This window comes from Pseudomonas sp. L13, from assembly GCF_009935965.1.
GTDB lineage: Bacteria > Pseudomonadota > Gammaproteobacteria > Pseudomonadales > Pseudomonadaceae > Aquipseudomonas > Aquipseudomonas lactis.
Window position 1 is genome coordinate 6001 of the sequence record NZ_QODJ01000023.1, and the last position, 57217, is coordinate 63217.

The 57217-nt window shown below is 61.3% G+C and carries 52 protein-coding genes (1 of these 52 cut by a window edge); 35 read left to right on the forward strand and 17 right to left on the reverse strand.

Going from position 1 to position 57217, the window contains the following annotated elements:
* Positions 1-46: 46 nt before the first annotated feature.
* The 5 genes from DK871_RS13475 to DK871_RS13495 all read left to right on the forward strand — a co-directional run bounded on the left by DK871_RS13475 (position 47) and on the right by DK871_RS13495 (position 5497).
* The gene (locus DK871_RS13475) at positions 47-1141 is read left to right on the forward strand and encodes a polyamine ABC transporter substrate-binding protein (RefSeq protein ID WP_161905434.1); all 1095 of its coding nucleotides are present in this window, start codon (positions 47-49) and stop codon (positions 1139-1141) included.
* Between the two features lie 254 nt (positions 1142-1395).
* Positions 1396-2490 (forward strand): polyamine ABC transporter substrate-binding protein, encoded by a 1095-nt coding sequence (locus DK871_RS13480; RefSeq protein WP_161905394.1) that lies wholly within the window; start codon positions 1396-1398, stop codon positions 2488-2490.
* A 66-nt stretch (positions 2491-2556) separates the two neighbouring features.
* Positions 2557-3699, forward strand: a complete 1143-nt coding sequence (locus DK871_RS13485) for an ABC transporter ATP-binding protein (protein ID WP_003195240.1) — start codon at positions 2557-2559, stop codon at positions 3697-3699.
* Positions 3696-4616 (forward strand): ABC transporter permease subunit, encoded by a 921-nt coding sequence (locus tag DK871_RS13490; protein ID WP_003195238.1) that lies wholly within the window; start codon positions 3696-3698, stop codon positions 4614-4616. Before DK871_RS13485 ends, DK871_RS13490 begins: the two co-directional genes overlap by 4 nt.
* Positions 4613-5497, forward strand: coding sequence for an ABC transporter permease subunit (locus tag DK871_RS13495; RefSeq protein ID WP_003195236.1), 885 nt, complete (start codon positions 4613-4615; stop codon positions 5495-5497). The genes DK871_RS13490 and DK871_RS13495 overlap by 4 nt, the downstream gene beginning before the upstream one ends.
* 129 nt (positions 5498-5626) lie before the next feature.
* On the opposite strand, the gene DK871_RS13500 is transcribed toward DK871_RS13495, so the two are convergent.
* Positions 5627-6268 (reverse strand): HD domain-containing protein, encoded by a 642-nt coding sequence (locus tag DK871_RS13500; RefSeq protein ID WP_161905395.1) that lies wholly within the window; start codon positions 6266-6268, stop codon positions 5627-5629.
* A gap of 246 nt (positions 6269-6514) precedes the next feature.
* On the opposite strand from DK871_RS13500, the gene DK871_RS13505 reads away from it, so the two are divergent.
* Positions 6515-7480: a GlxA family transcriptional regulator gene (locus DK871_RS13505; protein WP_161905396.1), complete on the forward strand. Its 966-nt coding sequence runs from the start codon at positions 6515-6517 to the stop codon at positions 7478-7480.
* Here the strand turns inward: DK871_RS13505 and DK871_RS13510 are convergent.
* On the reverse strand, positions 7458-7811 hold the full coding sequence (locus tag DK871_RS13510) for a carboxymuconolactone decarboxylase family protein (RefSeq protein ID WP_034128991.1): 354 nt from the start codon (positions 7809-7811) through the stop codon (positions 7458-7460). The two genes, DK871_RS13505 and DK871_RS13510, sit on opposite strands and share 23 nt — an antisense overlap.
* A 99-nt stretch (positions 7812-7910) precedes the next feature.
* Here DK871_RS13510 and DK871_RS13515 point away from each other — a divergent pair, with 99 nt between their 5' ends.
* Complete coding sequence (locus tag DK871_RS13515) at positions 7911-8813, forward strand: AraC family transcriptional regulator (protein ID WP_161905397.1); 903 nt, start codon at positions 7911-7913, stop codon at positions 8811-8813.
* 125 nt (positions 8814-8938) lie between these two features.
* On the opposite strand, the gene DK871_RS13520 is transcribed toward DK871_RS13515, so the two are convergent.
* Together DK871_RS13520 and DK871_RS13525 are read right to left on the reverse strand one after the other, a co-directional pair.
* Complete coding sequence (locus tag DK871_RS13520; protein ID WP_161905398.1) at positions 8939-11293, reverse strand: penicillin acylase family protein; 2355 nt, start codon at positions 11291-11293, stop codon at positions 8939-8941.
* 26 nt (positions 11294-11319) lie between these two features.
* The gene (locus DK871_RS13525; RefSeq protein WP_116666653.1) at positions 11320-11895 is read right to left on the reverse strand and encodes a DUF6436 domain-containing protein; all 576 of its coding nucleotides are present in this window, start codon (positions 11893-11895) and stop codon (positions 11320-11322) included.
* Between the two features lie 98 nt (positions 11896-11993).
* Between DK871_RS13525 and DK871_RS13530 the strand changes: the two genes are divergently transcribed.
* Positions 11994-12935 (forward strand): alpha/beta hydrolase, encoded by a 942-nt coding sequence (locus DK871_RS13530; RefSeq protein WP_161905399.1) that lies wholly within the window; start codon positions 11994-11996, stop codon positions 12933-12935.
* Between the two features lie 79 nt (positions 12936-13014).
* Here the strand turns inward: DK871_RS13530 and DK871_RS13535 are convergent, their stop codons facing one another.
* Positions 13015-13767: a DUF2059 domain-containing protein gene (locus DK871_RS13535; RefSeq protein WP_032894643.1), complete on the reverse strand. Its 753-nt coding sequence runs from the start codon at positions 13765-13767 to the stop codon at positions 13015-13017.
* Between the two features lie 131 nt (positions 13768-13898).
* On the opposite strand from DK871_RS13535, the gene DK871_RS13540 reads away from it, so the two are divergent.
* Together DK871_RS13540 and DK871_RS13545 are read left to right on the forward strand one after the other, a co-directional pair.
* Positions 13899-14531, forward strand: coding sequence for a 2OG-Fe(II) oxygenase (locus tag DK871_RS13540; protein ID WP_003195222.1), 633 nt, complete (start codon positions 13899-13901; stop codon positions 14529-14531).
* A gap of 2 nt (positions 14532-14533) precedes the next feature.
* On the forward strand, positions 14534-15016 hold the full coding sequence (locus DK871_RS13545; RefSeq protein WP_161905400.1) for a DUF523 domain-containing protein: 483 nt from the start codon (positions 14534-14536) through the stop codon (positions 15014-15016).
* 111 nt (positions 15017-15127) lie between these two features.
* Here DK871_RS13545 and DK871_RS13550 read toward each other — a convergent pair whose 3' ends face one another.
* Positions 15128-15598, reverse strand: a complete 471-nt coding sequence (locus DK871_RS13550) for a transporter substrate-binding domain-containing protein (RefSeq protein ID WP_161905401.1) — start codon at positions 15596-15598, stop codon at positions 15128-15130.
* Between the two features lie 134 nt (positions 15599-15732).
* On the opposite strand from DK871_RS13550, the gene DK871_RS13555 reads away from it, so the two are divergent.
* Positions 15733-16173, forward strand: a complete 441-nt coding sequence (locus DK871_RS13555) for a DUF4399 domain-containing protein (protein ID WP_161905402.1) — start codon at positions 15733-15735, stop codon at positions 16171-16173.
* Between the two features lie 145 nt (positions 16174-16318).
* Here DK871_RS13555 and serA read toward each other — a convergent pair whose 3' ends face one another.
* Positions 16319-17548 (reverse strand): phosphoglycerate dehydrogenase, encoded by a 1230-nt coding sequence (gene serA, locus DK871_RS13560; RefSeq protein WP_003195214.1) that lies wholly within the window; start codon positions 17546-17548, stop codon positions 16319-16321.
* A gap of 205 nt (positions 17549-17753) precedes the next feature.
* On the opposite strand from serA, the gene DK871_RS13565 reads away from it, so the two are divergent.
* The 4 genes from DK871_RS13565 (at position 17754) to DK871_RS13580 (ending at position 22038) form a co-directional block, all read left to right on the forward strand.
* Entirely contained in the window at positions 17754-19148 is a 1395-nt protein-coding gene (locus DK871_RS13565) for an FAD-binding oxidoreductase (RefSeq protein ID WP_003195210.1), read from the forward strand.
* 22 nt (positions 19149-19170) lie between these two features.
* On the forward strand, positions 19171-19836 hold the full coding sequence (locus DK871_RS13570; protein ID WP_034128983.1) for a fumarylacetoacetate hydrolase family protein: 666 nt from the start codon (positions 19171-19173) through the stop codon (positions 19834-19836).
* Between the two features lie 248 nt (positions 19837-20084).
* A complete protein-coding gene (locus DK871_RS13575; protein WP_161905403.1) occupies positions 20085-21008 on the forward strand; it encodes an SdiA-regulated domain-containing protein in 924 nt (307 codons plus the stop codon).
* Between the two features lie 121 nt (positions 21009-21129).
* Entirely contained in the window at positions 21130-22038 is a 909-nt protein-coding gene (locus DK871_RS13580; protein WP_161905404.1) for an SdiA-regulated domain-containing protein, read from the forward strand.
* On the opposite strand, the gene DK871_RS13585 is transcribed toward DK871_RS13580, so the two are convergent.
* On the reverse strand, positions 22039-23985 hold the full coding sequence (locus DK871_RS13585; protein ID WP_161905405.1) for an autotransporter domain-containing protein: 1947 nt from the start codon (positions 23983-23985) through the stop codon (positions 22039-22041).
* A 333-nt stretch (positions 23986-24318) separates the two neighbouring features.
* Positions 24319-24990: a ribose-5-phosphate isomerase RpiA gene (rpiA, locus tag DK871_RS13590; protein WP_003195201.1), complete on the reverse strand. Its 672-nt coding sequence runs from the start codon at positions 24988-24990 to the stop codon at positions 24319-24321.
* A gap of 138 nt (positions 24991-25128) precedes the next feature.
* Between rpiA and ilvA the strand changes: the two genes are divergently transcribed.
* Positions 25129-26643 carry a threonine ammonia-lyase, biosynthetic gene (gene ilvA, locus DK871_RS13595; RefSeq protein WP_161905406.1) on the forward strand — a complete coding sequence of 505 codons (1515 nt, stop codon included), beginning with the start codon at positions 25129-25131 and terminating at the stop codon, positions 26641-26643.
* A gap of 40 nt (positions 26644-26683) precedes the next feature.
* Positions 26684-27097, forward strand: coding sequence for a DUF2269 family protein (locus DK871_RS13600; protein WP_014720366.1), 414 nt, complete (start codon positions 26684-26686; stop codon positions 27095-27097).
* Between the two features lie 112 nt (positions 27098-27209).
* Here the strand turns inward: DK871_RS13600 and DK871_RS13605 are convergent, their stop codons facing one another.
* The gene (locus tag DK871_RS13605; protein ID WP_161905407.1) at positions 27210-27866 is read right to left on the reverse strand and encodes an HAD family phosphatase; all 657 of its coding nucleotides are present in this window, start codon (positions 27864-27866) and stop codon (positions 27210-27212) included.
* A 143-nt stretch (positions 27867-28009) separates the two neighbouring features.
* Here DK871_RS13605 and DK871_RS13610 point away from each other — a divergent pair, with 143 nt between their 5' ends.
* Both DK871_RS13610 and ptsP read left to right on the forward strand, forming a co-directional pair.
* The gene (locus DK871_RS13610) at positions 28010-28489 is read left to right on the forward strand and encodes an RNA pyrophosphohydrolase (RefSeq protein ID WP_003176750.1); all 480 of its coding nucleotides are present in this window, start codon (positions 28010-28012) and stop codon (positions 28487-28489) included.
* Positions 28490-28511: 22 nt separating this feature from the next.
* Positions 28512-30791, forward strand: a complete 2280-nt coding sequence (ptsP, locus tag DK871_RS13615) for a phosphoenolpyruvate--protein phosphotransferase (RefSeq protein ID WP_116667619.1) — start codon at positions 28512-28514, stop codon at positions 30789-30791.
* Positions 30792-30889: 98 nt separating this feature from the next.
* On the opposite strand, the gene DK871_RS13620 is transcribed toward ptsP, so the two are convergent.
* Positions 30890-31636: an NRDE family protein gene (locus DK871_RS13620; protein ID WP_161905408.1), complete on the reverse strand. Its 747-nt coding sequence runs from the start codon at positions 31634-31636 to the stop codon at positions 30890-30892.
* A 216-nt stretch (positions 31637-31852) separates the two neighbouring features.
* Between DK871_RS13620 and lgt the strand changes: the two genes are divergently transcribed.
* Both lgt and DK871_RS13630 read left to right on the forward strand, forming a co-directional pair.
* A complete protein-coding gene (gene lgt / locus DK871_RS13625; protein ID WP_003195189.1) occupies positions 31853-32665 on the forward strand; it encodes a prolipoprotein diacylglyceryl transferase in 813 nt (270 codons plus the stop codon).
* A 51-nt stretch (positions 32666-32716) separates the two neighbouring features.
* A complete protein-coding gene (locus DK871_RS13630; protein WP_014720362.1) occupies positions 32717-33550 on the forward strand; it encodes a thymidylate synthase in 834 nt (277 codons plus the stop codon).
* Positions 33551-33684: 134 nt separating this feature from the next.
* On the opposite strand, the gene cadR is transcribed toward DK871_RS13630, so the two are convergent.
* Entirely contained in the window at positions 33685-34125 is a 441-nt protein-coding gene (cadR, locus tag DK871_RS13635; RefSeq protein ID WP_003195185.1) for a Cd(II)/Pb(II)-responsive transcriptional regulator, read from the reverse strand.
* 85 nt (positions 34126-34210) lie between these two features.
* On the opposite strand from cadR, the gene DK871_RS13640 reads away from it, so the two are divergent.
* From DK871_RS13640 to DK871_RS13680, 9 genes are all read left to right on the forward strand, one after another.
* The gene (locus DK871_RS13640) at positions 34211-36511 is read left to right on the forward strand and encodes a heavy metal translocating P-type ATPase (RefSeq protein ID WP_161905409.1); all 2301 of its coding nucleotides are present in this window, start codon (positions 34211-34213) and stop codon (positions 36509-36511) included.
* Positions 36512-36527: 16 nt separating this feature from the next.
* Positions 36528-37391, forward strand: a complete 864-nt coding sequence (locus tag DK871_RS13645) for a LysR family transcriptional regulator (RefSeq protein WP_161905410.1) — start codon at positions 36528-36530, stop codon at positions 37389-37391.
* A 218-nt stretch (positions 37392-37609) separates the two neighbouring features.
* Complete coding sequence (locus tag DK871_RS13650; RefSeq protein WP_003195180.1) at positions 37610-38674, forward strand: putative 2-aminoethylphosphonate ABC transporter ATP-binding protein; 1065 nt, start codon at positions 37610-37612, stop codon at positions 38672-38674.
* Position 38675: 1 nt separating this feature from the next.
* Complete coding sequence (locus DK871_RS13655; protein WP_161905411.1) at positions 38676-40388, forward strand: putative 2-aminoethylphosphonate ABC transporter permease subunit; 1713 nt, start codon at positions 38676-38678, stop codon at positions 40386-40388.
* Between the two features lie 23 nt (positions 40389-40411).
* Positions 40412-41434 (forward strand): putative 2-aminoethylphosphonate ABC transporter substrate-binding protein, encoded by a 1023-nt coding sequence (locus DK871_RS13660; protein ID WP_161905412.1) that lies wholly within the window; start codon positions 40412-40414, stop codon positions 41432-41434.
* A gap of 126 nt (positions 41435-41560) precedes the next feature.
* Positions 41561-42697, forward strand: coding sequence for a TIGR03364 family FAD-dependent oxidoreductase (locus tag DK871_RS13665; RefSeq protein ID WP_161905413.1), 1137 nt, complete (start codon positions 41561-41563; stop codon positions 42695-42697).
* Positions 42694-43248, forward strand: coding sequence for a phosphonate degradation HD-domain oxygenase (locus DK871_RS13670; RefSeq protein ID WP_161905414.1), 555 nt, complete (start codon positions 42694-42696; stop codon positions 43246-43248). The genes DK871_RS13665 and DK871_RS13670 overlap by 4 nt, the downstream gene beginning before the upstream one ends.
* Before the next feature lie 91 nt (positions 43249-43339).
* Positions 43340-43915, forward strand: coding sequence for a hypothetical protein (locus DK871_RS13675; RefSeq protein WP_161905415.1), 576 nt, complete (start codon positions 43340-43342; stop codon positions 43913-43915).
* 22 nt (positions 43916-43937) lie between these two features.
* Positions 43938-44486: a hypothetical protein gene (locus DK871_RS13680; RefSeq protein ID WP_161905416.1), complete on the forward strand. Its 549-nt coding sequence runs from the start codon at positions 43938-43940 to the stop codon at positions 44484-44486.
* 17 nt (positions 44487-44503) lie between these two features.
* Here the strand turns inward: DK871_RS13680 and DK871_RS13685 are convergent, their stop codons facing one another.
* Positions 44504-45883, reverse strand: a complete 1380-nt coding sequence (locus DK871_RS13685) for a DUF3482 domain-containing protein (RefSeq protein ID WP_161905417.1) — start codon at positions 45881-45883, stop codon at positions 44504-44506.
* A complete protein-coding gene (locus tag DK871_RS13690) occupies positions 45876-47255 on the reverse strand; it encodes a DUF2868 domain-containing protein (RefSeq protein ID WP_161905418.1) in 1380 nt (459 codons plus the stop codon). The genes DK871_RS13685 and DK871_RS13690 overlap by 8 nt, the downstream gene beginning before the upstream one ends.
* A 69-nt stretch (positions 47256-47324) precedes the next feature.
* Here DK871_RS13690 and DK871_RS13695 point away from each other — a divergent pair, with 69 nt between their 5' ends.
* The gene (locus DK871_RS13695; RefSeq protein ID WP_161905419.1) at positions 47325-47837 is read left to right on the forward strand and encodes a dihydrofolate reductase; all 513 of its coding nucleotides are present in this window, start codon (positions 47325-47327) and stop codon (positions 47835-47837) included.
* Positions 47838-47950: 113 nt separating this feature from the next.
* Here the strand turns inward: DK871_RS13695 and DK871_RS13700 are convergent, their stop codons facing one another.
* Positions 47951-49342: an L-cystine transporter gene (locus DK871_RS13700; protein ID WP_054917031.1), complete on the reverse strand. Its 1392-nt coding sequence runs from the start codon at positions 49340-49342 to the stop codon at positions 47951-47953.
* A 242-nt stretch (positions 49343-49584) separates the two neighbouring features.
* On the opposite strand from DK871_RS13700, the gene DK871_RS13705 reads away from it, so the two are divergent.
* The 4 genes from DK871_RS13705 (at position 49585) to DK871_RS13720 (ending at position 54909) form a co-directional block, all read left to right on the forward strand.
* Complete coding sequence (locus tag DK871_RS13705; RefSeq protein WP_161905420.1) at positions 49585-50646, forward strand: haloacid dehalogenase-like hydrolase; 1062 nt, start codon at positions 49585-49587, stop codon at positions 50644-50646.
* A 213-nt stretch (positions 50647-50859) separates the two neighbouring features.
* Positions 50860-51393: an RNA polymerase sigma factor gene (locus DK871_RS13710; RefSeq protein WP_034128963.1), complete on the forward strand. Its 534-nt coding sequence runs from the start codon at positions 50860-50862 to the stop codon at positions 51391-51393.
* Positions 51390-52337, forward strand: a complete 948-nt coding sequence (locus DK871_RS13715) for a FecR family protein (RefSeq protein ID WP_161905421.1) — start codon at positions 51390-51392, stop codon at positions 52335-52337. The genes DK871_RS13710 and DK871_RS13715 overlap by 4 nt, the downstream gene beginning before the upstream one ends.
* A 130-nt stretch (positions 52338-52467) precedes the next feature.
* On the forward strand, positions 52468-54909 hold the full coding sequence (locus DK871_RS13720) for a TonB-dependent siderophore receptor (protein ID WP_161905422.1): 2442 nt from the start codon (positions 52468-52470) through the stop codon (positions 54907-54909).
* A gap of 186 nt (positions 54910-55095) precedes the next feature.
* Here the strand turns inward: DK871_RS13720 and ilvD are convergent, their stop codons facing one another.
* Together ilvD and DK871_RS13730 are read right to left on the reverse strand one after the other, a co-directional pair.
* A complete protein-coding gene (gene ilvD, locus DK871_RS13725) occupies positions 55096-56937 on the reverse strand; it encodes a dihydroxy-acid dehydratase (protein ID WP_003195159.1) in 1842 nt (613 codons plus the stop codon).
* 228 nt (positions 56938-57165) lie between these two features.
* Positions 57166-57217, reverse strand: partial view of an MFS transporter gene (locus DK871_RS13730; protein WP_161905423.1) — the end only. It continues 1139 nt past the right edge of the window; the window shows 52 of its 1191 coding nt (coding positions 1140-1191); the start codon falls outside the window, past its right edge — the gene reads right to left on this strand; its stop codon occupies positions 57166-57168.

The window sequence follows — 57217 nt, forward strand, 5'->3', positions numbered from 1 at the left end:
AAAAAAAAAGAAAAAATTGGAGCATCACCAAATGAAGGCATTAGGTTTGAAGAACGCTGGCAAGACCCTCCTCGCCTTGTCGCTGATGGGCGCAATGGCGGGCGCGGCCCAGGCAGACAGCAAAGTGCTGCACGTCTATAACTGGTCCGACTACATTGCGCCGGACACCATCGCCAACTTTGAAAAAGAGTCGGGCATCAAAGTGGTGTACGACGTTTTTGACAGCAACGAGACCCTGGAAGCCAAGTTGCTGGCAGGCAAGTCCGGCTACGACATCGTTGTGCCGTCGAACAACTTCCTCGCCAAGCAGATCAAGGCCGGTGTCTATCAGGAGCTGGACAGATCCAAGCTGCCTGCCTACGGCAACCTGAACGCATCCCTGCTCAAAGCCGTGTCGGTCAGCGACCCGGACAACAAGCACGCCTTCCCTTACATGTGGGGTTCGATCGGCATCGGCTACAACCCGGAGAAGGTCAAGGCCGCGCTGGGCGTGGACAAGATCGACTCGTGGGACGTGCTGATGAAGCCGGAAAACATCGCCAAGCTGAAAAGCTGCGGCGTAAGCTTCCTCGATTCGCCGACCGAAATGCTGCCGGTAGCCCTGCATTACCTGGGCTTGCCGACCGACACTCAGAAGAAGGCTGATCTCAAGCAGGCTGAAGACCTGTTCCTGAAGATCCGCCCGTCGATCGGCTACTTCCACTCCTCCAAGTACATCTCCGACCTGGCCAACGGCAACATCTGCGTGGCCGTGGGTTACTCGGGTGACATCCAACAGGCCAAGTCCCGTGCGGCTGAAGCCGGTGGCAAGGTCAAGGTGGCCTACGACATTCCGAAAGAAGGTGCCGGCAGTTTCTTCGACATGGTTGCCATCCCTAAAGATGCTGAAAACGTCGACGCTGCCTATGCATTCATGAACTACCTGCTCAAGCCGGAAGTGATGGCGAGCATCACCAACAGCGTGCGTTTCCCCAACGGTAACGAGAAGGCCACCGCATTGGTGGACAAAGACATCACCAGCGATCCGGGCATCTACCCGTCCGCTGATGTGCAGGCCAAGCTCTACGCAATTGCGGACTTGCCGGCCGCCACTCAGCGTGAAATGACCCGTAGCTGGACCAAGATCAAATCCGGTAAATAACGCAGAAACCTGTAGGAGCGAGCTTGCTCGCGAGAATCGTCAACGATAACGCAGCGCCTCTGGTCGCCCGCGTTGCCTGTGAGTTCTTCGCGAGCAAGGGCTAGCCGCCCGCCTCGCTCCTACAAACAGCGGCAGCCGTACAGAAAATAAATGACAGAAAGTTTTGCCGGATCGGTTTATCGACGGTAAGTTGCGCGCCGGTTTTGTTGCCGGGCAACAACTTCAAGGCCCCAACTATTCAAGAGGACCTCCACTTGCCAATTTCTTTATTTCGCAAAGCCATGCTGGTGGGTGCAGGTATCACGCTGGCTGCCAGCGTACAGGCCGCACCGACGGTGCATATTTATAACTGGTCGGACTACATCGGCCCCGACACCCTGGTCAACTTCGAAAAGGCCAGCGGTATCAAGCCCGTGTATGACGTGTTTGATTCCAACGAAACCCTGGAAGGCAAGTTGCTCGCCGGGCGTACTGGCTACGACGTCGTGGTGCCGTCCAACCATTTCCTGGGCAAGCAGATCAAGGCTGGAGCGTTCCAGAAGCTCGACAAGTCATTGCTGACCCACTACGCCAACCTCGACCCGGTACTGCTCAAACGCCTGGAAAAGAACGACCCGGGCAACCAGTACGCGGTGCCGTACCTGTGGGGCACCAACGGCATTGGCTACAACGTCGACAAGGTCAAAGAAGTGCTGGGTGTCGACAAAATCGACTCCTGGGCCGTGTTGTTCGAACCGGAAAACATGAAGAAGTTGGCCACTTGCGGCGTGTCGTTCATGGACTCGGCCGATGAAATGCTGCCGGCGGTACTCAACTACATGGGCCTGGACCCCAACAGCACCAACCCGGCCGACTACAAGGAAGCCGAGGAAAAACTGCTGAAAGTGCGGCCCTACGTGACCTACTTCCATTCCTCCAAATACATCTCGGACCTGGCCAACGGCAACATCTGCGTGGCGGCCGGTTTCTCTGGCGATGTGTTCCAGGCCAAGGCTCGCGCAGCAGAGGCGGGCAAAGGCGTGAACATCGCCTACACGATTCCAAAAGAAGGCGGCAACCTGTGGTTCGACGTGCTGGCGATTCCCAAGGATGCCAGCAACGTCAAGGAAGCTCACGCCTTCATCAACTATTTGCTGCAGCCTGAGGTGATCGCTCAGGTCAGCGATCAAGTCGGTTACGCCAACCCTAACCCAGGGGCGGACAAACTGATGGAGCAATCGATACGCACTGACGCAGCGGTTTACCCACCGCAGGCGGTTCTCGAGCGGACATTCGTCAACTTTGAGCTACCCCCGAAAGTGCAGCGTTTAATGACCCGTAGCTGGACCAAGGTCAAGACGGGCAAGTAAGGCTCAAACTATCCAAGGCTGGCCCGCATTGGGCTGGCTGCACAGTTTTTTTTGGGAGTTTCGTAAATGGCAGTTGCCTCCGGCGCCTATAAGAAAGCCCTCGAGGGCGACCAGACACCGAAAAAGGTGCTGGTCAAAATCGACCGGGTCACGAAGAAGTTCGACGAGACGATTGCCGTGGACGATGTGTCCCTGGAAATCAAGAAAGGCGAGATCTTCGCCTTGCTCGGCGGTTCGGGTTCGGGCAAATCCACCTTGCTGCGTATGCTGGCAGGTTTCGAGCGCCCAACCGAAGGTCGCATCTACCTCGACGGTGTGGACATCACCGACATGCCGCCCTACGAGCGGCCGATCAACATGATGTTCCAGTCCTACGCCTTGTTCCCGCACATGACCGTGGCGCAGAACATCGCCTTCGGCCTGCAACAGGACAAGATCCCCAAGGCTGAAGTCGATGCACGCGTGGCCGAGATGCTCAAGCTGGTGCAGATGAGCCAGTACGCCAAGCGCAAGCCGCACCAATTGTCCGGCGGCCAGCGCCAGCGTGTGGCGTTGGCCCGCTCGTTGGCCAAGCGCCCGAAACTGTTGCTGCTCGATGAGCCGATGGGCGCGCTGGACAAGAAGCTGCGCTCGCAGATGCAACTGGAGTTGGTGGAGATCATCGAGCGCGTTGGGGTGACCTGCGTGATGGTGACCCACGACCAGGAAGAGGCCATGACCATGGCCGAACGCATCGCAATCATGCACCTGGGCTGGATCGCCCAGATCGGCAGCCCCATCGATATCTACGAAACTCCCACCAGCCGCCTGGTGTGCGAGTTCATTGGCAACGTCAACATCTTCGACACCCAAGTGGTGGACGACGCCGAAGGCCACGCGGTGCTCAAGTGCCCGGACCTGGACCGCGACATCTACGTGGGCTACGGCATCGCCACCTCGGTGGAAGACAAGTCGGTGACCTACGCCATCCGCCCGGAAAAGCTGCTGGTGACCACCGAAATGCCGACCTGCGAGCACAACTGGTCCAGCGGCAAGGTGCACGACATCGCCTACCTCGGCGGCCACTCGGTGTTCTACGTGGAGCTGCCGAGCGGCAAGCTGGTGCAGTCCTTCGTCGCCAACGCCGAGCGCCGTGGCCAGCGCCCAACCTGGGGTGACCAGGTTTACGTATGGTGGGAAGACGACAGCGGCGTGGTACTTCGCTCATGAACATGAAGAAATTCAAGCGGCGCTTGGATCGCATCGTGCCCAATGGCAAGCAGGTGGTCATCGGGATTCCCTTCCTCTGGCTGTTCCTGTTTTTCGCACTGCCGTTTTTCATCGTGCTGAAAATCAGCTTTGCCGAAGCCGATGTGGCGATCCCGCCCTATACCGAGATCTATACCTACGTTGAGCAAAAGCTGGAGGTGGTGCTGAACCTGGCCAACTACAGCTTGCTGGCGGGCGACGAGTTGTACATCGCCGCCTACCTGGGCTCGTTGAAGATGGCGTTTTTCAGCACGCTGCTGTGCCTGCTGATCGGCTACCCGATGGCCTACGCCATTGCTACCGCGCGCAAAGAGATGCAGACCGTGCTGGTGCTGCTGATCATGATGCCCACCTGGACCGCGATCCTGATCCGGGTGTATGCGTGGATGGGCATCCTCAGCAACAACGGCCTGCTCAACGGCTTTTTGATGTCCATGGGCTTGATCAACGAGCCGCTGCAGATCCTCAACACCAACATCGCGGTGTACATCGGCGTGGTCTATTCGTACCTGCCGTTCATGATCCTGCCGTTGTACGCCAACCTGGTGAAGCACGACCAGAGCCTGCTGGAAGCTGCCTCCGACCTGGGGTCGAGCACCTTCAACAGCTTCTGGAAAATCACCGTGCCGCTGTCCAAGAACGGCATCATCGCCGGTTGCATGCTGGTGTTTATCCCGGTGGTGGGCGAGTTCGTGATTCCTGAACTGCTCGGCGGCCCGGAAACCCTGATGATCGGTAAGGTGTTGTGGCAAGAGTTCTTCAACAACCGTGACTGGCCGGTGGCGTCTGCCCTGGCGGTGGTGATGCTGGCGATCCTGATCGTGCCGATCATCCTGTTCAACCGCAGCCAAGCCAAAGAGCTGGAGGGCAAGATATGAAGCGCTTTCGTTTCTCCAGCTTCATGCTGGTCGCAGGTTTGTTGTTCATCTACCTGCCGATGTTGATCCTGGTGATCTACTCGTTCAACGAATCCAAGCTGGTGACAGTGTGGGGCGGTTGGTCGATCAAGTGGTACGTGGGCCTGTTGGACAACACCCAGTTGATGGGCTCGGTAGCCCGCTCCCTGGAAATCGCCTGTTATACGGCGGTGGCGGCGGTGGCGTTGGGTACCCTGGCAGCCTTCGTGCTGACGCGCATCAGCCAGTTCAAGGGCCGCACGCTGTTCGGTGGCCTGGTGACGGCGCCGTTGGTGATGCCGGAAGTGATCACCGGTCTGTCGCTGTTGCTGCTGTTCGTGGCCATGGCGCAGATGATCGGCTGGCCCCAGGAGCGCGGCATCGTCACCATCTGGATCGCCCACACCACCTTCTGTGCGGCGTATGTGGCGGTGGTGGTGTCGGCGCGTTTGCGTGAGCTGGACCTGTCGATTGAAGAAGCAGCGATGGACTTGGGCGCACGGCCGTGGAAGGTGTTCTTCCTGATCACCATCCCGATGATCGCGCCGTCGCTGGCGGCGGGCGGGATGATGTCGTTCGCGCTGTCCCTGGACGACCTGGTACTGGCCAGCTTCGTGTCGGGCCCAGGTTCCACCACCTTGCCGATGGAAGTGTTCTCGGCGGTGCGCCTTGGGGTTAAACCCGAGATCAACGCCGTGGCGAGCTTGATTCTGTTGGCGGTGTCGCTGGTGACCTTCCTGGTGTGGTTCTTCAGCCGTCGGGCCGAAGAGCATCGCAAGAAGGCCATCCAGCAAGCGATTGAAGAAGCTGCGGCGGATGGCTGGCAACAGCCGGACAAGCGCCGGGCGCCTGCACCGGTCTAACTGCCGGAACAGGGTGAAAATGTGGGAGCTGGCTTGCCTGCGATGGCGGTGTATCAGTCACTGATAAGGTGCTGACCCACCGCCATCGCAGGCAAGCCAGCTCCCACATTTGATTGCATTTCAGGCTGATTAGGCGGCCCACGGCGACGTGCGGATCACCTGCACAAAATTCATCGGCTTGAACCCAGGCTCCTGGTCCGCCAGCACATCGGTCTTAACATTGCCAAACGTGGTCTGCGGGCGATGGCGCAAGCCGTCGGCGAACGCGCAGATAATGCATTCCTTGAACCCTTCACCCCGTGGATGCGCATGCACCACCGCTTCGCGCTGCACGCTGCTGAAGGCGGAGTAGTCCATGCCCAGTACGTCCATCTCCACACCAGCTGTCACCAGCGCCACCGTGGGGCGCAGGTGTTTCGGCACGCCCGGCGTGGTGTGCAGGGCAATGGACAGCCACACTTGTTCGATATCGTCATCGCTCAACCCATAAGGCTTGAGGAACGCGGCGGCGGCGTTGGCGCCGTCCACTTCGAAACGCTCGTCGTCACTGCGGTGGCCTTCCACCAGGCCCAGGTCATGGAACATTGCGCCGACGTAGAGCAACTCCGGGTTGTAGGCCAACTGCTTGCGCTCACCGCTCAAGGCGCCGAACAGGAAGACCCGGCGCGAATGGTGGTAGAGCAGGTCGGACTCGACGTCACGGATGTATTCGGTGGTGGCCCTGGCCAGGGCGCTGTCAGGAATCTGGATACCGGCTATGGTGGTGCTCATGGTGGATCTCCTCTGGAAAGATTCCAGTCTGGTCCCAAGACCCTTAAGCGGCTATCGCCACAGGGAGGCGATCCCGGCCAATGTGCCGCCACATCGCGCCAAGCCTATAGGCGATCCCCTGTGGGAGCTGGCTTGCCTGCGATAGCATCACCTCGGTGTACCTGAGGTACCGAGGCGTCTGCATCGCAGGCAAGCCAGCTCCCACAGGGGTTGGTGTTTATTCAGTTGGAAAAGGTGTTTGTGACCATGGGCAAAACCGTCGCCATCCTGATCTTCCCCGGTGTCCAGTCGCTGGACGTGACCGGGCCGATGGATGTGTTCTGCGAGGCCAACCGCTTCCTGGCGCCCGAGGATCACTATCGGCTGGAGGTAGTCGGCTTCGGCCACGGCGCCATGGCGGCCTCCAACGGTTTGTCATTGCAGGCGCACAAGCACTACAGCGAAGCTCGGCAACCCTATGACCTGCTGCTGGTCGCTGGTGGCCCGCAGTTACCCTTCGAAGATTTCGGCCCCGAGTTTGACGCCTGGCTGCGCACTGCCGCCGCGAAGGCGCAGCGCTTCGGCTCGATCTGCAACGGCGCCTTCATGCTGGCTCGCGCGGGCCTGCTGGACGGCAAGACCGTCACTACCCATTGGAACGATGCCGCCAGCCTGGCGCGCCTGTGCCCCTCGGCCCAGGTCGAAGCCGACCGCCTCTATGTGCAGGACGGCAAGCTCTACACCTCCGCCGGGGTTACGGCAGGTATCGACCTGTCGTTGTACCTGGTGGCCCAGGATCACGGCCCGGAAGTCGCCCTGAGCGTGGCCAAGCGCCTGGTGGTGTTCACCCAGCGCTCGGGCGGGCAATCGCAGTTCAGCCCGTTCCTCACGCCCCATGCCGAAACCACCTCGGCGGTGGCGCTGGTGCAGCTGTACGTGTTGGCCAACCTGACGGGAGACCTCACCATTGCCGACCTGGCCAAGGCGGCCAATATGAGTGCGCGCAATTTTTCCCGGGTGTTTGCCCGTGAGGCGCGGATTACGCCAGCGGAATTTGTCGAGAGGGCGCGTGTGGATGCGGCGCGGGTGATGCTTGAAAGCAGCCACGCACCGCTTAAAACCGTGGCCTATCAATGCGGCTTTCGCGACGCCCAGCACATGCGCAGTGTGTTCAACCGCCGGCTGGGCGTCACGCCGCAACAGTTCAGGCTTAACTTTGCGGCGCCGGTTTGAGCGTGTCGTAGGCTTCAAGGGCGCGCAACGAGTAGATGTAGGCCGCGCCTGCATTCAGCGAGATCGCGGTGGCCAGCGTGGCCGCTACTTCTTCGCGGGTTGCCCCGGCCTTGATGGCGGCATCGGCATGTACGCCGATGCAACCGTCGCAGCGGGTGGTGATCGCCACGGCGATGGAAATCAGTTCACGGGTCTTGGCGTCGAGTACATTGTTTTCCTCGGCAGCTTCCCCCAGCGCCATGTAGGCTTTGACCATCTTCGGGTTGCTCTTGCCCAGTGAGCCAAAGGCTTTCTTTACGGTAGGCAGCAAGTCGGACCAGTTATTGAACATTGCAGTAACTCCTGAACAGGTTGGGTGTGAAGCCAGTCTGTGCCGTTCAGGGCTGGGGCTATTGTTCAATCCGCTCATCTTTTTGACCGATACTCGCAAATGAATGCCATCGACACCCTTATCGCGCTGGCCAACCTGCGCGGCAGCCTGGATTTGCGTTGCCAGTTCCAAGGGGACTGGGCGTTGGACCACGCGCCGGAAAACCTCGGCGTGGCGCCTTATCACATCGTGCTCAGCGGCACCTGCCGCGCCGAGTTGTCTGGCGGGCAGTGTGTAACGTTGGAGGAGGGCGATATCCTGCTGATGCCCGGTGGCGGTACCCACTTGCTGCGCAGCCAGGGCGCGCGCATCCGCCCGATGCAGCCTCGCGTTATTGAAGGTGGGGCGCTGACCGTGCACCGTCTGGGCGGCGAACAGCCGGATGTGGATATGCTGTGTGGCAGCTTTCACTACAATCGCCAGTCGCTGTTGTTCGATGCGTTGCCGGACTACCTGGTGGTGTCCAGTCGCCAGTGGCAGGGCGATGGGCAATTGGCGGCGTTGATTGCATTGCTGCGCAGTGAAGCGGACGGGCAGCAGTTGGGTGCCCGTTCGTTTATCAATGCGCTGTCGTCGGCCCTGTTCACCTTGATCCTGCGCAGTTGGCTGAGCGACCAGGCGCCGGTGGCGGGTACCTTTGCCTTGCTCGCTGACAAGCGCTTGAGCAAGGCCTGGCAAGCCATGCTGGCCGAACCTGGGCATGAGTGGACTATCGACAGCCTGGCGTTGGCGGCCAGCATGTCCCGCGCCACCTTTATGCGTGCGTTCGTCAAAGTGGCAGGCGTATCGCCCTGGGTGTTGCTCACCCAATTGCGCATGGAGAGGGCGTTCAACCTGCTGCGCCAGTCACGCCTGAGCCTGATCGACATCGCCGCCCAGGTGGGTTATCAGTCCCAGGCGGCGTTCAGCAAGAAATTCAAGGACACCTACGGCCAAGCACCAGGGCGCATGCGAGCAGGCTAGCCGCTAATGCCTGTAGGAGCGAGCTTGCTCGCGAAAAACTCACAGGCGCCGCGTTTATTCAGGAAGCACGCGTTATCGTTGACGTTTTTCGCGAGCAAGCTCGCTCCTACAGGCAAGGTCAGTCGTTATCGGGCGGGCAGCAGTTTCAAGGTGCCGCGGGTATTGGCCGTCACTTCCTCGTCACTGAAGTGCGCCTGCTCATACCTGCCCTCGATATAGCTCTGCGCCTGGTCGCCATAGTGCGTATCAAAGGGCACACCGCTTTGCCCCACCGGGTTGATGGTGAGGGCGTGGGCCGGGTCGGCGAAGTCGATCAGGCGTCGTGTCGACGGGCCGTAGGTTACCGGCCATGGCGCCGGGCCAATCGGGGCGGTCTGGTTGTTTGGTACTTCGTGGCTGCCCGGCGCCGGGAACGGGCCGACGTTGAAAATTTTATCCAGCGGCTTTTGCAGACCCAGCGGGTGGCCGTGGGTCAAGGTGTGCGCCTTGCCCCACTGCCACTGCGCCGGGTCATCGCCGAACGTCGCCTTGAGGTGGGCCAGGCTGTTGTCCCAGGCGAGCTTGACGGTATCGGCGCGGTTGCCGTTCCACCAGGGCGAGTCTGCCGATGCGGCCAGGCGGGGCAATGCGGCGTCGATCACGCGGGTGCCGAGCAAGGTCTTGAACAAGGCATCGCCGAGTTTGGGATGAAAGGTCGCGTCGCTGAGGTTGAACAGCAACTGGTTGAACAGCGTGGCACTGGTGGAGTCCAGCGGGTAATCACCTTTCCAGCTGGCAAGCTGTTCCACCAATTTGAGTTGCGCCGGGTCCTTGACCACCTCGCGCAGCACCGGCAACAGCGGCGCCAGCAGGCGCGGGCCGTAGGCGGTGGTGGTGCCCAGTTGCAGGGCCTGGCTGTTCGTCACATCCCACTTAACGCTTGTGTCGCTCAACTGCGCGTTCAACTGCTGGCCACGGTCAGCCAGGTTGTAATAGCCGGGGATCGGCATGCCGGTGGGCGATGCCGGCTGGGCATTGGCGGACACTACGTAGCCGCGCGGTGGGTTTTCTTCCTGGGGGTTGGCATTGAAGGGGTAGAAACCCAGCTTGTCGGCCTGGGCAGTACTGCCGTCGAGGACGAACGCCGGGTTGACGCCAGCCGGGCGGATCGGCAACTGCGCCGCCGCCCACCAGCCGATATCGCCTTTGGCATTGGCCCACACGATGTTCAGGCCCGGCGCCGAGACCTTCGCGGCCGCGGCACGCGCCTTGGCCAGGGTATCGGCACGGTTGAGCTGATAGAAACCGTCGAGGATCGGGTTTTCGCTGTCGAGGAACGCCCACCACATGGCAATCGGTGTGCTGCCGGCGTTCTCACCGAGCACGTCGTTGATGATCGGGCCGTGGGGCGAGCGGCGCAGGGTGAGGGTCACCGGGGCCTGGCCCTTGACCTGGATCTGCTGCTCGCTGCTGCTCATGTCTACCCATTGGCCGTGATACCAGACCTGGTTGGGGTTGTCTGGGTTGACCTTCTCGGCGACCAGGTCGAGGTCGTCGTTCTGGAACATGGTCAGGCTCCAGCCGAAGTCCTGGTTGTGCCCCAGGAACGCCGCCGGTATCAGCGCGTTGTGGTAGCCGTATAGCTCGAAGCCTGGCGCTGACAACTGCGCCTCGTACCAGACCGAAGGCACCGAAAAACGGATATGCGGATCACCCGCCAGCAACGGCTTGCCGCTTTGGGTACGGCTGCCGCTGACGGCCCAGGCATTGCTGCCTTCGAACTGCGGCAGGCCGTTGTCGGCCAGGGCTTGTTCGCTCAGGGCGGCGATAGCGCCAAGGGTCTGCCAATCGCTGGCCGCCAGGTTGAGGGCGCCCTTGGGTTGCCAGTCGAGATCGAAGACCTTCAAGTAGTCGCTGCCCAGCCGGTCGCGCACATAGGTCAGCACCGGCTCGGTGCGAAAGGCTGCGGCAAAGCTGTAGGCCATGTAGCCGGCGACGCTGATGCTGTCTTCGGCGGTAAATGGGCGCTTGGTGATGCCCAATACATCGAACTCCATGGGGCTGGCGTGGCTGTCCTGATATTGGTTGATCCCGTCCAGGTAGGCTTGCAGGGCCTTGAACGAGGCTGAATCTGGGTCCATGTGCTCCACATAGCTTAAGGCACGCTCGCGAATGCGCAGGCTGCGAAACAGCTTATCGGTTTCCAGCAGCTTGGGGCCCAGCACCTCGGCCAGTTCGCCACGAGCCAGGCGCCGCATGATTTCCATCTGGAACAGGCGGTCCTGGGCATGCACATAGCCCAGGGCGCGGTACAGGTCGGCTTCGTTTTCGGCGCGGATATGCGGTACGCCACGGTCGTCGTAGCGCACCGTGACCGAGCCTTGCAGGTGCGCCAGCGTCACCGTGCCCTGGCGCGTGGGTTGTTTGCTGTAGACGTACCAACCGGCGCCCAGGGCGACCAGCACAATCAGCACCGCAAAAACCTGCAGGGCGCGCTTCATGAACATTCCTTACGAGAGTGGACGGACTACAGATCCTTAGGCCACGAACAATAGCAGCCTACCGCGAGGGTGTGAGTGGCATTCACTTCGCGTCCGGTTCCAAGGGCCTTGAGAATTGGCTCGATAAAACTGTTGCTGGCGTTGCAGGTCAGACCTTCGCTGTAGGGGCCGAAATACGCCAGCTTGCCGGTGCGATCCCAAATGCCCACGGCCGGGCTGGCGGGGATCTGGTCGGCGCCGGGCAGGGCATCAAGGACTTTCAGGTGGCGCAGGTTTTCGGGCAACTGGCCGTGACTGCCGGGTTTTTGCAGGGCATAGAACTCCACCCCCTGGGGCGCGTACTGCTCGATCAACTCGCCCAGGTGTTGCTGGTTACCGACATTGCACGGGCAGGCCGGGTCCCAGAAGTGCACCAGACGAATCGGGCCAGGGCCGCTGAGGGCGGCGGGCAGTTGCAGCGCATCGCCGGAAAATACCGCGGTGTGTTCGCTGAAGGCGCGCAGGTAGCGGCCCTGGAACCAGTCATAGGCCGCCCACAGCACGCCCGCGCAGATAACCAGGATCAGGCTGGCGAACAGGGCGTTACGGTACGGCGGTCGCATTGGATGTATCCTCACAGGTCGCGTAGCTTGCCATGCTTGTCCTGACAGATGAATATCGCAGCTCGATATTCATCTTCACCGCAAGTCTGGAAGCTTTTATGCCCGTCACCTTTGACCCTGATCATTTGCGCGAAAGCTTGCGCCCGCTGCTGGATGCGCAGCCGCTGTCAGCCGAGGCGAGGGTTTACCAGCGTTTCTACGGGCTCGACCTGGCCGCACGCCAGGTGCCGGCGGTGAGCCGCCTGGGGCGTTTTGAGGTGGATGGGTTTGAGGTGGTGGCCCAGGTCTGGTGGCCGCCGGCACCGGTGGCGACCATGTTCCTGTTCCACGGTTTCTACGATCACATGGGGCTGTATCGCCATGTGGTGGATTGGGCGTTGGACCAGGGCTTCGTGGTGATCGCCTGCGACCTGCCGGGCCATGGCTTGTCCAGCGGCGCACGCGCCAGCATCGATGACTTTGCGGTGTACCAGAGCGTGGTGCAGGCGTTGTTCGTCGAGGCCAAGGCTTTGCAATTGCCGCAACCCTGGCACCTGTTCGGGCAAAGCACCGGCGGCGCCATTGTGGTAGACCACCTGCTCAACCACGGCGCGCAAAGCCCGGCCCAGGGCAAGACCTTCCTGCTGTCGCCGTTGGTGCGGCCGCGTGCCTGGGGTTGGTCGCAGGTCAGCTATTACCTGCTGCGCCCGTTCGTCAAAGGCATCGCCCGGCGTTTCAGCGATAACTCCAACGACCCGGCGTTCAAGCCGTTCCTGGAAGCCGACCCGCTACAGCCTCGCCAACTGCCTACCGCCTGGGTGGGGTCGCTGGCGCGCTGGATCAAACGCATCGAAGCCGCACCGCGCAGCACCCGGCGCCCGGTGATCGTGCAGGGTGAGGAAGATATGACGGTGGACTGGCAGCACAATTTGCAGGTGTTGCGGGGTAAGTTCGACCAGCCTGAGGTGTTGATGCTCAAGCGGGGTCGGCATCACTTGGCCAATGAAATTTCGCAGATTCGCGATGAGTACTTCAGTTTTCTCACCCGCCACCTGAAATAACGCAATCCAAATGTGGGAGCTGGCTTGCCTGCGATAGCGGTGTAACTGACATACCGCAATCGCAGGCAAGCCACATGGTTTACTGAGCCAGGCTTGAGGTGCTTTGGCCAACGGCCAGCCCTGCGCGAATGGCCGCCAGGGCAGCCTGGTAATACGCCTTACCCTCCGGCGACTCGGCAAAGGTGGCGAACTCTTCCAGCTCCGGGTCGGACAAATCCCGGTACACATACAGCAAGGTGTTGTTCAAATCCTTGTCGATCTGCTGCATCAGCCGCTCGCGCTGGCCATTCAACATGCCTTGCGCCTGACCGCCGCCGAGCAGGCCGGGGATCATCTGGCTCAAGCTGTCGGCCGCCACACCCGCAATCGCCAGGCTGACCTCGGCACCGGCCTCGCGGGCAGGCAGGGCCTGGGCCAGGTGGCCGATGATCAGGCTGCGGGTGGCATCGGCTTCGAGTTTGGGCAGGCCCTGGGCGTTCTTTGCCAGTTGGTCGCGGCGCGTGGCAAGCAACTCGGCGGCGACGATCTTGCGGCCCAGAGGCGATTGGAAAAACGCCAGGGCAGGTTTCGGGTCGGGCAAGTGCTTGCGCAGTTGCGCCTCGGCACGCTGGTCCATGGCCTGGGCGGCAAAGCGTTTATTGCTGTTGTCCACCAGCGCCTGGTACACCACTGGCGGCAGGCTATTGCGGTAGCGCTGCTGGGCGGCACTGAGGGCGTCATTGAAGTGCGCACGTTGTTCGGCCCAGCCGGCGACCTTGTACAACTGGTCATGGCCGTCTGCCCAAGCGGGCAAAACGCAGAACATCAACACAGAAAAAAACAAACGACGCATAAGGACTCCTGTCAGTCGGCCACTATTGTCCGTGTCGGGCGTAGGATTTGTCGAGAAGTCCTATCAGTCACCTGACTAAAGTGTATTCAGACGCTCAACGGCGCTGTCGGATTTACAGGCGTATGGATACTATGCGCGCCATGCAAATACCCCTCGATCACCCGCTGCTGCAACGCATCGTCGACGACCTGGCCGAAAAAGGCTGGTCGCAGCAAAATGGCTTCCTGCCCCAGGCTCTGACCCTGGAGCTGGCGGCTGAGTGCCGTAAACGTGCGGCGCAGGGTGAACTGGCACCCGCGGCCGTCGGCCGTGGACCAGCCCAGGAGATTCGCGAAGGCATTCGCGGTGACCATATCCAGTGGCTGGAGGAGGGTGACGCGCCTATCTGCGACACCTACATGGGCGTGATGGACGGCCTGCGCCTGGCGATGAATCGCAGCCTGTTCCTGGGCCTGGAAGATTTCGAAAGCCACTTCGCGATGTACCCGCCAGGGGCGTTTTACCTCAAGCATGTGGACCGTTTCCGCGATGACGACCGGCGCATGGTCTCGGCGGTGATCTACTTGAACGACGCCTGGCTGCCCGAGCACGGCGGCCAACTGCGCATGTACCTCAAGGGCGGTGTCGAATACGACGTGGTGCCCACCGGGGGTTGCCTGGTGGTATTCCTGTCGGGCGAGGTGCCCCACGAAGTCCTGCCCGCTACGCGCGAACGCCTGTCCCTGACGGGCTGGTTTCGCCGGCGGGGCAACGAGCCGTTTTGAGCATGGAAAAGATTCTGGTCAGCCGTTGCCTGCTCGGGCACAAGGTGCGCTATGACGGCGGGGCCAGCGGCCCATTCGACCAACTGGCGGCGTGGCAAGCTGAAGGCCGCGTGGTTGCCATCTGCCCGGAAGTGGCGGGCGGCTTGCCCACACCGCGCCCGTCGGCCGAAATCCCCGGCGGGCAGGGCATCGACGTGTGGGAAGGCCGCGCCCAGGTGCTGACCGCCGAGGGCGAAGACTTCACCAGCGCCTTTCTCGACGGTGCCCGCCAAGCCTTGGCGCTGGTGCAACGCCATCACATCCGCATCGCCATTCTCAAGGCCAACAGCCCGTCCTGCGGCAATCTGTTGACCTATGACGGCACCTTCAGTGGGGTGAAGGTCAGTGGCGAAGGCGTCACCGTGGCACTGCTCAAGCGCCATGGTGTGCAGGTGTTCAGTGAGCTGCAGTTGCCTGAGGCAGCGATGGCTCTCACGCAGCTTTAAGAAGCTTAAACAGATCAAATGTGGGAGCTGGCTTGCCTGCGATAGCGGTCTGTCAGTTACACATCAGGTGCCGATACACCGCTATCGCAGGCAAGCCAGCTCCCACATTTACTACATCTCAAACCACTTCTTTGTCAGCGCCTTCAACCGGCCATCGTCCTTAACCCGCTTCAACGCCCCGTTCAAACTGCTTTTGAACGCCGGGTTGCCCTTCTGAAACGGGATCGCCAATTCCGGCTTCTGGTGATAAGCCTCACTGAAATCGAAACGATCCTCAAGCTCGGCAGTCATAGCCATATGGTTAATGGCCACGTCGTACTTACCGGTTTCCACGCCGGATAGCAGGTCGGCGTTATCGGTGGTGATAAACGAGGAGCGCACCTCCATTTCCTGGGCCAGCAGTTCACCCAGTTCTACTTCAAAGCCGGCGAGTCTATCGCCCTCTTTGAAATTGTACGGCGGGGTGTTGGCTTCCAGGGCGATGCGCAGTTCACCGCGATCGTTGACGTCGTCAATCAGTTCGGCATGGGCCAAGGGGCTCAGAAGAGCAAGCAACAGCAACAGGCCAGGCGAAAAGCGCATGGTCACTCCTAAAGAATTCATACAGGCGAGGCGCCATTGAGCATCGTTTTGCTATGGTATCGGGTGCCTTGGACCGCAATTTATCGCGAAGTTGTCATAACCCTACAGATTTCACCGAAAAACTGGAGAAGCGAATGAAAGCCCTATTGTCCCGTGCAACCATTGCCAGCCTTTTGCTGGGTACCTCACTGTTGGCCAGCGCCGCAGACCTTCCTCGTACGCCTGCACCTGAAGGTGCCGAAGTGTTTATCGTCTCGCCGAAAGATGGTGCCACCGTCGATAAAACCTTCACCGTCAAATTCGGCGTCAAGAAGCTGGACCTGGAGCCGATCGACAAGCAAGTGCCTAACGCCGGTCACCACCACCTGCTGGTGGACCAGGAAGTGGGGGCGCTCAATGCCAACGAGGCAATCCCGGCCACCGCCACCTCGATTCACTTTGGCAAGGCGCAAACCGAAACCGAGCTGACCCTGACGCCGGGCAAGCACACCCTGCAACTGGTGGCCGGCGACAACGTACATCGCCAGTTCGAACCCACTGTTGCATCGAAAGTGATCACCGTTAACGTCAAATAAAAAACGGGAGCCCTTTGCAGGGCTCCCGTTTTTTATTGGTAGGAGCGAGCTTGCTCGCGAAAAACCAGAGAGCGGCGCGGGGAGTCAGGTTCCCCGCGTTATCGTTGACGATCTTCGCGGGCAAGCCCGCTCCTACATCGAGGGTTTAGAAAAGCACGCGGCTACGAATAGTGCCGTTGATGTGCTGCAGCTTCTCTTGCGCCAGGTCCGAATACTCGGCGTCGACGTCGATCACCACGTAGCCGACCTTCTCGTTGGTCTGCAGGAACTGACCGGAGATGTTGATGCCGTTTTCCGCGAAGACCTTGTTGATCTCCATCATCACGCCCGGAATGTTCTGGTGGATGTGCAGCAGACGGTGCTTGCCCGGGTGAGCCGGCAGGGCCACTTCCGGGAAGTTGACCGACGATACCGAGGTACCGTTGTCGCTGTACTTGACCAGTTTTTCCGAAACTTCCAGGCCGATGTTGGCTTGGGCTTCAGCGGTGGAGCCGCCGATGTGCGGGGTCAGGATCACGTTGTCCAGGCCACGCAGCGGGCTTTCGAAGATGTCATCGTTGGAGCGCGGCTCCACCGGGAACACGTCGATGGCAGCGCCGATCAGGTGCTTGTCCTTGATCGCGTCGGCCAGGGCGTCCAGCTCGACCACGGTGCCGCGAGCGGCGTTGATCAGGATCCCGCCTTTCTTGATGGCGCGGATTTCCTTCTCGCCGATCATCCACTGAGTCTCGGCCGTTTCCGGAACGTGCAGAGTGACGATGTCGGACATGCCCAGCAGCTCGGTCAGGCTGGCTACTTGGGTGGCGTTGCCCAATGGCAGCTTGGTCAGGGTGTCGTAGAAGAACACCTGCATGCCCAGGCCTTCAGCCAATACCGACAATTGCGTGCCGATCGAGCCGTAGCCGACGATACCCAGCTTCTTGCCGCGGATTTCGAAGGAGTTGGCCGCGCTCTTGATCCAGCCGCCACGGTGGCAGGAAGCGTTCTTCTCAGGGATACCGCGCAGCAGCAGGATGGCCTCGGCCAGCACCAGTTCCGCAACGGAGCGGGTGTTGGAGTACGGTGCGTTGAACACCGCGATGCCGCGCTCGCGCGCTGCATTGAGGTCGACCTGGTTGGTGCCGATGCAGAAACAGCCGACAGCCACGAGCTTCTTGGCGTGGTCGAAGATCTCTTCGGTCAGCTGAGTGCGGGAGCGAATGCCGATAAAGTGCGCGTCGGCGATCTTTTCCTTGAGCTGGGCTTCCGGCAGAGAACTGGTGATGTACTCAATGCTGGTGTACCCGGCGGCTTTCAGAACGTCGACAGCCGATGGGTGGACGCCTTCCAGAAGAAGGAACTTGATCTTGCTCTTATCGAGAGAAGTCTTGCTCATCTGCGTAAACCTGTATCCCGGAGAAAAATGGCAGGGAATCGGATCGCTTAAGCTGACCCGGACGGCAGGAAAGCCGTCACCGCAGAAACGCCCTTTGGGTCTGTCCTGCGGGGGCGGTATGCTAGCATACGCACCCCGCTAAACACCTATTCCTGCGACGTGAAGCGTTCTCAGGATGACCATGAATTGTTCGAGAGTTCTGTCGATGACCCATCCTGCCCTGATTGATGAGCTAAAGACCCTGGTTGAGCCCGGCAAAGTGCTGACCGACGCCGACTCCCTGGAGGCTTACGGCAAGGATTGGACCAAGCACTTCGCACCCGCGCCCACCGCCATCGTGTTCCCCAAGACCACCGAGCAGGTGCAGGCCATCGTACGCTGGGCCAATGAACACAAGGTGGCGCTGGTGCCATCGGGTGGGCGCACCGGCTTGTCGGCGGCTGCCGTGGCCGCCAATGGCGAAGTGGTGGTGTCGTTCGACTATATGAACCAGATCCTCGACGTGAACCTCACCGACCGCACCGCCGTGTGCCAGCCGGGTGTGGTCACCAAGCAGTTGCAGAACGTCGCTGAAGAAAACGGCCTGTATTACCCGGTGGACTTCGCCTCGTCCGGTTCCAGTCAGATTGGCGGCAATATCGGCACCAACGCCGGCGGGATCAAGGTGATTCGCTACGGTATGACCCGCAACTGGGTGGCCGGCATGAAAGTCGTCACCGGTAAAGGCGATGTGCTGGAGCTGAACCGCGACCTGATCAAGAACGCCACCGGCTACGACATGCGCCAGCTGTTTATCGGCGCCGAGGGCACCCTGGGCTTTGTGGTCGAAGCCACCATGCGCCTGGACCGTGCGCCAAAGAACCTCACGGCCATGGTGCTCGGCACGACTGATTTCGATTCGATCATGCCGGTGCTGCACGCCTTCCAGAGCAAGCTGGACCTGACCGCCTTCGAGTTCTTTTCCGACAAGGCCCTGGCCAAAGTCCTCGGCCGTGGCGACGTGCCGGCACCGTTCGAAACCGAGTGCCCGTTCTACGCGTTGCTGGAATTCGAAGCCACCACCGAAGAAGTCGCCAACCACGCCCTGGAAACCTTCGAGCATTGCGTGGAACAGGGCTGGGTGCTGGATGGCGTGATGAGCCAGAGCGAAACCCAACTGCACAACCTGTGGAAGCTGCGCGAGTACATCTCCGAAACCATTTCCCACTGGACGCCGTATAAGAACGACATCTCGGTGACCGTTTCGAAAGTGCCGGCCTTCCTGAGCGAAATTGACGCGATCGTCGGTGAACACTACCCGGATTTCGAAATCGTCTGGTTCGGCCATATCGGTGACGGCAACCTGCACCTGAACATCCTCAAGCCGGAAAACCTGAGCAAAGACGAGTTCTTTGCCAAGTGCGCCACTGTGAACAAGTGGGTGTTCGAGACTGTCGCCAAGTACAACGGCTCGATCTCCGCCGAGCACGGGGTGGGCATGACCAAGCGCGATTACCTGACCTACAGCCGTTCACCGGTTGAAATCGAATACATGAAAGCCGTCAAAGCCGTGTTCGACCCTAACGGGATCATGAACCCCGGCAAGATCTTCGCTGTTTAACCGCACCTGAAGGAGTCGTTCCATGAGCTACCAGCACAAGTATGTCGACGGCACCAATATCCACTTCCCGGTGGGTAAAGTGGTGTGCATCGGGCGTAACTACGCCGAACACGCCAAGGAACTGGACAACCCGGTGCCTACCGAGCCGCTGCTGTTCATCAAGCCGGGCAGCTGCGTGGTGCCGTTGGAAGGCGGTTTTGCCATACCGACCGAACGCGGTTCGGTGCACTACGAAGCGGAAATCGCCGTGTTGATCGGCAAGCCCTTGTCCGCCAAGCCGAGCCGGGAAGAAGTGCTGGACGCCATCTCCGGCTTCGCCCCGGCCCTGGACCTGACCCTGCGCGACAAACAGGCCGAGCTCAAAGCCAAGGGCTTGCCGTGGGAAATCGCCAAGTCGTTCGATGGCGCGGCGGTGATTGCCCCCTTCGTGGTCAGCAGTACCTTTGCGGACGTGACCGATATCGGCATTCGCCTGAGCATCAACGGCGAAGTGCGCCAGGACGGCAACAGCGCGCAGATGCTCAACCCGATTGTGCCGATGATCCAGTACATGGCGGGTTGCTTCTCCCTGCAAGCGGGTGACGTGATCCTGACCGGCACCCCGGCGGGTGTAGGCCCGTTGAATGTGGGCGATGAAGTGGTGTTGGAGCTGGCAGGTGTGAACCGCTTCGAAAGCGTCGTGCGCTAAATCACTGCCAAACAGAGATCAAACTGTGGGAGCGGGCTTGCCCGCGATGGCGGTGTGACAGTCACTGAATAGTTGACTGAACGCCCTCAATCGCGGGCAAGCCCGCTCCCACAGTTGTTTGTGCACATCTGCAGAATCCGGCGTTTTGCATTTTTTTCACACGCCATCCGGATAATTCCCTGCTCTTGCGCGCAGATCCTTGAATCCTGTGCTATCCCCTACAGCTGACTTTTCCGGAAAAGCGCTCAATGGCCGTGCCTCTGCCCACTTCGAAAACCTCGCTCCGCTCTCGCTTGTCCATGCGCTGGTATTCCTGGGTATTTTTGGCGGGTGCCATTTTGTATGGCGTCGCCTGGGCCATGCACTGGGACGATCGCGGTGTGCTGTGGGTGCTGGAGCGTTTCGAGAGTTCGGCCGAACGCCGGGAAAGTGTGTGGCTGCCGGACTATCACGCGGTGATCGACGCCAAGTTGCTGCCCGGTATGGAGAAGGACGAGGCATCAGACCTGTCCTATAACCCGCAGACCAAAACCCTGTTTTCAGTGATGGGCAAGAACCCCTTCCTGGTCGAACTGAGCCTGCAAGGCGATGTGTTGCGCAAGATGCCGCTCAACGGCTGGAACAACCCGGAAGGCGTGACGGTGATGGAAAACGGCTTGATGGCGGTGGTCGATGAACGCGATCACAGCCTCACCGTGGTCAAGGTGGACGCCAGCACCACCGCGCTGAACAAGGCCGATTTCCCCAGCCATGACCTGGGCCCGTCCAAAGACCAGAACAAAGCCTTTGAAGGCGTCACCTGGGACAAGCGCAACCAGCAACTTGTGTTGGGCGAAGAGCGCCCGCCGGCGTTGTTCACCTGGAAAAGCGATGGCAACACGCTGACCGGCGACAAGCAAAAACTGGCCAGCACCGAACTGGATGTGCGCAACCTGTCGGCCCTGTCCATCGACCCACGTACCGGGCATTTGCTGGTGCTGTCGGCCGACTCCCACCTGCTCTTGGAACTGGATGAAAAGGGTGAGCAAGTCAGCTTCATGACCTTGCTGGGCGGCTTCAATGGCCTCAAAGATACGATCCCACGCGCCGAAGGCGTGACCCTGGACGAGAGCGGCAATCTGTACATGGTCAGTGAGCCAAACCTGTTCTATCGTTTTGAAAAACAGAAGTAATCGACGAATTACGTCAGACTTTTCTTTATAAACGGCATTCGCCAGACAGTCCGGTGCGTTTAAGTTTAAATTCAGGCGACCTTGATATCTATTCGCCAGTTTTTTCTCTGAGCCCGCCCCGATGCGTCGATTTGCCCGCCCCAAACCTGCTGTTTTTATCCTGCTGTTGCTCGCCCTGGTCGCTGCCGGGCTGGTGGCACAGCAGTTCCGTCTGTTCGAACGTGCCTGGTTCAACTGGCGGGTGTGGTACCAGCCGGCTGATGAGCGTGCCATTGGCTTGGCGGATTACCGCGTCACCCTCGAAGGCCAGGTGATCGAAGGGCTCGACGATGATGTCTCGGCCCTGACCTACGACCCGGTGCGCAAGAGCCTGTTTACCGTCACCAATAAAAACGCCGAACTGGTCGAGTTGTCCCTGGAGGGCAAGATCCTGCGGCGCATTCCCCTGGTGGGCTTTGGCGATGCCGAGGCGGTTGAATTTATCAGCGACAACATCTACGTCATCAGCGATGAGCGCCAGCAGCGCTTGATCAAGGTGCATGTGGATGACGATACCAAGTTCCTAGATGCTGCCGATGCAGAGCAAATGACCCTGGGCGTGCACGTTGGCGGCAACAAGGGCTTTGAGGGGTTGGCCTACGATTCGGTGGGCAAGCGCTTGTTCGTGGCCAAGGAACGCGACCCCATGCTGATCTACGAGGTGCATGGGTTTCCCCATTTCAAACCGGAAAAAACCTATTCGGTGCATGTGATCAACAACCCCAAGCGCGATGCCGGGCTGTTTGTGCGCGACCTGTCGAGCCTGCAATACGACGAGCGCAGCGGCCATCTGTTGGCGCTGTCGGATGAGTCGTTTCTGGTGCTGGAGCTCGATATTGATGGTCGCCCTCTAAGCAGTTTGTCGTTGCTTAAAGGGCGCCATGGCCTGAGCAAGCGCGTGCCCCAGGCCGAAGGGATCGCCATGGATGACGACGGCACGCTGTATATGGTCAGCGAGCCGAACCTGTTTTACGTGTTCAAGAAACCCTGATCAGAACATCCATTGCACACCCAGCGAATAACCGGTCTGGCTGCCTTCGGCATGCCCCAGGCGACCATTGACCTCGGCAAACACCCCCAACTGTGGGGTGATCGCCAGCTGGCTGCCGAGTTGTGCACGAGCAAAGCTCTTGTCCACTGAGCCCAGCCTGGCGGTGCGGGCCTGGCCATCGGCGCGTGCGCTGAGTTGCAGGTCGTCCAGGCGGCCATCGGCCAATTCCTTGACCCAGGCGATGTCGCCGTAGGGCATCAGGTTCAGGCCATAGGGCAGGGCAACAGCGCCGCGCACGCGCCAGCCGAGGCTGGCTTCCAGGGAGTCGAAAGACTGCTCTTGGTACTCCAAGGCCGTGCGCAGGTTCTGCTTTTCGTGGAACTTGTCGATACGGTAATGGCTGTAGTCCAGGCCGGCGAACGGCCCGCTCTTGATCGCGCCAAACTCAAAGTCATAGCCACCCAGCACCCGTGCGCCCAACGCCAGGGCATCGGTGTCGCCCGTCAGTTGCTGGTTGAGCAGGATAGGCCCGCCATTGGCCTGGATGACCAGGTTGCGCTTGGAATCGAAGCGCGTGTGGCCCACGCTCAGGTCACCGGCCAGCCAGCTTCGCCCGCCATCGTTGAGCAGCGCATAGACGGCTGCCTGCCAGGTGTCGCTGTCGAGCTTGCCGCGATGCTCCAGTTTGTCGCGCCCATTGAGGTAGCTGAGGCTGGCGCCGATATTCAGGCTTGAAGTCAGTTGGTAGTCGCCGAGGGCATGCAGGCCCAGGCGCCGGGCTTCGGGGTTGGGGGCGTTGTCGAAGCCGCTGTCCGGGTTGTATTCGCCATCCACGCCGATCTCGCCATCAAAGCTGCCCACCTCGCGGCTGGCCGCTTGCAGGGTCAGCCAGCGGCGATCATGCAGGCGTACCAGGGCCTGATGCTGGCGCTGCAGGTTGTCCTGCATATTGCGCGCAACCGCACCGCCGGAAGCGGTCGAGGCCATCAGGTCGGCGTTGGTCAGTTCCAGCACCAGCCGGCTGAGCAGGCGTGAATAGTCACGCAGGCGCTGGTCGATGCGCGCCTGGCCGAACGCATCGGTCAAAACGGCTTTGTTGTCTTCGTTCGGGTCGTGCCAGGTCGAGCCGCCGGGGATTTTCGGGTTGTCGGTCTGGGTGTAGCCGTCCAGGTCGCCCAGCTCCCAGTTGGTAGCCTCTATATAAAGGATCGGGATATTCAGCGGTTCGAACGCCTCACCATCGCTGCAGCAGCCCGTGCCCTTCGGGTACTGCGGGTCGAGGCCGGGGTTGCTGAACAAGGGGATGTTCAACTCCTTGGCGATCTGAAAGGTGTGCTCGCGCAAGGAGGCCAAGGCCGGGTTGGCGGTGCTGTTCTGGCCGGCATGGGCATACATCATGTCGCCGGTGATCAGGCTGTCGAGGTTGATCATCGCGAGCATATTGGCGCGCTGGCTGGCGCTGAGTGAGTCGACAAAGGCCCGGGAGCCGCGCAGGCCTTCTTCTTCGGCGCCGAAGCCAACGATTTGCAGGCCATTCTCCAGTGACAGGCCGCCGAGATTCTTCGCCACCTCGGTCAACACGCTGGCGCCGGAACCGTTGTCATCCAGGCCTTGCAGGGTCGGGCGGCCGAAGTACGTATCGAAATGCGCGCCAATCACCACGTACTGGGGCTTGGTGCCAGCGGCATAGGCCACCACGTTTTGCGAAGCCCGGCTGCCGTTGTTCCAGGTGAAGTCTTGGCGGCTGATGTTATAGGCCGTACCCATCTGGCTTTGCATCCAGTCGGCGGCCCCGGCAAAATTGGCCGTGCCGCGATAACGGCCAGGGTAATCGTTGATCAGTTTTTCCAGGGTGGTGTTGGCGTGCTGGCCGTAATCGTAGGCTTGGGTATGCGTGGACAGCAGGGCACCGGCAACGCTGATGGCGAGGGCTAGAGGCTTTATCACAAGGTCTTCCTTGAGGTGAGGGGGACGTTCAAGCCCAGACCCTTTGCACAATGCGCGCCTCATTCCATGGGCGGCTGCGAATTGGCGCATTGTTAAACGCGTGGGTCGCGTGGCTGTAATTTGTATCCGATTGGATACCAGGCGGGGCAGGGGATGCCGTGACAGAGCGCACGGTTTTGGCGAGGAGTGCTGCGAAAAGTAGCGTTTTTGTTACATCGCTCTAAAGCCGAGCGCTACCACATGTGGGAGCTGGCTTGCCTGCGATGGCATCGCCTCGGTATCCATTGATACACCGAGTCGTCTGCATCGCGGGCAAGCCCGGCTCCCACAGGGTCAGGCTTTGAGGGTTTTCACGCCTTCCGGGGTGCCCAGCAGCAATACATCCGCCGGGCGCGCCGCGAACAGGCCGTTGGTGACCACGCCCACAATGGCGTTGATCTGCGTCTCGAGTTCCACCGGATTGGTGATCTGCATATTGAACACGTCGAGGATGATGTTGCCGTTGTCGGTCAACACGCCTTCGCGGTACACCGGGTCGCCGCCCAGTTTCACCAGCTCGCGGGCCACGTGGCTGCGGGCCATGGGGATGACTTCCACCGGCAACGGGAATGTGCCCAGCACCGGCACCAGCTTGCTCGCGTCGGCGATGCAAATGAAGGTCTTGGCCACGGCCGCGACGATCTTCTCGCGGGTCAGGGCCGCGCCGCCGCCTTTGATCAGGTTCAGGTGCTCGTCGCTTTCATCGGCGCCGTCGACGTAGAACTCCAGGTCGCTCACGGTGTTGAGCTCGTACACCGGGATGCCATGGCCCTTGAGGCGGGCAGCGGTGGCTTCGGAACTGGCCACGGCGCCGTCGAACGCGCCCTTGTGCTGGGCCAGTGCGTCGATAAAGCAGTTGGCGGTGGAACCGGTGCCGACACCGACGATGCTCTTGTCGTCGAGTTTAGGAAGGATTAAATCGACAGCGGCCTGGGCCACTGCCTGTTTGAGTTGATCCTGGGTCATGCGGGCTCCGGAACGGGCGGGGAATTAACGAGGGCGGCGAGTATAACCCAACAAAACCTCGGGATTCGTGTGGTCGCCCGGCCAAACGCTGGGTTAGACTCCTTGGCCCTGCCCAACCCGTGAAGTAGATGCCTGCCGATGCTTGAACACTACGTCAAAAAAATCCTCACCTCGCGCGTTTACGACATCGCCGTGGAAACCCCCTTGCAGACTGCCCGCCAGCTCTCCGAGCGGCTGGGTAACAAGATTTGGCTCAAGCGCGAAGACTTGCAGCCGGTGTTCTCGTTCAAGATTCGCGGCGCCTACAACAAGCTCACCCAGCTCAGCGCCGAAGAACGTGCGCGCGGCGTCGTCACCGCGTCGGCCGGCAACCATGCCCAGGGCCTGGCCCTGGCGGCCAAGGTGCTGGGGGTGAAAGCCACCATCGTGATGCCCAAGACCACCCCAGAGATCAAGGTCGAAGGCGTGCGCTCCCGTGGCGGCAAAGTGGTGTTGCACGGTGATTCCTTCCCGGAAGCCCTGGCCTACTCGCTCAAGCTGGTCGACGAAAAAGGCTACGTCTATATCCACCCCTATGATGATCCGCACACCATTGCCGGGCAGGGCACCGTGGCGATGGAAATCCTGCGCCAGCACCCAGGGCCGCTGGACGCGATTTTCGTACCGGTGGGCGGCGGTGGCCTGATCGCCGGGATTGCGGCGTATGTGAAATACCTGCGCCCGGAGATCAAGGTCATCGGCGTGGAGCCGGACGACTCCAACTGCCTGCAAGCCGCCATGGCGGCGGGCGAGCGCGTGGTATTGCCGACTGTGGGGATCTTCGCCGACGGCGTGGCGGTGGCGCAGATCGGCCAGCACACCTTCGACATTTGCAAAGACTACGTGGATGAAGTGATCACCGTCAGCACCGATGAAATCTGTGCGGCGATCAAGGACATCTACGACGACACCCGCTCCATCACCGAGCCGGCCGGCGCGCTGGGCGTGGCCGGGATCAAAAAGTACGTCGAGACCCGTGGCGTCAGCGGCCAGGCCTTTGTCGCCATCGACTCGGGCGCCAACGTCAACTTCGACCGTTTGCGCCACGTGGCCGAGCGCGCCGAACTGGGTGAAGGCCGTGAAGCCATCATCGCGGTGACCATCCCCGAGCGGCCGGGCAGCTTCAAGGCCTTCTGCGAAGCGGTGGGCAAGCGCCAGATCACCGAATTCAATTACCGCTACCACTCCGGCAGCGAAGCGCACATCTTCGTCGGCGTGCAGACCCACCCGGAAAACGACCCGCGCAGCGCCTTGGTGGCCAGCCTGACCAGCCAGGGTTTCCCGGTGCTGGACCTCACTGAGAACGAACTGGCCAAGTTGCACATTCGCCATATGGTCGGCGGGCATGCGGCCAGAGTCAGCGACGAGTTGGTGTTTCGCTTCGAATTCCCGGAGCGGCCGGGGGCGTTGTTCAACTTCCTCAACAAACTCGGCGGGCGCTGGAACATCTCGATGTTCCACTACCGCAACCACGGCGCGGCTGACGGCCGAGTGGTGGCGGGCTTGCAGGTACCGGCGGACGAGCGTCACCTGGTTCCCGCGGCCTTGGCGCAAATCGGCTACCCGTACTGGGATGAAAGCGAAAACCCGGCTTACCAGCTGTTCCTCGGTTGAGCGACTACGCTGACTGAGCGGCCTATAAGGAATAGAGATCATGGAAACGCTGACCACCCTCAAGGTGATCCACATCACCGCCACCGTATTGCTGCTGCTCAGCGGCCTGGGCCTGGCGGTATTGGCGTGGCGTAAACGCAGCGCCGGCCCGGCTGCGACCGTGCAGCGCCCCTGGGCATTTGTATGGCTGCTGATGGGCATTTGCCTGGTGAGCATGCCCTTCACCGGCTGGTGGCTGGTGCACCTGCTCGGCTGGCCATTGGGGCAAACCTGGATCTTGGGTTCCAGCATCCTCTACACCGTGGCGGCGCTGGCCTGGTTCTGGCTGGTGGCGCGGCTCAATCGGCTGCGCAAGGGCGAGGGCGGGAGCCTGAATTTCACCCTGGTGCTGGCGGTGGTCAGTCTGGTGGGGTTTGTGGCGATTGCAGGGCTTATGGGCGCCAAGCCGGTATAGGGCTTGAAACCGCGTCGCCTTCATCGCAGGCAAGCCAGCTCCCACACTTGACCGGGTTCCCACATGAGAACAGGGTCAAAATGTGGGAGCTGGCTTGCCTGCGATAGCATTCTCAGCTGCGCAGTGTAATCACCGGCCAGCCACGCCTTTCAGCCTCAGCGCGCAAATTCGGATCCGGATCCACTGCCACCGGGTGAGTCACCTGCTCCAACAACGGCAAATCATTCATCGAATCGCTGTAGAAATAGCTGTCTTCCAAGCTATAACCGGTTTCTTCCAACCAACGGTTCAAACGTGTCACCTTGCCCTCACGAAAGCACGGCACATCAGTGCTGCGCCCGGTATAGCGGCCGTCCACCATTTCGCACTCGGTGGCGATCAAGGTCTCGACGCCCAGGCGTGCGGCAATCGGCGCGGTGACGAAGCGGTTGGTGGCGGTGATGATCACCAGCTTGTCGCCGGCGGCGCGGTGCTTGGCCAGCAGCTCGACGGCCTTGGGGAGCATGATGGGCTCAATGCAGTCGCGCATATAGTCGTTGTGCCACGCGTCCAGCTGGGCCATCTCGGTGCGGCCGAGGATTTCCAGGCAGAAGTTCAAGTAGGCGGCGTTATCCAGCGTGCCGGCCAGGTAGTCGTCGTAGAACGCGTCGTTGCGGGCCTTGTAGGCCACCGGGTCGAGAAAACCGCGTTCACAAAGGTAATCGCCCCAGGCGTGATCGCTGTCGCCGCCCAGAAGGGTATTGTCCAAGTCGAATAAAGCCAGGCGCATTGCAGTTACTCGCTGAAAAGTCTGTAAAAAGGCGTCCAGAATACGGTCTTTTCACAAGAGTGCACATAAGGTAAGAAGCCTCGTTGCCGCTGGAACAACCTTTGTGGAACAATGCGGCGACATGCGTTTGCGAGGTTGTTGCCGTGATCGACCCCGATGGTTTCCGTCCTAATGTCGGCATTATTCTGACGAATGATGCCGGACAGGTGCTATGGGCTCGCCGAATCAACCAAGATGCCTGGCAGTTTCCTCAAGGTGGAATCAACCCCGACGAAACCCCTGAAGACGCCTTGTACCGTGAGTTGAACGAAGAAGTCGGCCTTGAGCGCGAAGATGTGCAAATTCTGGCCTGTACCCGTGGCTGGTTGCGCTATCGTTTGCCGCAACGCCTGGTGCGTACCCACAGCCAACCGCTGTGCATCGGCCAGAAGCAGAAATGGTTTCTTTTGCGCCTGATCTCCAACGAGCAGCGGGTGCGGATGGATTTGACCGGTAAACCGGAGTTCGATGGCTGGCGCTGGGTCAGCTATTGGTACCCGTTGGGCCAGGTGGTGACATTCAAGCGCGAGGTTTATCGTCGCGCTCTCAAAGAGCTTGCCCCGCGCCTTTTAGCGCGCGACTGACGACGGAGTTCGACCCCGAGCCATGCTCAATACGCTGCGCAAGATCGTCCAGGAAGTTAACTCCGCCAAGGATCTCAAGGCGGCGTTGGGGATTATTGTGTTGCGCGTCAAGGAAGCCATGGGCAGCCAGGTCTGCTCGGTTTACCTGCTGGACCCCGAGACCAACCGTTTTGTGCTGATGGCCACGGAGGGCTTGAACAAGCGCTCCATCGGCAAGGTCAGCATGGCGCCCAATGAAGGTCTGGTGGGCCTGGTGGGGACGCGTGAAGAACCCCTGAACCTCGAGAACGCGGCCGATCACCCGCGTTATCGCTACTTTGCCGAAACCGGTGAAGAGCGCTACGCCTCGTTCCTGGGTGCACCGATCATTCACCACCGCCGCGTTGTCGGCGTGTTGGTCATCCAGCAAAAAGAGCGTCGCCAGTTCGACGAAGGTGAAGAAGCCTTCCTGGTGACCATGAGCGCGCAACTGGCCGGGGTAATTGCCCACGCCGAAGCCACCGGCTCGATTCGCGGCCTGGGGCGCCAGGGCAAGGGTATCCAGGAAGCCAAGTTCGTCGGTGTACCGGGTTCGCCAGGCGCCGCGGTGGGTACCGCGGTGGTCATGCTGCCGCCCGCCGACCTCGATGTGGTGCCGGACAAGACCGTCCACGACATCGACGCCGAGATCAAACTGTTCAAGACCGCCCTCGAAGGCGTGCGCGCCGACATGCGCAACCTGTCGACCAAGCTGGCGACCCAGCTGCGCCCCGAAGAGCGTGCGCTGTTCGACGTGTACCAGATGATGCTCGACGACGCGTCCCTGGGTAACGAAGTCAAGACCGTGATCAAGACCGGCCAGTGGGCCCAGGGCGCGTTGCGCCAGGTGGTCACCGATCACGTCAACCGTTTCGAAATGATGGACGACGCCTACCTGCGCGAGCGGGCATCGGATGTGCGCGACCTGGGGCGCCGCCTGCTGGCGTACCTGCAGGAAGACCGCAGCACCAACATGGTCTTCCCCGATAACACCATTTTGGTCAGTGAAGAATTGACCGCCACCCAGCTTGGCGAAGTGCCTGAAGGCAAGCTGGTGGGCCTGGTCTCGGTATTGGGTTCGGGTAACTCCCACGTGGCGATCCTGGCCCGGGCCATGGGTATCCCGACGGTGATGGGCCTGGTGGACCTGCCGTATTCCAAGGTCGATGGCATCGACATGATCGTCGACGGGCACCGCGGCGAGGTGTTCACCAACCCCAGCGACGTGCTGCGCAAGCAATACGCCGAGGTGGTGGAAGAAGAGAAGCAACTGGCCCAGGGCCTGGATTCGCTGCGCGAGCTGCCGTGTGTCACCCCCGACGGCCACCGCGTACCGCTGCTGGTCAACACCGGCCTGCTGGCGGATGTAGCCCGTGCGCAACAACGCGGCGCCGAAGGGGTGGGTCTGTACCGCACCGAAGTGCCGTTCATGATCAACCAACGTTTCCCGAGCGAGAAGGAGCAGCTGGCGATTTATCGCGAGCAACTGCAAGCCTTCCACCCGTTACCGGTGACGATGCGCAGCCTTGATATTGGCGGCGATAAGTCACTGTCCTATTTCCCGATCAAGGAAGACAACCCCTTCCTTGGCTGGCGCGGTATTCGCGTTACCCTCGACCATCCCGAAATCTTCCTCGTCCAGACCCGCGCCATGCTCAAGGCCAGCGAGGGCTTGAACAACCTGCGCATCCTGCTGCCGATGATCTCCGGCACCCATGAACTGGAAGAAGCCCTGCACCTGATCCACCGTGCCTGGGGCGAAGTGCGCGACGAAGGCGCCGATGTGCCGATGCCGCCGATTGGGGTGATGATCGAAATCCCGGCGGCGGTGTACCAGGCCAAGGAACTGGCGCGGCAGGTGGACTTCCTGTCGGTGGGCTCCAACGACCTGACCCAGTACCTGCTGGCCGTGGACCGTAACAACCCACGGGTAGCCGACCTCTACGACTACCTGCACCCAGCGGTGCTGCAAGCGCTGCAACACGTGGTGCGCGACGCCCATGCCGAAGGCAAACCGGTGAGTATCTGCGGCGAAATGGCCGGCGACCCGGCGGCGGCGGTGCTGTTGATGGCGATGGGTTTTGACAGCCTGTCGATGAACGCCACCAACTTGCCGAAAGTGAAGTGGATGCTGCGCCAGGTGGAGTTGAGCAGGGCCAAGGATTTGCTCGCCGAGTTGATGACCATCGACAACCCGCAAGTTATCCACAGCTCGCTGCAATTGGCGTTGAAGAACCTGGGGCTGACCCGGATGATCAACCCAGCCTCGGCCAAAACCCTCTAAACCGAGGCGCCTTCATCGCAGGCAAGCCAGCTCCCACATTTGGAATGCAATCCCCTGTGGGAGCTGGCTTGCCTGCGATAGCGTCAATCCAGTCGCCGTCAAATTCCCAGTTCGACCTCACCCAGCCGCCCCCCGTGCGGGCCAAAGCTACGCTCCAGCATCCGCCGCGTCCCATCGGCATTCACAATCAACGCCGTGCTCGCCCGTGTCCCGTAACTGGGGCTGGCGATAAACACGCTCGACAGCAGGCTTTCAGTCGCCAGGCCTACGCCGGTGTCCGGCAGTTCAGCAAACGGCGCGGTCTGCGGGTCGCTCAGAATCTCCAGCAGGGCCTGCGGCTCGGGGTTCTCCAGCACTGCGCTGAACGCCGCCTTGGCCTTTAGCAACTTCGGCCAGGGCGTATCCAACCCGGCATTGGATAACCCATACACCCCAGCCTTCAACCGCGTCGGTTCGGTGTCCTTGGCGTTGTAGTGCCACAGCTCATCCCGCGTGCCCACCAGCAGGTTGAACCCGGCGTATTCAATCGAGCGTCCATTCACATCGGCCAAATAATCGTCGATCGGCAGCGAACCGCTGAGAAACCGCGCAACCAGCTCGCCGCGAGACTTGCGTGCCGGTGGCTGGTGCGGGTCGCGGATGTTGGTCAAGGCGGCAAAGCGCCCATCCGCGTTCACCCCCAGCCAAGTGCCCCCGGCCTCCTGATCGCGGCCGGCGTAGACCTGGGGCGCATCCGCCCACTGGGCCAGTGGCAGGCTGGGACGGGCGTAGAACTCATCGCGGTTGGCCGCGACGATCAGCGGTTGGGCGTGGCCCGGTCGCCAGGCGAAAACAATCAGGCACATCGGGTGACCCCTTTTGTGTTTTTGCCACTCTACCCACAGACGCGCCGGTGTTCCATCGTCTCGAAGTTGGGCCGCGCACCTCTGATCCGTTAACATGCCGGGCTGTTTGGTGTGTATGTGAACTTCTTAATTTGATCTCGCAGCTGTAACGCAGGCTTAATCGCACATCGGCATGGTCCGGTGCGTCATGACTAAATGTTTTAACGAGGAGTCGCAATGCTGCCTTACCCGCAGATCGACCCGGTGGCCCTGGCCATCGGTCCGCTGAAAATCCATTGGTACGGGTTGATGTACCTGATCGGCATCGGCGGTGCCTGGCTGCTGGCTTCCCGGCGCCTGAACCGTTTCGACCCGACCTGGACCAAGGAGAAGCTCTCCGACATGGTGTTCTGGATGTCGATGGGCGTGATCGTCGGCGGGCGCCTGGGGTATGTGCTGTTCTACGACCTGTCTGCGTATCTCGCCAACCCGACCCTGATCTTCGAAGTGTGGAAGGGCGGCATGGCGTTCCACGGCGGGTTTATCGGCGTGATGATTGCCGCCTGGTGGTTTGGCCGGCGCAATGGCAAGTCGTTCTTCCAACTGATGGACTTCGTCGCCCCCTTCGTGCCGATCGGCCTGGGCGCCGGGCGCATTGGTAACTTTATCAACGCCGAGCTGTGGGGCAAGCCGACCGACGTGCCGTGGGCGATGGTGTTCCCGCCGTTCAGCGATCCGGCGCAACTGCCGCGCCACCCGTCGCAGCTGTACCAGTTCGCGTTGGAAGGTGTGGCACTGTTCCTTATTCTCTACATCTTCTCGCGCAAGCCACGCCCAACCATGGCCGTGTCGGGCATGTTCGCGCTGTTCTACGGGATTTTCCGCTTCATCGTCGAATTCGTGCGGGTGCCGGATGCGCAGTTGGGCTACCTGGCGTGGGGCTGGCTGACCATGGGTCAGGTGCTGAGCCTGCCGATGATTCTGGCGGGCCTGGGCATGCTGTGGTGGGCGTACAATCGCCCGCAGCCGCTGAAGAACGCCGCGCTTTAAATTCGAATGCCAAGACCAGGAGGTCTTGGCTTCAACGATACGGGTAAAAACATGAAGCAATACCTCGAACTGCTGCAGGACGTCGTGACCAATGGCCTGACCAAGGGCGACCGCACGGGCACCGGCACCAAGGCTGTGTTTGCGCGTCAGTATCGGCACAACTTGGCCGACGGCTTCCCGCTGCTGACCACCAAGAAGCTGCACTTCAAAAGCATCGCCAACGAACTGATCTGGATGTTGAGCGGCAACACCAACATCAAGTGGCTCAACGAAAATGGCGTGAAGATCTGGGACGAATGGGCCACCGAAGACGGCGACCTGGGCCCGGTGTACGGCGAGCAGTGGACCGCCTGGCCGACCAAGGACGGCGGCACGATCAACCAGATCGACTACATGGTGCACACGCTCAAGACCAACCCCAACAGCCGGCGCATCCTGTTCCACGGCTGGAACGTCGAATACCTGCCGGACGAAACCCAGAGCCCGCAGGAAAACGCGCGTAACGGCAAGCAAGCCCTGCCACCGTGCCACTTGCTGTACCAGGCGTTCGTGCATGACGGCCATCTGTCGATGCAGCTGTATATCCGCAGCTCCGATGTGTTCCTGGGCCTGCCGTACAACACCGCCGCGCTGGCGTTGCTGACCCACATGCTGGCCCAGCAGTGCGACCTGATCCCCCACGAGATCATCGTCACCACCGGCGACACCCACGCCTACAGCAACCACATGGAACAGATCCAGACCCAGTTGGCGCGTACGCCGAAAAAACTGCCGGAACTGGTGATCAAGCGTAAGCCTGCCTCGATCTACGACTACAAGTTCGAAGACTTTGAAATCGTGGGTTACGACGCCGACCCGAGCATCAAGGCTGACGTGGCTATCTAACGGCCCATCGCGGTAAAAAAAACTGTGGGAGCTGGCTTGCCTGCGATAGCGGAGTGTCAGGCGACATCAATGTCGCGGGCCCACCGCTATCGCAGGCAAGCCAGCTCCCACATAGGTTGCGTGTTCGCTTGAGTTTAGTGCCCGTGGCTTCTGCCCACATGCGAAGGCTCGGCCTCGCTGGCCGCAATCCCTCCGCTGACTTCCAACTGCTGCAAGATCCCGCACTGGTTCCCACCGCCGCAACGTTGGCGCAGGTCCAGCAGTTGTTCCTGCAAGGCCAACAATCCATCGATCCGCGCTTTCACATGATGGATATGCTCGTCGATCAACGCATTTACGCTTTCGCATTGGTCCTGGGGGCTGTCACGCAGCCCCAGCAGGCTGCGGATTTCTTCCAGGGTCATGTCCAGGCTGCGGCAGTTGCGGATAAAGGTCAGCCGCTCGGTGTGCGCCTGGGTGTACACGCGGTAGTTGCCGTCGGTGCGGGCCGGGGGCGGCAGCAGGTTTTCCTTCTCGTAATAACGGATGGTTTCCACCGGGCAATCGGTGAGTTTGGCCAGTTCGCCGATCTTCATCGCAGCAATCTCCAAATGGGTGCTTGACCCTATAGTGGCTACAGGGTCTTTACTTGGCAACAGGCACCTTTACGGACGCGACCTGATGAGCCACTCCATTCATACCCCGCACAAGCACGACCACAAGCATGATCACGATCACGATCACGATCACGATCACGGCCATGATCACAAACATGACCATGGGCCCGCCAAACTCACGCCTGTGGATAACCACGGCCATTCCGGTTCCTGCTGTTCCGGCGCTGCCGGGCCTGCCATTGTGACCTTGAGTGAAGCGCCTACCGCCGGCTCGCGCCTGAGCACCTTCCGCATCGAAGCCATGGACTGCCCCACCGAGCAGACGCTGATCCAGAACAAGCTGGGCAAGCTCGCTGGCGTGCAGCAACTGGAATTCAACCTGATCAACCGCATCCTCGGCGTCACCCATGACCTGCCGAACACTGCGCCGATCATCGAGGCAATCAAGTCCATCGGCATGCAGGCCGACCCTATCGAAGAAGGCAGCCCCGCCGCCGCGCCGCCCGCCAAGAAGCATTGGTGGCCGTTGGCGGTGTCGGGCGTGGGCGCCCTGGGTGCCGAAGTGCTGCATTTCACCGGCGTGGCGCCCACCTGGGTAATCGCGCTGGTGGCGCTGGTGTCGATCCTCAGCGGCGGCCTTACCACCTACAAGAAGGGCTGGATTGCCCTGAAGAACCTCAACCTCAATATCAATGCATTGATGAGCATCGCGGTGACGGGCGCGATCCTGATTGGCCAGTGGCCGGAAGCGGCGATGGTGATGTTCCTGTTCACCGTGGCCGAGTTGATCGAGGCCAAGTCCCTGGACCGGGCGCGCAACGCCATCAGCGGCCTGATGCAGATGACCCCGGAACAGGCCACGGTGCGCCAGGCCGACGGTTCCTGGCTGGAACAAGAGGTTAAAAGCATCGATCTTGGCGCGATTGTCCGAGTAAGACCCGGCGAGCGCATCGGCCTCGACGGTGAAGTCACGGCCGGCCAGTCCACCATCGACCAGGCACCGATCACCGGGGAAAGCCTGCCGATTGAGAAAACCGTGGGCGATAGAGTCTTTGCCGGCACCATCAACCAGGCCGGTTCCCTGGAGTACAAGGTCACCGCAGCGGCGAACAATTCGACCCTGGCGCGAATCATCCACGCCGTGGAACAGGCCCAGGGCGCACGCGCACCGACCCAGCGGTTTGTCGACAGTTTCTCCAAGGTCTACACCCCGGCCGTCTTCCTGTTTGCCCTCGGTGTGGCGGTGATTGCGCCGCTGTTCATGGCGGGCGTGTGGTTTGACTGGATCTACCGCGCCCTCGTGCTGCTGGTAGTGGCCTGCCCTTGCGCCTTGGTGATCTCCACCCCGGTGACCATTGTCAGCGGCCTGGCAGCAGCGGCGCGTAAAGGCATCCTGATCAAGGGCGGCGTGTACCTGGAGGGCGGCTACAAGCTCGATTACCTGGCCCTCGACAAAACCGGCACCATCACCCACGGCAAACCGGTGCAAACCGATTACCTGCCGCTGTTCCCGAATATCGAAGACAGCGCGCCGGCCCTGGCCGCGAGCTTGGCATCGCGTTCTGACCACCCGGTGTCCCTGGCGATTGCCAACGCGGCTGTGGATAAAAACTTGTCGACTCATGCTGTGGATAACTTCGAGGCCCTGGCCGGGCGTGGTGTGCGGGGTGATATCAACGGTCAGACCTATCACCTGGGTAACCACCGCCTGGTGGAAGACCTCGGCCTGTGTTCCGAGGCCTTGGAAGAGAAACTCTTCGCCCTGGAAAAACAAGGCAAGTCCGTGGTGTTGCTGCTGGACAAGTCCGGCCCGCTGGCGCTGTTTGCCGTGGCCGACACGGTCAAGGAGAGCAGCCGCGAAGCTATCCAGCAATTGCACGATCTGGGCATCAAGACCCTGATGCTCACCGGCGACAACACCCACACCGCCCAGGCCATTGCGGCCCAGGTCGGTATCGACCAGGCCCAGGGCGACCTGTTGCCCACTGACAAACTGCAAGCCATCGAAACCCTCTACGGCCAGGGCCATCGGGTGGGCATGGTCGGTGACGGTATCAACGACGCCCCGGCCCTGGCCCGTGCCGAGATCGGCTTTGCCATGGCCGCAGCGGGCACCGATACCGCCATCGAGACCGCCGACGTAGCGCTGATGGACGATGATTTGCGCAAGATTCCGGCTTTCATTCGGTTGTCGCGGCAAACGTCGAGTATCCTCAAGCAGAACATCGCCCTGGCGCTGGTGATCAAGGCGATCTTCCTGGCCGTCACGTTCATGGGCATGGCGACCATGTGGATGGCAGTCTTCGCCGACATGGGCGTGAGCCTGCTGGTGGTGTTCAATGGCCTGCGCCTGGTGCGCAAATAGCGGATGAGAGGGTGGTGTGCTGAGTGCTGAGTTAAAGGCGTTTTTCATGGTCGCCCGCCTGGGCAGCATTACCCAGGCGGCGAAGAAACTCGGCCTGAGCCAGCCCACGGTGACCACCCAGATTCGCAACCTGGAAAGCCAGTATGGCGTCGAGTTGTTCTACCGTGGCGGCCGTCGCCTGACCGTCAGCGACGAAGGCGCGCGGCTGCTACCGATGGTGAAGGCGCTGTTGCAGCAGGAAGCGGATATCGAGTTTTTCCTGCGCAACAACGGCCAGGTCCAGGGTGCGCTGAGAATTGCAGCAACCGCGCCGTATTACATCCTCGATCTGGTCAAAGCCTTTCGCGAGCGCCTGCCCCAGGTGGAAGTCTCGGTGGAAATCGGCAACTCCCAGCAGGTGCTTGAAGCGCTGGACGATTACCGCGTCGATGTCGCAGCCTCATCGCAATTGCTGGAAGACGCCCGGCTGATCCGCCGCGTGCTGGGCACCGACCCGCTGGTGCTGGCGGTGCACCGTAATCACCCGTTGGCCAAGCTCGATCACGTACCGTTGAGCGCGCTAGTCGGGCATACCTTGCTGATGCGTGAAGCGGGCTCCACCACCCGCAGGCTGACGGAAGAGATGTTGAAGAATGCGGGCGTGGGGTACGGGCCGTTGCTGGAGATTGGCAGCCGTGAGTCGATTCGCGAGGCCGTGCTGCGCAATATCGGCATCAGCATCATTGCCCGCCAGGAAGTGCCCCACGACCCGCAGTTGCGCGTGCTGACCATCGAGAATGCACCGCAGATTCCGGAGTATCTGTATTGCCTCAAGGAGCGTAAGGGGGCGCGGTTGCCGGCGGCGTTCCTTGGCTTGGCGCAGGAAATGTCACCCCTCTGAATATTGATGGCGGCTTTTAAATGGCCATCGCAGGCAAGCCAGCTCCCACATTTTGATGTGTGAACCCATTCAAGTGTGGGAGCTGGCTTGCCTGCGATAGCGGTCGCCAGTCCTACACAAATCCACCAATACCACTATCACCTGCTTTTGCCTTTCTGCCACACCCGCTACGCATTCCCTCCCTAGCATGGCCTTCATCCGTTCGATGAGGTGCCACCATGCACACAGCCCTGACCCAACCCGGCGCACCGATGAAAGTGCGCGCAATCCAGAAACGCTTTGGCGCGTTCACCGCGCTGGACAACGTCTCCCTGGACGTCGCCGCCGGCGAGCTGGTGTGCCTGCTGGGCCCTTCCGGCTGTGGCAAGACCACGCTGCTGCGCTGCATCGCCGGCCTGGAGCGCCAGGACAGCGGTGAGCTTTACCTGGGCGAGCGGGACGTGTCCCTGCTGCCACCCCAGGCGCGGGACTACGGCATCCTGTTCCAGTCCTACGCGTTGTTTCCCAACCTCAGCGTTGAAGCGAACATCGGCTATGGCCTCACCGGCAGCGGCCGCGATGAAGTGCGCAAGCGTGTCGCGCAGATGCTCGAACTGGTCGGCCTGGTGGGCAGCGAAAAGAAGTACCCCGGTCAACTCTCCGGCGGCCAGCAACAGCGCGTCGCCCTGGCCCGCGCACTGGCGCCGGCGCCGTCGTTACTGCTGTTGGATGAGCCGATGTCGGCCCTCGATGCCCGGGTGCGCGAGCACCTGTGCACCGAATTGCGCCAACTGCAGCGGCGTCTGGGCATCACCACCTTGATGGTGACCCACAACCAGGACGAAGCCATGTTGATGGCCGACCGCATTGCCGTGATGAACAACGGTAAGGTCGAGCAGTACGCCACGCCCCAGGAAATCTACGACCGCCCGGCCACGCCGTTCGTGGCGGAGTTTGTCGGCCAGGGCAACTGGTTGCCGTTCAGCCGTAACAGCGCCAGCCATGCCCAGGTGGGTGGGTTGAACATGCGCCTGGCTGAGGACGCGGGTGTCGCCCAGTCCGGCCGCTTGTTCTGCCGCCCGGAAGCCATTTGCGTCAACCCGCCGGTGCACGAAGAAAACCTGTTCCCGGCCAAGGTTCGCGAGATCACCTTTCTAGGCAACCGCTGCCGCATGAGCTTTGAGCTGGAGCAGTTACCGGGCCACCCGTTGCTGGCTGAACTGGCGCCGGAAGCCATGCCGCGTCTGGGCGCCCAGGACATCTGGGTGGCGTTGCCGCCGCGCAGCCTGCAGGTGTTTGCCTGAGATGGGGGCTGTGATGACATTGCCCGTACCGCGTCAGGTGTCCCGCGCCGAGTGGGGCGACCGCCTCTTTGTGGTCGGCGGCAAATGGCTCTGGCTGGGCCTGTTAGTGGTGGCGGTGCTGTTGCCGCTGTTGGCGATCTTCTGGCGCGGCTTCAGCAGCGAAGCCGGGCAGGGCGGTGGCCTGGTGGCCGCGCGCGAACTGCTGAGCAGCGCCAACTTCCACTGGTTGCTGGGCAATAGCCTGAAAGTTTCCCTCAGCGTGGCGGCCATCGTCGTGCCGCTGGCCTACTTGTTTGCCTATGCCCTGCAACGCACGCTGATCCCCGGCAAGTCCATCTGGCGCGGCCTGTCCTTGCTGCCGTTGATGGCGCCGTCGATGCTGCCGGGCATTGCCCTGGTTTATCTGTTCGGCAACCAGGGCCTGCTGCGCGGCTTGTTCTCGGAGAATATCTACGGTTTCTGGGGCATTGTGCTCGGTGAGGTGATTTACACCTTTCCCCATGCCCTGATGATTTTGCTGTCGGCGTTGTCTCTGGCGGATGCGCGCTTGTTCGACGCCGCTTCGAGCATGGGCGCCAGCCCGGCCCGGGCGTTTCGCAGCATTACCTGGCCGGCCACGCGCCAGGCGGTGTTCGCCGCGTTCTGCCTGGTGTTCACCCTGACCATCACCGACTTCGGGGTGCCGGTGGTGGTGGGCGGCGACTACCAGGTGCTGGCGCTGGAGGCCTACAAGGCTGTGGTGGGCCAGCAACAGTTCGGTCGCGGTGCGTTGATCGGCATGGTGTTGCTGCTGCCGGCGCTGTTCAGCTTTGGCGTGGATGCCTGGTTGCGCCGTCGGCATGGCGACGCGATGAGCGGCCGCGCCCAGGTGTTCCAGCCGGCGCCATCGCGGCTGCGCGACGGGTGCTACCTGGCCATCGTGCTGCTGATCTGCGCGGCGTTGCTGCTGGTGTTCGGCATGGCGGTGTACTCCTCGCTGGTGAAATTCTGGCCGTACAACCTGTCGCTGTCGCTCAACCACTACCAATTCGAAGACACCGCCGGCGGCGGCTGGCTGGCCTATCGCAACAGCCTGACCATGGCGCTGTGCACGGCGTTGATCGGTAGCGTGCTGATTTTTACCGGCGCCTACCTGATGGAAAAGACCAAGGGCCAGAAGAACCTCAACCTGGCGCTGCGCATGCTCAGCTTTGTGCCGATGGCCGTGCCGGGCCTGGTCCTGGGGCTGGGCTACGTGTTCTTCTTCAACCTCAACGGCAACCCGCTGCATGTGTTGTACGGCAGCATGGCGTTGCTGGTGGTGTGCACCATTGCCCACTACCTGACCACCGCGCAGATGACCGCGACCACCGCCTTGCGCCAGTTGGACGCCGAGTTCGAAGCCGCCGCGCTGTCCCTCAAGGCGCCGTTCTATCGCCATTATCTGCGCGTCACGGTGCCGATCTGCCTGCCGGCGCTGCTGGACATCCTGCGCTATCTGTTTGTGTCGGCGATGACCACCGTGTCCGCCGCAATCTTCCTCTACAGCCCCGACACCATCCTCGCCGCCGTCGCCGTGCTGAACATGGACGACGCCGGCAATGTGGGCGGTGCGGCGGCCATGTCGACCCTGATCCTGTTCACTTCGGCCAGCGTCTCGCTGCTGCTGGCGTGGGCCTCACGTGGCGCGCTGCGCCGCTCCCAAGCCTGGCGCCAGCGCGCACCCGGCCAATAAAACATCCCTGAAGGAGGTGCTCCATGTTCAAGCCCCTGGCGCTGGTCGCTGCAGTCCTCACGGCATTCAGCCTGAATGCTCTGGCCAAGACCGAGTTGACCGTGTACACGGCCCTTGAAGCCGAGCAATTGAAGACCTACAAAAAAGCCTTCGAACTGGCCAACCCCGACGTCGAGATCAAGTGGGTGCGCGACTCTACCGGCATCATCACCGCCAAGCTGCTGGCCGAGAAAGACCGCCCCCAGGCTGACGTGGTGTGGGGCCTGGCCGCCTCCAGCCTGGCGATCCTCGATCAGCAAGGCATGCTCGACAACTACGCGCCCAAGGACCTGGACAAGATCGGCAAGAACTACCGCGACGCCGCCAACCCTCCGGCCTGGGTCGGCATGGACGTGTGGGCCGCCACCATTTGCTTCAACACCGTCGAAGCCGAGAAGCAGGGCCTCACCAAACCGGTGAGCTGGCAGGACCTGACCAAGCCTGAGTACAAGGGCAAGATCGTGATGCCCAACCCGGCGTCCTCGGGCACAGGCTTCCTGGATGTCAGCGCCTGGCTCCAGACCTTCGGCGATAAGCAAGGCTGGCAATACATGGACGATCTGCACCAGAACATCGGCCAGTACGTTCACTCCGGCTCCAAGCCGTGCAAGCTGGCGGCTTCCGGTGAATTCCCGATTGGTATTTCCTTTGAATACCCGGCGGTTCAGCTCAAACGCCAGGGCGCGCCGCTGGACATCATCCTGCCCAAGGAAGGCCTGGGCTGGGACATCGAAGCCACCGCGGTGATCAAAGGCACGGCCCATGCCGAAGCGGCGAAAAAACTCGCTGACTTCTCCGCCAGCACCGCGGCGATGGACCTGTACAAGGACAACTTCGCCGTGCTCGCCCAACCGGGGATCGCCAAGCCGCAGACCGAATTGCCAGCGGACTACGAGCAGCGATTGATCAAGAACGACTTTGTCTGGGCTTCCAGGAACCGTGACAGCATCCTGGCCGAATGGCGTAAGCGTTATGACGGTAAGTCGGAGAAGGTAGCCGGTCAGTAGGGCTTTCGTTAAGGCTGATGGCCTCATCGCAGGCAAGCCAGCTCCCACATTTTGATGTGTGAACCCGTTCAAGTGTGGGAGCTGGCTTGCCTGCGATTGCGGCCTCAAGGACAGGAACATCATGTCATGACACAACACAGCGATTTACTGATCGTCGGCGCCGGCATCCTCGGCCTCTCCCACGCCTATGCCGCCGCCAGGCGCGGCCTCAAGGTCAAGGTGTTCGAGCGCAGCGCCACGCCACTGGGCGCCTCGGTACGCAACTTCGGCCAGGCCCTGGTCACCGGCCAACCACCAGGGCCCATGCTGGACCTGGCGCGGGAAAGCCGCGAAATCTGGGGCCAGTGGGCACAAGCGGCGGGCCTGGCGCTCAAACGCAATGGCGCCTACCTGTTCGCCCGTACCGACGCCGAAGAACATCTACTCGAAGCCTTCTGCGCCGGGCGAGCGCGGGAGCACGGCTACAACGTCGAGCTGCTGCAAGGCGCTGCCATGAACGACCTGTACGCCGGCCAGTTCCGCCATCACCGTGCCGCGCTGCATGGCAAGGACGACCAGCAACTGTATTCCCGCGAAGCCATACCGGCGCTGATCCATTACCTGAGCCAGGCGCTGAACGTGGAGTTTCACTTCTCCACCCTGGTGCGCGAGGTGGAACCGGGACAGTTGCACAGCACGGCAGGCAGCTTTCGCGGCGAGCAGATCATCGTCTGCTCCGGCCATGACTATCAGACCCTGCTGGCCGACGCCATCGCCCCGCTCAACCCGCAAACCTGTCGCCTGCAAATGCTGCGCGCCCGGCCCGTGCTCAACCTGAACCTGCAACATGCCTTGCTCACCGGCTTGAGCTGCGTGCACTACGGCGCCTTTGCCGACCTGCCGGAAGCGGCCGCGGTGCAGGCGCAGATCCTGCGTGAAACGCCGTACCTGCACGAGCACGGCATTCACCTGTTGATCAGCCCTACGCCCCATGGCGAGTTGATCATCGGTGACTCCCACCATTACGACAGCGATCCGTCGCCCTTCAACGCCGAGCAGGTGGATGACTGGCTGATCGAACTGGCGCAACAGACCCTGGGTTGCAAGGTCCAGGTAGTCGAGCGCTGGCAGGGCGTCTACGGTTCGCGCGGGCCTGGGCCGTTTTCGTTTGTGCAGGCGGCACCCGGCGTCAGCGCTGCCTTGATGCACACCGGCGTAGGGATGAGCGTAGGGCCGGCGATGGCCGAGCGTAATATCAGCACGCTGTGGGGCGCGACGCGGTGAGCCCGGAACAGGCGATTGCCCAAGTGTTTGGCTTGTACGAGCAGCATGGAACGGCTGACTACATCGGCGAGCCAGTGTCGCAGCTCGAGCACATGTCCCAGGCCGCGCAATTGGCCATGGCCGAAGGGTTTGACGACGAGGTGGTGCTGGCGGCTTTCTTCCACGACATCGGCCACCTCTGCGGCCAGGGCGGCGCGAACATGGGCGGTTATGGTGTGGTCAGCCACGAGCGGCTGGGCGCCGATTACCTGCGCCGCGCAGGCTTCAGCGAACGCCTGGCCAGGCTGGTGGAATACCACGTGCAGGCCAAGCGTTACCTGACCTTCAGCGAGCCGGACTATTACGCACGCTTGAGCCAAGCCAGCCGTCGCACCCTGGGTTACCAGGGCGGCGTGATGAGCGCCGAAGAGGCCAGGGCCTTTGAACAAGACCCTTTGTATGCCGTGAGTTTGCGTATGCGCCACTGGGACGAGCAGGCCAAGCAGACCCAGGTGCCGGTGCTGGATCTGCAACTGCTCAAAGCCATGGCCGCACGACTACTGGCCACGTAGACGGGCCTTACACACATCGCAGATACGCCGCCTGGAGCCTCGATAGCCGCCGCACTAAGGTGCTTGCTTCTTAGCCAAGGGAGCAACGCAGATGCGCTATTTGAAGGTAGTAGCACAGGATCAAACGGGAGATGGCCGGGCGAATACGGTGCGGCTTCAGTTCTACCAAGGTACGCCATGCAATCAGGACGAGTTGCTCAATGAGGCCGTGGCCTATGACTTCACCTCAGACGCAAAGGTCGATTACAGCAGGGGAGACGTTACCAATGACGGTCAGGAAAACAGTCTTGATCGAGCGTTGTTGGATCAATTTGCCAATGCCTATTTGAAGATCAATTGGGTGAATCGCGGCGCCAGTACCCGGCTTTACATGAAGATCTTTTCCGAAGACTTCTATAAAGACGGCACCCCCGACACCGTGCGCCTGCACTTGCATAAAGGCCCAGGGCTGCTGAGTTCGGACGCTCAGGTGTCTTGGAGCGCCGCCTATGATTTTGATAACAACGGTGAACTTGAGTGGAACATTCACGCCGACATCAACTGCGATGGCGTCATCGATGAAGTTGATAAGCACTTGGTCCAGCAATTGGCTGAGCTTTATTTGAAGTTCAATTGGCACACACCTGAGCCCTTCGACGCCAAGGTTGTTGATATCAAGGCACATTGATCCGCAAGGAAGGGAGCACGTGATGCGCTATTTAAAAGCCGCTGCCCAAGACAGAAGCGGCAATGGAAAGGCGGATACCGTCTTTTTACATTTCTATGAACGCGCAGCGGGCGGGTTCGACGAGCTGGTTCATGAGGCGTTCGCCGTTGATATGAATGGCGATGCAGACGTGGATCTTCAAACCGTTGTAGACATTGACGTTGATGGCAAAAATATTGTCATCGATCACCAATGGCTCAAGGTCTTCGTCAATACGTTTCTTAAGTTGAAGTGGTTTAACAGCGGCGAAAGCTGGAAGCGCACCTTGGTGGTTGTCGCCGTCCATGAATACGAAAAAAGCCCGCCCAATGGGGTGAAACTCAATTTTCTGGAACGGCGTAGCGCTGTGCGTAAACCGACGCTGGCTTATCAGGCCGAAGCCTACGACGGTTACGGGAACGGTGAGCTGGAATGGTTTACCCAGACCGATATGGATAAGAACGGCGTGGTTGATCAGGTCGATAAAGAACTGATCCGCTCCCTGTGCAGCAGTTTCCTGGCATTTGAATGGTACACAGACAACACCGTTTGACGCTGCTTACAGAGCGCTCAAGGCACGAGCCCCGGTTCATTCAGTTGCACCGACAATGCCTCGACCTGTTCCTGGCGCTCGGCCTGGCTCAGTTTTGCGTGGGGGTTGAGGGACGACCATTGCGGATAGGCGCGGGCCTTGTGCAAGGCGTCCGGCAGCTTGCCTTCGCGCCAGGTTTTGTCCTGGGGCGTATCGACCTTGATGCTGTGCATCGCCGCATGCCCGCGCAGGTTCAGGGCCTTGAGCAGTTGGCGTTGGCGCAGGGCGAGCAGGCGCAGCACGCTGTCATCGACGGTGAGTTCGCGTTGGCCCTTGATCTTGCCCATCAGGCGGCTGCCATAGCTGCGGGCGGTTTGCAGCGCACCGCCGGCAATCGCGCCCGCCAGGGCAGCAGCGCCCAGTGTCAGGCCGCCGACCAGGAGGTCTACGCCCGCACCGGCCGCCGCGCCGGCGGCGATCCCGCCACCCACGCGCACGCCCAGTTGCTTGAGGGTTTCGGGGTTGAACAGGTCGTCGCCCCAGCGCCCGTCCAGCAACGGCAGGTCGCTGGCGGCGGCATCCTGTGGGCGGAAGCCGAACAGTTTGAGCAGGGCTTCGACGCACTTTTGTTCGCGCTGGCGCACGGCCTTGCGTAAGTCGCTGACAGCTTGGGGCTCATCCTCGGTGGTCACACTGCGGCGGCAGGCGGCGCAGTCGATCAGCAATTCGGCGATCAGCCGTGCCGCGCTTTGCTGGCGTGCCTGGCGCTGGGCTTCTTGGTCGAGGATCAGGCGTTCCAGCTGGGGGCGGGAGTTCTCCAGCAGCAGGGCCAGGCTTTCATACAGCCGCCGTTCGCCGTCTTCGGGCGGTGCCACGCTGTCGAAACGCACCAGGGCATGCAGGCCAAGGCGGGCCAGGGCTTCGCGCCAGTCTGGTTCGCGGTGGTCGCTGCTGCTGACAAAGTTGAGCACCGGCAACAACGGCTTGCCGCAACTGGCTAGCACTTGCAGCTCGTCGCGGTACTTGGCCAGCACCGGCTCGCGGGCGTCGATCACATACAGGCCGGCATCCGAGGCCAGCAATTGGCGCAGCACCTTGGCTTCCTGTTCGAAACGCTGGCGCGCTTCGCTGCCCTCCAGGAAACGCGCCAGCCGCGCCGGGCCATCCAGGCGTTCGCCGGGGCGGTCGAGGCGCTCCAGGTAATCGAGCAGGGCGATGGCGTCTTCCAGGCCGGGGGTGTCGTACAGTTCCAGCAAGGCTTCGCCATCTACCGATAGGCGCGCACCTTCCACGTGCCGCGTGGTACTGGGGCGATGGGACACTTCGCCAAAGCCGACATCGCGGGTGAGGGTGCGCAGCAGTGAGGTCTTGCCCACGTTGGTGTGGCCGACCACGGCGAGTTTCAGCGGTTTAGTCATGACCGGTCTCCAGCCAGCTTAGCGGCGCGCAATCGGCAAACGACAGCTCAAGCTGTTGCAGCGCGGTATGCCAGTCGCCCAGGCGCTCGGCGTCCAGTGCCTGGCCCGGTGGTGCCTGCAGCAGCCATACGCGGGTGTCGCTGGCGCTGCGTGCCAGCTCGGCGATCAGCGCCAGGCTGCCACGGTCGGGCGAGCGGCGCGGGTCACAGGCGATGGCCAGGCGCGCGGGGGGGAAACGGCTGAGTTGTTCCAGCAATTTGTTGCGTGATTCGCGGCTGTCGAGGATGCCGGCGTTCTTGACGTTGGCAGGCAGTTTGGGCGGCCAAGGGTGTTGGTCGTCGAGTTCGATGGCGACCAGCAGCGCGCCGTCGCTCTCCAGCTCGCTCACGCCTCCGCTGAACTGGTGCAGTTGCTCGGGCGCCACATCGTTGACCCCCAGGCGCTCGCTGCTGGGCATCAGGCGTTCGCGCAGTTGGGCGTAGCCGGGCAGGTTGAGGTCCAGGCGCAACGCTGCGCGCCCGCGCTTCCAGCGCCACAGGCACAGCAGGGCGAGGATCAACCGCGGCAGCAGGCCGTACACCAGCAACACGCCCACCAGCCAGGCCGCCCAGGCTTGGCGGGCGCTTTCGATATTCAGCGCGGAGTCGCCGCTGGCGCGGATCATCTCCACGGTGGGCACATTGAAACCGAGCAGCGCCGGGAGTGTGCCAAGGGCCTGGGTCACGGCGACAAAGGTATCGGCGCCGAGAATGGTGGTTTCCCACACAAACCCATAGCGGCGGGTGGCGAGCAGGGTCAACAGGATCACCAGGGCGCTGAGCAAGGCCAGCAACCACAAGCTGTTGACCAGCACGCCCACCGCCCAGCGATTGAGTTTTTGCCGTTGCAGCAACAGCAACAGCGCTGGGGCCAGTTGCGCGGCCTTGGCGTCACGCGCCAGTTTCTCGCTGAGCCACAACCACAGCCGGCCGAGACTGGCGCTGTGTTCGCCGGCAAACAGCAGGCCCAGGAGCCAACTGACCAGCAGGATCAGGTTCAGGCCGAGCAGGCTGCCCAAGGCCCAGAACACATTCACCGGGGCCAGGCCATTGCCCAACGCGGCGAACGCCAAACCGGCGCCACTGATGACGGCGACCACCGCCAGTAACACCAGCGCCAGGCGTGCGCCTTGCAGCCAGCGGCTGAGCGCGGCGGCCAAACCATCGCGCTCGGCCAGGTGCAGCGCACGCTGCTGGATGCGCGAGGGCAGGTCGCCCCCGGCGGTGCGGGCCAGGCGGTTGGCTTCCAGGTCTTCCAGGGGGCCGGCGTGTTCTTCGCGCAAGCGCACGGTTTCTGTCAGCCAAAGTCTGTGCAGCGGGTTCAGTGCAGTCACGCGCCGTCCTGTCGTGTTGATGAGGTTGGAGCATAACCGCTGGCTCGCCGCTCTGGTATTCTCGTCGCCATGAAAAAAACTCTCCCTTTAAGCCTGATCGCAGCCCTCGGTGAAAACCGTGTGATCGGCGTCGACAACAGCATGCCCTGGCATTTGCCGGGGGATTTCAAATATTTCAAGGCCACCACCCTCGGCAAGCCGATCATCATGGGGCGCAAGACCTGGGATTCCCTGGGCCGACCGCTGCCGGGGCGCTTGAACCTGGTGGTCAGCCGTCAGACCGATCTTGTGCTGGAAGGTGCGCAAGTGTTTCCGTCATTGGAGGCTGCGGTAGAGCGCGCTGAGGAGTGGGCCCAGGCGCAAGGCGTGGACGAGCTGATGCTGATCGGCGGCGCGCAGTTGTATGCGCAGGGGCTGGAACAGGCCGATCGCTTGTACCTGACCCGCGTGGCGCTGAGCCCGGAAGGGGATGCGTGGTTTCCGCAGTTTGATAGGAACCAGTGGAAGCTGGTGTCGAATGTCGAGAATCCAGCTGAAGGTGATAAGCCGGCCTACAACTTCGAAGTGTGGGAGCGCAACTAGTTGTAGGAGCGAGCTTGCTCGCGAAGATCGTCAACGATGACGCGGGCATTCTGAATGAACGCGGCGCCCTCAGGTTCTTCGCGAGCAAGCTCGCTCCTACAGGTTATAAGCCTTTATGCCTGCGCTAGCTCGGCATGCTCATCGGCATCCAGCAACGCCTTATCCGTCTGCCCCATGATCTGGCTGGTGATCGCCCCCGCCGTCATCGAACCATTCACGTTCAACGCCGTACGGCCCATGTCGATCAGCGGTTCCACGGAAATCAACAGCGCCACCAGTGACACCGGCAAGCCCATGGCCGGCAGCACGATCAGCGCGGCAAAGGTCGCACCGCCGCCGACGCCGGCAACGCCCGCCGAACTCAAGGTCACTATCGCCACCAGGGTCGCGATCCACAGCGGGTCCAGCGGGTTGATGCCCACGGTCGGCGCGACCATCACCGCCAACATCGCAGGGTAAAGACCGGCGCAACCGTTCTGGCCGATGGTCGCGCCAAACGAGGCAGCGAAACCGGCGATGGATTGCGGAATGCCCAGGCGACGGGTCTGCGCTTCAATGCTCAGCGGGATGCTCGCCGCGCTGGAGCGGCTGGTGAAGGCGAAGGTCAGCACCGGCCACACCTTGCGGAAGAAGCGCAGCGGGTTGATCCCGGCCAGGGACAGCAGCAGGCCGTGCACCACGAACATCAGGCCCAGGGCCAGGTACGACACCACGACGAAACTGCCCAGCTTGATGATGTCTTGCAGGTTGGAACCGGCGACCACTTTGGTCATCAGCGCCAGCACACCATAAGGGGTCAGCTTCATCACCAGGCGCACCAGGCGCATCACCCAGGCTTGCAGGGTGTCGATGGCGTTAAGGACTTTCTGGCCTTTTTCGACGTCGTCCTTGAGCAGTTGCAGCGCGGCAACCCCAAGGAACGCGGCGAAAATCACCACGCTGATGATTGACGTCGGCTTGGCCCGGGCCAGGTCGGCGAACGGGTTGGCCGGTACGAACGACAGCAGCAACTGCGGGATATTCAGGTCGGCAACCTTGCCTGCGTAATCACTCTGGATCACTTGCAGGCGCGCCATTTCCTGGGTGCCGGCCACCAGGCCTTCGGCGGTGAGGCCGAACAGGTTGGTCAGGCCGATGCCGATCAGCGCCGCGATGGCCGTGGTGAACAGCAGCGTGCCGATGGTCAGAAAGCTGATCTTGCCCAGGGACGAGGCGTTATGCAGGCGCGCCACGGCACTGAGGATCGAGGCGAACACCAGCGGAATCACGATCATTTGCAGCAGTTGTACATAGCCGTTGCCGACCAGGTCAAACCAGCCGATGGAGGCTTTGAGCACCGGGTTGCCGTCGCCATAGATCGTGTGCAACGCCGCGCCGAACAGCACGCCCAGCACCAGGGCGAACAGCACCTTCTTGGCCAGGCTCCAGTTAGTACGGCGAGTTTGTGCCAGGCCCAGCAACAGGGCCACGAACACCAATAAATTGAGAATCAGGGGCAGATTCATTGAAGCTCCGTTGAGAAGGCAGCCAATCGCGTGAGCCTGCGATTGCGAACCGGGAAGCCTAACAGCTTGAAATATATTGATTTAATACCGATATGGAATGGCGACTGTCGTTTTTGGAATAAGCGTTTGACGCTCAGGCGTATGCTCTTGGCGTGATCACGACGTCCTTGGTCGTGCTCGGGCGATAACTGTCATACGGATTTGTTAGCGTCGATGTCTTTCACTTGAGGGAGACACCGCCTATGAAGCTCGCGCCGAAACTATTGGTATCCGCCGCCTTTTGCCTCGGGCTCGCCAGCCAGGCGTTTGCCGCCACCGAGTTGAAACACTGGCCGGCACCTGCCGCCAAACAGCTCAACGAAATGATCGCCGCCAACGCCAACAAGGGTAATTACGCGGTGTTCGACATGGACAACACCAGCTACCGCTACGACCTCGAAGAATCCTTGCTGCCGTACATGGAAAACAAGGGCCTGATCACCCGCGACAGCCTCGACCCGTCGCTCAAGCTGATGCCGTTCAAAGACACCGCCGAGCATAAAGAGAGCCTGTTCAGTTACTACTATCGCCTGTGCGAGGTCGATGACATGGTCTGCTACCCGTGGGTGGCCCAGGTGTTTTCCGGCTTTACCCTCAAGGAACTCAAGGTCCAGGTGGATGAACTGATGGCCTCCGGCAAGCCGGTGCCGGTCAGTTATTTTGAAGGCGACGCGGTGAAGACATCCGAGGTGCAGCCGCCAAAAGTCTTCACTGGCCAGGCCGAGCTGTACAACAAGCTGATGGAAAACGGCATCGAGGTGTATGTGATGACGGCCGCATCCGAGGAGCTGGTGCGCATGGTCGCCGCCGATCCGAAGTACGGCTACAACGTCAAACCCGAAAACGTCATCGGCGTGACCACCCTGCTCAAGGACCGCCAGACCGGCGAGTTGACCACCGCCCGCAAGCAAATCGCGGCCGGCAAGTATGACCAAGCCGCCAACCTCGGCCTGGAACTGACCCCCTACCTGTGGACCCCGGCGACCTGGATGGCGGGCAAGCACGCGGCAATCCTCACCTACATCGACGAGTGGAAAAAACCGGTAATCGTCGGCGGTGACACACCGACCAGCGACGGCTACATGCTGTTCCACGATGTGGACGTGACCAAGGGCGGCATCCACCTGTGGATCAACCGCAAAGACAAATACATGACCCAGCTCAACGGCATGATCGCCAAGCACGCGGCGGCGCAAGCCAAGGAAGGGTTGCCGGTGACGGCGGATAAGAACTGGGTGATCGTCAAGCCGGAAGATATCCAGTAAGACCGAGTCACCTGCCTTCGCGAGCAAGCCCGCTCCCACATTCGACCGCATCCTCATGTTGGGGCGCGGTCAACTGTGGGAGCGGGCTTGCCCGCGAAGGCGGCCTCAAGAACACCACAGACTCAACGGCAAAAATATATCAATTGCGAACCAATCTCATTCTTTGCTAGCGTGCGCACTCCCTGAACCGTCCGTTCTTCTCAAGGTAGTGCTGTGTCCTCCTGGAATACGCAGATCGCGCGCCTGTTCGCGGAGCAGAAGAAAGCCCTCGAAGCCTTCGTCACGCGCCGCACCGGCAGCGCCCAGGTGGCTGCCGACCTGACCCAGGAATCCTTCCTGCGCCTGGCGCGCCTGGAGTCCGGCGAGAAGATCGATAACCTACCCGCGTTCCTCTTCACCATTGCCAGCAACCTGGTGCGCGACCACCAGCGCCAGGCTATCCGCCGCGAGCGTCTGGATGCCGGCGCACCGAGCGAAGAACTGCCCTGCAGCAACCCCGGTGCCGACGAACAACTGGCCGCCTATCAGCAGGAGCAACTGATGCAGGATGCGATCCTGGGCCTGCCCGAGGCGACTCGGCAGATATTCCTGCTCTATCATGTCGACGAGCTTTCCTACCGCGAGATTGGCGAACGCCTGTCGATCAGCCCGCGCAGTGTGGAATACCAATTGCGTCGCGCCTTGATTGAATGCCGTGGGTACATCAAGACGCGCCTAGCCTGCGATGCACAAGGACGTCGGTCATGACTGCCCTGCCTACTGCTGATGTGTTGTTCGAAGAAGCGTCCGGCTGGTATTTGCGCCTGCGCGCCGAGGACTTGACCCCGGCTGAAATGGACGCCTTTGCTGCGTGGCTCGGGCAGGGCCAGGCCCAGGATGATGCCTGGCAGGAAGTGCAGGCGATGCTCGACGGCCTGCGTGAGCCGGCGCGCGTCATTCGTCGTGCCGAGCAGGCCGCCTGGCGTAAACCGCTGCGGCGCTGGGCGTATGCGGCTGCCGTGTTGCTGGCCGTGGGCCTGACCGTGCAGAACACCCCCTGGCTTGACCGCTTGCGCGCCGACTACGCCACCGGCACTGGCGAGTCGCGCACCATCGAATTGGCCGATGGTTCCCACCTTCAGCTCAACACCGACAGTGCGGTGCAAATCCGCATGAGTGCGGGTGAGCGGCAGATTCGTTTGCTGCGTGGCGAAGGGTTCTTCGATGTGACCAAGGACCCCGCACGGCCCTTCGTGGTGCAGTCGGGCGACGGCTGGGTGAGAGTGGTCGGCACCCAGTTCAGTGTGGCGCGGCGTGATGACCAGACGCGTGTGCTGGTGGCGCAGGGCAAGGTTGAGGTCAGTGCAGGGAGCGGCGCGCCGGTCTATCTGGAACCGGGTCGGGCCGTGGAGTATCAGGGCCAGCACCTTGCCGACGTTCACGGTTTCGACCCGGCCAGCGGCTTTGCCTGGCGTCAGCGGCAACTGGTGTTCCGTCAGCAACCGTTGTCGGTGGTGGTCTCTGAGCTGAACCGTTACTGGCCCGGCAGGACGCTGGTGCTCGGTGATGCGTTGCGCAATCGGGTGGTGTCGGGCGTGTTCGAAATCGACAAACCCGATGCCGTGCTCAAGGCGCTGGAACACACCCTCAACCTGCGCGCCGAGCACTACACCCCGTATTTACTGGTGTTGCGTGACGGCAACGCGTCCTGACGGCAATTTTTCAAAATATTTTCAGGGTTTCCCCGCAAGCCATCGTCCTTGATCACTGAGGCGTAAATAGTAAGCACTCTCAAGTAGTGCGGCGCCGATCACAGACTTTTTGTACCGGGGAGCACCATTCATGGCACACCGATTCGCCACACGGCCCTTGCTGGCCTTGGCCATTTCCTTGGCCAGCTGTATCGCGCCGTCGTACCTGCAGGCCGCGCAGGCCAACCAGGCCCAGACCTATCGCTTCGATATTCCAGGGCAGGGCCTGGACGCTGCGCTGGCGGCGTTCTCGGCGGTGACGCGGGTTCAGGTGCTAGTGAATGGGGAGTTGACCCAAGGGGTGGCATCGCCGGGTGTGAAGGGCAACCTGAGGCAGCGTGAAGCCTTGGCGCAACTGCTCGGCGGCACGGGGTTGAGCGCGGCGTTTATCAATGCCGATACCGTCACCCTGGAAAAACGTGTGGTACCAGGCTCTGCCCTGGAAGTGGGTGCCACCACGATCACAGCCGAACGCCTGGGCGTCACCACCGAAGGCACGGGCTCGTACACCACGGGGGCCGTGACCCTCGGCAAGGGCGAGCAGAAACTCAAGGATATCCCGCAGTCGGTCAGCGTCATGACCCGCAAGCAGATGGATGATCAGAACACCACCAAGCTCTCTGAAGTGGTCAAGCGCACGCCCGGCCTGACAGCGACCAAGTCTCCCGGCTCCGGTATGTTCATCTTCTCCCGCGGTTTCGAGGTTGGCACCCTGCAATACGACGGTGTGGGGATTCCACGTAACACTTACACGTTGGGCAGCTATCTCACCGAAAACATGGCCATTTACGACCGCGTCGAGACGCTGCGCGGCCCGGCCGCCTTGCTGCAAGGTGCCAACAGCCCCGGCGGCACCATGAACCTGGTGCGCAAGCGCGGGCAGCAGGCGCCGACGGCGACCATTACCGCCAAGGCTGGCTCATGGGACCACTACGGCACTCAGGTCGATGTCGGTGGCCCGCTGAACGCCGAAGGCACCTTGCGCGGACGCTTCGTGGCGGACTACGACACCACCGACTCCTTCGTCGACTATGCGGGGGGCTGGAACCAGACGGTTTATGGCGCCATCGACTACGATTTCACTCCCGATACCACCGTCGGCCTGGGCATCAGTAACCAGAAGGGCCATTCGCGCCCCAACTTCATGTCGTTGCCCCGTTATGCCGACGGCAGTGATATCGGTCTGCCGCGCTCGACATTTGTCGGCGCCAGTTGGAACCGCAACGTCAACAATCAGACTCAGGTGTTTGCCGACATCGAGCATCGCTTCAACGATGACTGGAAAGTGAAAGCCGCACTGGTAGCCATGGATGAGCACAACGACGCAACTTACCAGGCGACGTGGGACACGGTACCCGTCGGCGGCGGCACTGTGCCCTATGTGGATTGGATCACCGACTTCAATACCAAGAGCCGCGGCGCGGATGTGTATGTAAACGGCAAGTTTGAGGGGCTGGGCTTCCAGCAGGAAGTGGTGCTGGGTGCCAACTATTCCAAGCTCACCACCGACGACCAGTGGGCACGGGCTTCAAATCCCGGCGCGGATATCTTCAACATCGACCACAACCGTCCCCAGCGCGACAAATACCAATTGTTCCAGGAGGGTGCCGCCTCGAAAAGCTGGTATGACATTCGCCAGAAAGGCATCTATGGCACCTGGCGTGTAAAAGTCCTGGACCCGCTGACGTTGATCGTCGGTGCGCGTACCAGTTGGTATGACTATTCCTACATTGGCCAGAGTGGTTTTAAAGGCGCATATGGTGCCCCGCAAGACAATACCACCCAGTCCAATGGCAAGGTTACGCCCTACGCCGGCCTGGTCTATGCGCTCAACGAGCAGTGGTCGGCCTACGCCAGCTATGCCGATGCCTTTGAGCCGCAAACCAACCTGACCACCTCCGGTTCCCTGCTCAAGCCTATCGAGGGCAAAAACTACGAGTTGGGCATCAAGGGAGAGTTGGCTGACGGGCGCCTCAATACCTCGTTTGCGATCTTCCGCTACGACCAGGAAAACCGTAGCGTGCAGGACCTGCAAGGGCCAATGAACTGCAATGGTTGGTACTGCTCGGTCGCCTCTGGCAAGGTCCGCAGCCAAGGCTTTGAAGCCACACTCAGTGGTGAGGTGCTGCCAGGGCTGCAACTGGCCTCCAGCTACACCTACAACACCACTGAATTCCTCAAGGACGACACCTACGAAGGCAAGATTTTCAGCACCTGGACCCCCAAGCACTTGCTCAAGGTCTGGGGTGACTACCAGTTGCCGGGCGATTGGCAGCATTGGAGCGTGGGTGCCGGTGTGACCGCGCAAAGCAGCACCCAAGCCTATGACCGTACCTTCAGCGTGCCGGGCAATGCATTGTGGGATTCGCGGGTGGCCTACAAGATCAACCAGGAATTCACCGTGGCGGCAAACCTGAACAACATGTTCGACAAGAAGTATTACGTCCCGGCCTACAACGCGAACTGGGGCAGCAACTACTACGGGGACCCACGCAATGTGATGTTTACCATCACCTATACCCCACAGTTCTAAGAGATTACCTATATCCAATGCGGGGGCTGGCTCGCCCGCAATGGCGGTGTGCCAAACAAGAACTCACCGGCAGGCCTATAGCTATCGCAGGCAAGCCAGCTCCCACAGTTGATCCTCGGTGTTGTGGAGGTTTTGGCCAGGCATAAAAATGCCCCGCACCTGGCGGGGCTTTTTTATGCGCGGGGCTTACAGGCCGTCGAGCATGGCTTTGTTGCGTACGGCACCCTTGTCGGCACTGGTGGCCAACAACGCGTAGGCCTTCAACGCGGTGGTGACTTTGCGCGGGCGCTTCTCCACTGGCTTCCAGCCTTTCTTGTCCTGCTCAACCCGGCGTGCTGCCAGTTCTTCATCGCTGATCAACAGGTTGATCGAGCGGTTCGGGATGTCGATCAGCACCTTGTCGCCATCCTGCACCAGGCCAATCGCGCCACCGGCAGCGGCTTCCGGGGAAGCGTGGCCGATGGACAGGCCCGATGTGCCGCCGGAGAAACGGCCGTCGGTCAGCAGGGCGCAGGCTTTGCCCAGGCCTTTGGATTTCAGGTAGGACGTGGGGTACAGCATTTCCTGCATACCCGGGCCGCCTTTGGGGCCTTCGTAGCGGATGATCACGATATCGCCTTCCTTGACTTCGTCCGCGAGGATGCCGCGTACCGAGCTGTCCTGGCTTTCGTAGATCTTGGCGCGGCCTTCGAAGACGTGGATGGACTCATCCACACCTGCTGTTTTGACCACACAGCCGTCGAGGGCGATGTTGCCGTACAGCACGGCCAGGCCGCCTTCTTGCGAGTAGGCGTGCTCGACACTGCGGATGCAGCCGTTTTCACGGTCGTCGTCCAGGGTGTCCCAACGGGTCGACTGGCTGAACGCGGTCTGTGTCGGAATGCCCGCAGGGCCGGCCTTGAAGAAGGTGTGCACGGCTTCGTCGTCAGTCTGGGTAATGTCCCATTTGGCGATGCCTTCGGCGATGGACTTGCTGTGCACGGTCGGCAGGTCGGTGTGCAGCAGGCCGCCACGGGCCAGGGAACCGAGGATCGAGAAGATCCCGCCGGCGCGGTGCACGTCTTCCATGTGGTACTTCTGGATATTCGGCGCGACCTTGCACAGTTGTGGCACGTGGCGGGACAGGCGGTCGATGTCGCGCAGGTCGAAATCGATCTCGGCTTCCTGGGCCGCGGCCAGCAGGTGCAGGATGGTGTTGGTGGAACCGCCCATGGCGATGTCCAGGGTCATGGCGTTTTCGAACGCCTTGAAGTTGGCGATATTGCGTGGCAACACCGACTCATCGTTCTCGCCGTAGTAGCGCTTGCACAGCTCGACGATGGTGCGGCCGGCCTGCAGGAACAACTGCTCGCGGTCGCTGTGAGTGGCCAATGTGGAACCGTTGCCCGGCAAGGCCAGGCCCAAGGCTTCCACCAGGCAGTTCATCGAGTTGGCGGTGAACATGCCGGAGCACGAACCGCAGGTCGGGCAGGCGCTGCGCTCGTATTCCGCGACCTTCTCGTCAGAAGCGCTGGAATCGGCGGCGATCACCATGGCGTCGACCAGGTCGAGGCCGTGGGAGGCGAGTTTGGTCTTGCCGGCTTCCATCGGCCCGCCGGAGACGAAGATCACCGGGATGTTCAGGCGCAAGGCAGCCATCAACATGCCAGGGGTGATCTTGTCGCAGTTGGAAATGCACACAATGGCGTCGGCGCAGTGGGCGTTGACCATGTATTCCACGGAGTCGGCGATGATCTCGCGGCTCGGCAGGGAATACAGCATGCCGTCATGGCCCATGGCGATGCCGTCGTCCACGGCGATGGTGTTGAATTCCTTTGCCACGCCACCGGCGCGTTCGATCTCGCGGGCGACCAGTTGGCCAAGGTCCTTGAGGTGGACATGGCCCGGCACGAACTGGGTGAACGAGTTGGCAATCGCGATGATCGGCTTTTTGAAGTCGTCATCTTTCATCCCCGTGGCACGCCACAGCGCGCGCGCACCGGCCATGTTGCGGCCGTGGGTGGATGTTTTCGAGCGGTAATCAGGCATTGGAGCACTCCGGGCGGCTAATCAGGTACTAAAGGGGAGTGAGCTTCTATTGACGTCTGGAACACTCAGAAAATGGCCGTGTGTCCGGAAGTTGCCACTCGCACCGCGGGATCGCCGCTTGCTTGGGCCTCGAGCTCATAAACCCGCCGGGGGATGACTGGCGATGAATAGGGCCGATTCTACACCGCTGGCGGCTGGAGGGAATGGGCGCAACCTTGAAGTTAGCCGCTACAGGACGTGCGGGCGCCGCCGTGCCCATGAGTTCAACGCAAGGGCGGCA

Excerpts from the sequence above, each read along its gene's own strand:
- DK871_RS13485 (WP_003195240.1), top strand. The coding sequence starts at position 2,557 with ATGGCAGTTGCCTCCGGCGCCTATAAGAAAGCCCTCGAGGGCGACCAG.
- DK871_RS13490 (WP_003195238.1), top strand. The coding sequence starts at position 3,696 with ATGAACATGAAGAAATTCAAGCGGCGCTTGGATCGCATCGTGCCCAAT.
- DK871_RS13495 (WP_003195236.1), top strand. The coding sequence starts at position 4,613 with ATGAAGCGCTTTCGTTTCTCCAGCTTCATGCTGGTCGCAGGTTTGTTG.
- DK871_RS13500 (WP_161905395.1), bottom strand. The coding sequence starts at position 6,268 with ATGAGCACCACCATAGCCGGTATCCAGATTCCTGACAGCGCCCTGGCC.
- DK871_RS13505 (WP_161905396.1), top strand. The coding sequence starts at position 6,515 with ATGGGCAAAACCGTCGCCATCCTGATCTTCCCCGGTGTCCAGTCGCTG.
- DK871_RS13510 (WP_034128991.1), bottom strand. The coding sequence starts at position 7,811 with ATGTTCAATAACTGGTCCGACTTGCTGCCTACCGTAAAGAAAGCCTTT.
- DK871_RS13515 (WP_161905397.1), top strand. The coding sequence starts at position 7,911 with ATGAATGCCATCGACACCCTTATCGCGCTGGCCAACCTGCGCGGCAGC.
- DK871_RS13520 (WP_161905398.1), bottom strand. The coding sequence starts at position 11,293 with ATGAAGCGCGCCCTGCAGGTTTTTGCGGTGCTGATTGTGCTGGTCGCC.
- DK871_RS13525 (WP_116666653.1), bottom strand. The coding sequence starts at position 11,895 with ATGCGACCGCCGTACCGTAACGCCCTGTTCGCCAGCCTGATCCTGGTT.
- DK871_RS13530 (WP_161905399.1), top strand. The coding sequence starts at position 11,994 with ATGCCCGTCACCTTTGACCCTGATCATTTGCGCGAAAGCTTGCGCCCG.
- DK871_RS13535 (WP_032894643.1), bottom strand. The coding sequence starts at position 13,767 with ATGCGTCGTTTGTTTTTTTCTGTGTTGATGTTCTGCGTTTTGCCCGCT.
- DK871_RS13540 (WP_003195222.1), top strand. The coding sequence starts at position 13,899 with ATGCGCGCCATGCAAATACCCCTCGATCACCCGCTGCTGCAACGCATC.
- DK871_RS13545 (WP_161905400.1), top strand. The coding sequence starts at position 14,534 with ATGGAAAAGATTCTGGTCAGCCGTTGCCTGCTCGGGCACAAGGTGCGC.
- DK871_RS13550 (WP_161905401.1), bottom strand. The coding sequence starts at position 15,598 with ATGCGCTTTTCGCCTGGCCTGTTGCTGTTGCTTGCTCTTCTGAGCCCC.
- DK871_RS13555 (WP_161905402.1), top strand. The coding sequence starts at position 15,733 with ATGAAAGCCCTATTGTCCCGTGCAACCATTGCCAGCCTTTTGCTGGGT.
- serA (WP_003195214.1), bottom strand. The coding sequence starts at position 17,548 with ATGAGCAAGACTTCTCTCGATAAGAGCAAGATCAAGTTCCTTCTTCTG.
- DK871_RS13565 (WP_003195210.1), top strand. The coding sequence starts at position 17,754 with ATGACCCATCCTGCCCTGATTGATGAGCTAAAGACCCTGGTTGAGCCC.
- DK871_RS13570 (WP_034128983.1), top strand. The coding sequence starts at position 19,171 with ATGAGCTACCAGCACAAGTATGTCGACGGCACCAATATCCACTTCCCG.
- DK871_RS13575 (WP_161905403.1), top strand. The coding sequence starts at position 20,085 with ATGGCCGTGCCTCTGCCCACTTCGAAAACCTCGCTCCGCTCTCGCTTG.
- DK871_RS13580 (WP_161905404.1), top strand. The coding sequence starts at position 21,130 with ATGCGTCGATTTGCCCGCCCCAAACCTGCTGTTTTTATCCTGCTGTTG.
- rpiA (WP_003195201.1), bottom strand. The coding sequence starts at position 24,990 with ATGACCCAGGATCAACTCAAACAGGCAGTGGCCCAGGCCGCTGTCGAT.
- ilvA (WP_161905406.1), top strand. The coding sequence starts at position 25,129 with ATGCTTGAACACTACGTCAAAAAAATCCTCACCTCGCGCGTTTACGAC.
- DK871_RS13600 (WP_014720366.1), top strand. The coding sequence starts at position 26,684 with ATGGAAACGCTGACCACCCTCAAGGTGATCCACATCACCGCCACCGTA.
- DK871_RS13605 (WP_161905407.1), bottom strand. The coding sequence starts at position 27,866 with ATGCGCCTGGCTTTATTCGACTTGGACAATACCCTTCTGGGCGGCGAC.
- ptsP (WP_116667619.1), top strand. The coding sequence starts at position 28,512 with ATGCTCAATACGCTGCGCAAGATCGTCCAGGAAGTTAACTCCGCCAAG.
- DK871_RS13620 (WP_161905408.1), bottom strand. The coding sequence starts at position 31,636 with ATGTGCCTGATTGTTTTCGCCTGGCGACCGGGCCACGCCCAACCGCTG.
- lgt (WP_003195189.1), top strand. The coding sequence starts at position 31,853 with ATGCTGCCTTACCCGCAGATCGACCCGGTGGCCCTGGCCATCGGTCCG.
- DK871_RS13630 (WP_014720362.1), top strand. The coding sequence starts at position 32,717 with ATGAAGCAATACCTCGAACTGCTGCAGGACGTCGTGACCAATGGCCTG.
- cadR (WP_003195185.1), bottom strand. The coding sequence starts at position 34,125 with ATGAAGATCGGCGAACTGGCCAAACTCACCGATTGCCCGGTGGAAACC.
- DK871_RS13640 (WP_161905409.1), top strand. The coding sequence starts at position 34,211 with ATGAGCCACTCCATTCATACCCCGCACAAGCACGACCACAAGCATGAT.
- DK871_RS13650 (WP_003195180.1), top strand. The coding sequence starts at position 37,610 with ATGCACACAGCCCTGACCCAACCCGGCGCACCGATGAAAGTGCGCGCA.
- DK871_RS13655 (WP_161905411.1), top strand. The coding sequence starts at position 38,676 with ATGGGGGCTGTGATGACATTGCCCGTACCGCGTCAGGTGTCCCGCGCC.
- DK871_RS13660 (WP_161905412.1), top strand. The coding sequence starts at position 40,412 with ATGTTCAAGCCCCTGGCGCTGGTCGCTGCAGTCCTCACGGCATTCAGC.
- DK871_RS13665 (WP_161905413.1), top strand. The coding sequence starts at position 41,561 with ATGACACAACACAGCGATTTACTGATCGTCGGCGCCGGCATCCTCGGC.
- DK871_RS13675 (WP_161905415.1), top strand. The coding sequence starts at position 43,340 with ATGCGCTATTTGAAGGTAGTAGCACAGGATCAAACGGGAGATGGCCGG.
- DK871_RS13680 (WP_161905416.1), top strand. The coding sequence starts at position 43,938 with ATGCGCTATTTAAAAGCCGCTGCCCAAGACAGAAGCGGCAATGGAAAG.
- DK871_RS13685 (WP_161905417.1), bottom strand. The coding sequence starts at position 45,883 with ATGACTAAACCGCTGAAACTCGCCGTGGTCGGCCACACCAACGTGGGC.
- DK871_RS13695 (WP_161905419.1), top strand. The coding sequence starts at position 47,325 with ATGAAAAAAACTCTCCCTTTAAGCCTGATCGCAGCCCTCGGTGAAAAC.
- DK871_RS13700 (WP_054917031.1), bottom strand. The coding sequence starts at position 49,342 with ATGAATCTGCCCCTGATTCTCAATTTATTGGTGTTCGTGGCCCTGTTG.
- DK871_RS13705 (WP_161905420.1), top strand. The coding sequence starts at position 49,585 with ATGAAGCTCGCGCCGAAACTATTGGTATCCGCCGCCTTTTGCCTCGGG.
- DK871_RS13715 (WP_161905421.1), top strand. The coding sequence starts at position 51,390 with ATGACTGCCCTGCCTACTGCTGATGTGTTGTTCGAAGAAGCGTCCGGC.
- DK871_RS13720 (WP_161905422.1), top strand. The coding sequence starts at position 52,468 with ATGGCACACCGATTCGCCACACGGCCCTTGCTGGCCTTGGCCATTTCC.
- ilvD (WP_003195159.1), bottom strand. The coding sequence starts at position 56,937 with ATGCCTGATTACCGCTCGAAAACATCCACCCACGGCCGCAACATGGCC.